46 protein-coding genes, 5 tRNA genes and 1 riboswitch (1 of these 52 only partly in view) are annotated in these 57201 nt (G+C 63.0%); of the genes, 35 read left to right on the top strand and 16 right to left on the bottom strand.

The window, feature by feature from the left end; translation table 11 throughout:
- Positions 1–724: 724 nt before the first annotated feature.
- From AB5Y50_RS10040 to AB5Y50_RS10050, 3 genes are all read right to left on the bottom strand, one after another.
- Entirely contained in the window at positions 725–934 is a 210-nt protein-coding gene (locus tag AB5Y50_RS10040) for a cold-shock protein (RefSeq protein ID WP_005297820.1), read from the bottom strand.
- 295 nt (positions 935–1229) lie between these two features.
- Complete coding sequence (locus AB5Y50_RS10045; RefSeq protein WP_069784389.1) at positions 1230–1889, bottom strand: LysM-like peptidoglycan-binding domain-containing protein; 660 nt, start codon at positions 1887–1889, stop codon at positions 1230–1232.
- A 99-nt stretch (positions 1890–1988) separates the two neighbouring features.
- Positions 1989–4091: a methyl-accepting chemotaxis protein gene (locus tag AB5Y50_RS10050; RefSeq protein ID WP_069784390.1), complete on the bottom strand. Its 2103-nt coding sequence runs from the start codon at positions 4089–4091 to the stop codon at positions 1989–1991.
- A gap of 263 nt (positions 4092–4354) precedes the next feature.
- On the opposite strand from AB5Y50_RS10050, the gene gltX reads away from it, so the two are divergent.
- The 6 genes from gltX to AB5Y50_RS10080 all read left to right on the top strand — a co-directional run bounded on the left by gltX (position 4355) and on the right by AB5Y50_RS10080 (position 6690).
- Complete coding sequence (gltX, locus tag AB5Y50_RS10055) at positions 4355–5770, top strand: glutamate--tRNA ligase (protein ID WP_010675482.1); 1416 nt, start codon at positions 4355–4357, stop codon at positions 5768–5770.
- Positions 5771–6137: 367 nt separating this feature from the next.
- Positions 6138–6213, top strand: a tRNA-Ala gene (locus AB5Y50_RS10060).
- A gap of 28 nt (positions 6214–6241) precedes the next feature.
- Positions 6242–6317, top strand: a tRNA-Ala gene (locus AB5Y50_RS10065).
- Positions 6318–6380: 63 nt separating this feature from the next.
- Positions 6381–6456: transfer RNA gene (locus AB5Y50_RS10070), tRNA-Ala, on the top strand.
- A 48-nt stretch (positions 6457–6504) separates the two neighbouring features.
- Positions 6505–6580, top strand: a tRNA-Ala gene (locus tag AB5Y50_RS10075).
- Positions 6581–6614: 34 nt separating this feature from the next.
- Positions 6615–6690, top strand: a tRNA-Ala gene (locus AB5Y50_RS10080).
- Between the two features lie 615 nt (positions 6691–7305).
- On the opposite strand, the gene AB5Y50_RS10085 is transcribed toward AB5Y50_RS10080, so the two are convergent.
- On the bottom strand, positions 7306–9447 hold the full coding sequence (locus AB5Y50_RS10085) for an ExeM/NucH family extracellular endonuclease (RefSeq protein ID WP_010675480.1): 2142 nt from the start codon (positions 9445–9447) through the stop codon (positions 7306–7308).
- A gap of 292 nt (positions 9448–9739) precedes the next feature.
- Positions 9740–9823: riboswitch (cyclic di-GMP riboswitch) on the top strand.
- 145 nt (positions 9824–9968) lie between these two features.
- Between AB5Y50_RS10085 and AB5Y50_RS10090 the strand changes: the two genes are divergently transcribed.
- The gene (locus AB5Y50_RS10090; RefSeq protein ID WP_368162780.1) at positions 9969–12974 is read left to right on the top strand and encodes a glycosyl hydrolase family 18 protein; all 3006 of its coding nucleotides are present in this window, start codon (positions 9969–9971) and stop codon (positions 12972–12974) included.
- Positions 12975–13314: 340 nt separating this feature from the next.
- On the opposite strand, the gene AB5Y50_RS10095 is transcribed toward AB5Y50_RS10090, so the two are convergent.
- The 7 genes from AB5Y50_RS10095 to AB5Y50_RS10125 all read right to left on the bottom strand — a co-directional run bounded on the left by AB5Y50_RS10095 (position 13315) and on the right by AB5Y50_RS10125 (position 21069).
- Positions 13315–14550: a lipopolysaccharide assembly protein LapB gene (locus tag AB5Y50_RS10095; RefSeq protein WP_042014300.1), complete on the bottom strand. Its 1236-nt coding sequence runs from the start codon at positions 14548–14550 to the stop codon at positions 13315–13317.
- 11 nt (positions 14551–14561) lie between these two features.
- Positions 14562–15197, bottom strand: a complete 636-nt coding sequence (locus AB5Y50_RS10100; RefSeq protein WP_039040356.1) for an energy transducer TonB — start codon at positions 15195–15197, stop codon at positions 14562–14564.
- A gap of 16 nt (positions 15198–15213) precedes the next feature.
- On the bottom strand, positions 15214–15621 hold the full coding sequence (locus AB5Y50_RS10105; RefSeq protein WP_010675476.1) for a biopolymer transporter ExbD: 408 nt from the start codon (positions 15619–15621) through the stop codon (positions 15214–15216).
- Positions 15622–15687: 66 nt separating this feature from the next.
- Positions 15688–16215 (bottom strand): MotA/TolQ/ExbB proton channel family protein, encoded by a 528-nt coding sequence (locus tag AB5Y50_RS10110; protein WP_045525714.1) that lies wholly within the window; start codon positions 16213–16215, stop codon positions 15688–15690.
- A gap of 10 nt (positions 16216–16225) precedes the next feature.
- A complete protein-coding gene (locus AB5Y50_RS10115; RefSeq protein ID WP_010675474.1) occupies positions 16226–17599 on the bottom strand; it encodes a MotA/TolQ/ExbB proton channel family protein in 1374 nt (457 codons plus the stop codon).
- On the bottom strand, positions 17596–18360 hold the full coding sequence (locus tag AB5Y50_RS10120) for a DUF3450 domain-containing protein (RefSeq protein WP_161470148.1): 765 nt from the start codon (positions 18358–18360) through the stop codon (positions 17596–17598). The genes AB5Y50_RS10115 and AB5Y50_RS10120 overlap by 4 nt, the downstream gene beginning before the upstream one ends.
- Positions 18361–18462: 102 nt before the next feature.
- Complete coding sequence (locus AB5Y50_RS10125; RefSeq protein WP_368162763.1) at positions 18463–21069, bottom strand: TonB-dependent receptor plug domain-containing protein; 2607 nt, start codon at positions 21067–21069, stop codon at positions 18463–18465.
- 737 nt (positions 21070–21806) lie between these two features.
- Between AB5Y50_RS10125 and AB5Y50_RS10130 the strand changes: the two genes are divergently transcribed.
- The 5 genes from AB5Y50_RS10130 to AB5Y50_RS10150 all read left to right on the top strand — a co-directional run bounded on the left by AB5Y50_RS10130 (position 21807) and on the right by AB5Y50_RS10150 (position 27937).
- A complete protein-coding gene (locus AB5Y50_RS10130; protein WP_010675471.1) occupies positions 21807–22832 on the top strand; it encodes an ABC transporter permease subunit in 1026 nt (341 codons plus the stop codon).
- A gap of 2 nt (positions 22833–22834) precedes the next feature.
- The gene (locus AB5Y50_RS10135; protein WP_041212459.1) at positions 22835–23878 is read left to right on the top strand and encodes an ABC transporter permease; all 1044 of its coding nucleotides are present in this window, start codon (positions 22835–22837) and stop codon (positions 23876–23878) included.
- An 82-nt stretch (positions 23879–23960) separates the two neighbouring features.
- Positions 23961–25778: an extracellular solute-binding protein gene (locus tag AB5Y50_RS10140; RefSeq protein WP_180911407.1), complete on the top strand. Its 1818-nt coding sequence runs from the start codon at positions 23961–23963 to the stop codon at positions 25776–25778.
- 25 nt (positions 25779–25803) lie between these two features.
- The gene (locus AB5Y50_RS10145; protein WP_180911408.1) at positions 25804–26841 is read left to right on the top strand and encodes an ABC transporter ATP-binding protein; all 1038 of its coding nucleotides are present in this window, start codon (positions 25804–25806) and stop codon (positions 26839–26841) included.
- Between the two features lie 94 nt (positions 26842–26935).
- The gene (locus AB5Y50_RS10150) at positions 26936–27937 is read left to right on the top strand and encodes an ABC transporter ATP-binding protein (RefSeq protein ID WP_041212969.1); all 1002 of its coding nucleotides are present in this window, start codon (positions 26936–26938) and stop codon (positions 27935–27937) included.
- A 629-nt stretch (positions 27938–28566) separates the two neighbouring features.
- On the opposite strand, the gene AB5Y50_RS10155 is transcribed toward AB5Y50_RS10150, so the two are convergent.
- A complete protein-coding gene (locus AB5Y50_RS10155) occupies positions 28567–30018 on the bottom strand; it encodes an aminoacyl-histidine dipeptidase (RefSeq protein ID WP_039040348.1) in 1452 nt (483 codons plus the stop codon).
- 926 nt (positions 30019–30944) lie between these two features.
- Here AB5Y50_RS10155 and gpt point away from each other — a divergent pair.
- The 6 genes from gpt to AB5Y50_RS10185 all read left to right on the top strand — a co-directional run bounded on the left by gpt (position 30945) and on the right by AB5Y50_RS10185 (position 36640).
- Positions 30945–31412, top strand: coding sequence for a xanthine phosphoribosyltransferase (gene gpt / locus AB5Y50_RS10160; RefSeq protein ID WP_039040347.1), 468 nt, complete (start codon positions 30945–30947; stop codon positions 31410–31412).
- A 174-nt stretch (positions 31413–31586) separates the two neighbouring features.
- A complete protein-coding gene (gene frsA / locus AB5Y50_RS10165; protein ID WP_010675462.1) occupies positions 31587–32855 on the top strand; it encodes an esterase FrsA in 1269 nt (422 codons plus the stop codon).
- A gap of 62 nt (positions 32856–32917) precedes the next feature.
- Positions 32918–33310: a sigma factor-binding protein Crl gene (gene crl, locus AB5Y50_RS10170; RefSeq protein WP_368162768.1), complete on the top strand. Its 393-nt coding sequence runs from the start codon at positions 32918–32920 to the stop codon at positions 33308–33310.
- 145 nt (positions 33311–33455) lie between these two features.
- Positions 33456–34559 (top strand): glutamate 5-kinase, encoded by a 1104-nt coding sequence (gene proB, locus AB5Y50_RS10175; protein ID WP_010675460.1) that lies wholly within the window; start codon positions 33456–33458, stop codon positions 34557–34559.
- Between the two features lie 32 nt (positions 34560–34591).
- Complete coding sequence (locus tag AB5Y50_RS10180; protein WP_262512438.1) at positions 34592–35848, top strand: glutamate-5-semialdehyde dehydrogenase; 1257 nt, start codon at positions 34592–34594, stop codon at positions 35846–35848.
- Between the two features lie 156 nt (positions 35849–36004).
- Entirely contained in the window at positions 36005–36640 is a 636-nt protein-coding gene (locus tag AB5Y50_RS10185) for a murein L,D-transpeptidase catalytic domain family protein (RefSeq protein WP_042016892.1), read from the top strand.
- Positions 36641–36732: 92 nt separating this feature from the next.
- Here the strand turns inward: AB5Y50_RS10185 and AB5Y50_RS10190 are convergent, their stop codons facing one another.
- A complete protein-coding gene (locus tag AB5Y50_RS10190; RefSeq protein ID WP_041212463.1) occupies positions 36733–37164 on the bottom strand; it encodes a universal stress protein in 432 nt (143 codons plus the stop codon).
- A gap of 194 nt (positions 37165–37358) precedes the next feature.
- Here AB5Y50_RS10190 and AB5Y50_RS10195 point away from each other — a divergent pair, with 194 nt between their 5' ends.
- On the top strand, positions 37359–38102 hold the full coding sequence (locus AB5Y50_RS10195; RefSeq protein ID WP_180911409.1) for a hypothetical protein: 744 nt from the start codon (positions 37359–37361) through the stop codon (positions 38100–38102).
- A gap of 43 nt (positions 38103–38145) precedes the next feature.
- Here AB5Y50_RS10195 and AB5Y50_RS10200 read toward each other — a convergent pair whose 3' ends face one another.
- Entirely contained in the window at positions 38146–38649 is a 504-nt protein-coding gene (locus tag AB5Y50_RS10200; RefSeq protein WP_180911410.1) for an RNA methyltransferase, read from the bottom strand.
- Between the two features lie 285 nt (positions 38650–38934).
- On the opposite strand from AB5Y50_RS10200, the gene AB5Y50_RS10205 reads away from it, so the two are divergent.
- From AB5Y50_RS10205 to AB5Y50_RS10250, 10 genes are all read left to right on the top strand, one after another.
- On the top strand, positions 38935–41559 hold the full coding sequence (locus AB5Y50_RS10205; protein ID WP_180911411.1) for a nitrate reductase: 2625 nt from the start codon (positions 38935–38937) through the stop codon (positions 41557–41559).
- 28 nt (positions 41560–41587) lie between these two features.
- Complete coding sequence (cobA, locus tag AB5Y50_RS10210) at positions 41588–42346, top strand: uroporphyrinogen-III C-methyltransferase (protein ID WP_010675453.1); 759 nt, start codon at positions 41588–41590, stop codon at positions 42344–42346.
- 125 nt (positions 42347–42471) lie between these two features.
- The gene (locus tag AB5Y50_RS10215) at positions 42472–43056 is read left to right on the top strand and encodes an ANTAR domain-containing response regulator (RefSeq protein ID WP_010675452.1); all 585 of its coding nucleotides are present in this window, start codon (positions 42472–42474) and stop codon (positions 43054–43056) included.
- Between the two features lie 344 nt (positions 43057–43400).
- Positions 43401–44756, top strand: a complete 1356-nt coding sequence (locus tag AB5Y50_RS10220) for a CmpA/NrtA family ABC transporter substrate-binding protein (RefSeq protein ID WP_180911412.1) — start codon at positions 43401–43403, stop codon at positions 44754–44756.
- A gap of 14 nt (positions 44757–44770) precedes the next feature.
- Positions 44771–45730: an ABC transporter permease gene (locus AB5Y50_RS10225; protein WP_052815472.1), complete on the top strand. Its 960-nt coding sequence runs from the start codon at positions 44771–44773 to the stop codon at positions 45728–45730.
- A 31-nt stretch (positions 45731–45761) separates the two neighbouring features.
- Complete coding sequence (locus AB5Y50_RS10230) at positions 45762–46583, top strand: ABC transporter ATP-binding protein (RefSeq protein ID WP_052815471.1); 822 nt, start codon at positions 45762–45764, stop codon at positions 46581–46583.
- Positions 46584–46609: 26 nt separating this feature from the next.
- Positions 46610–49192 (top strand): nitrite reductase large subunit NirB, encoded by a 2583-nt coding sequence (gene nirB / locus AB5Y50_RS10235; protein ID WP_180911413.1) that lies wholly within the window; start codon positions 46610–46612, stop codon positions 49190–49192.
- A gap of 47 nt (positions 49193–49239) precedes the next feature.
- Positions 49240–49593, top strand: coding sequence for a nitrite reductase small subunit NirD (gene nirD / locus AB5Y50_RS10240; RefSeq protein ID WP_048208634.1), 354 nt, complete (start codon positions 49240–49242; stop codon positions 49591–49593).
- A 144-nt stretch (positions 49594–49737) separates the two neighbouring features.
- Positions 49738–50829: a PfkB family carbohydrate kinase gene (locus AB5Y50_RS10245; protein ID WP_042014421.1), complete on the top strand. Its 1092-nt coding sequence runs from the start codon at positions 49738–49740 to the stop codon at positions 50827–50829.
- On the top strand, positions 50823–51731 hold the full coding sequence (locus tag AB5Y50_RS10250) for a pseudouridine-5'-phosphate glycosidase (RefSeq protein ID WP_180911415.1): 909 nt from the start codon (positions 50823–50825) through the stop codon (positions 51729–51731). The genes AB5Y50_RS10245 and AB5Y50_RS10250 overlap by 7 nt, the downstream gene beginning before the upstream one ends.
- A gap of 181 nt (positions 51732–51912) precedes the next feature.
- On the opposite strand, the gene AB5Y50_RS10255 is transcribed toward AB5Y50_RS10250, so the two are convergent.
- Positions 51913–52638 (bottom strand): carbonic anhydrase, encoded by a 726-nt coding sequence (locus AB5Y50_RS10255; protein ID WP_039040335.1) that lies wholly within the window; start codon positions 52636–52638, stop codon positions 51913–51915.
- A 645-nt stretch (positions 52639–53283) separates the two neighbouring features.
- Here AB5Y50_RS10255 and AB5Y50_RS10260 point away from each other — a divergent pair.
- Both AB5Y50_RS10260 and AB5Y50_RS10265 read left to right on the top strand, forming a co-directional pair.
- Entirely contained in the window at positions 53284–54039 is a 756-nt protein-coding gene (locus tag AB5Y50_RS10260) for a DNA/RNA non-specific endonuclease (RefSeq protein WP_052816101.1), read from the top strand.
- 207 nt (positions 54040–54246) lie between these two features.
- Complete coding sequence (locus tag AB5Y50_RS10265) at positions 54247–54594, top strand: DUF2541 family protein (RefSeq protein WP_080990045.1); 348 nt, start codon at positions 54247–54249, stop codon at positions 54592–54594.
- 31 nt (positions 54595–54625) lie between these two features.
- On the opposite strand, the gene mog is transcribed toward AB5Y50_RS10265, so the two are convergent.
- The gene (mog, locus tag AB5Y50_RS10270; RefSeq protein ID WP_041212474.1) at positions 54626–55156 is read right to left on the bottom strand and encodes a molybdopterin adenylyltransferase; all 531 of its coding nucleotides are present in this window, start codon (positions 55154–55156) and stop codon (positions 54626–54628) included.
- Positions 55157–55563: 407 nt separating this feature from the next.
- Between mog and AB5Y50_RS10275 the strand changes: the two genes are divergently transcribed.
- The 4 genes from AB5Y50_RS10275 to AB5Y50_RS10290 all read left to right on the top strand — a co-directional run.
- Positions 55564–55902 (top strand): DUF3135 domain-containing protein, encoded by a 339-nt coding sequence (locus AB5Y50_RS10275; RefSeq protein ID WP_010675440.1) that lies wholly within the window; start codon positions 55564–55566, stop codon positions 55900–55902.
- A gap of 232 nt (positions 55903–56134) precedes the next feature.
- A complete protein-coding gene (locus tag AB5Y50_RS10280; RefSeq protein WP_042014428.1) occupies positions 56135–56932 on the top strand; it encodes a threonine/serine exporter ThrE family protein in 798 nt (265 codons plus the stop codon).
- Positions 56929–57054, top strand: a complete 126-nt coding sequence (locus tag AB5Y50_RS10285; protein ID WP_263639559.1) for a hypothetical protein — start codon at positions 56929–56931, stop codon at positions 57052–57054. The genes AB5Y50_RS10280 and AB5Y50_RS10285 overlap by 4 nt, the downstream gene beginning before the upstream one ends.
- A protein-coding gene (locus tag AB5Y50_RS10290; RefSeq protein WP_052816098.1) for a threonine/serine exporter family protein crosses the window boundary here: on the top strand, positions 57051–57201 show its start. It continues 317 nt past the right edge of the window; 151 of the gene's 468 nt are visible here — the first part of the coding sequence; the start codon lies at positions 57051–57053; the stop codon falls past the right edge of the window. Before AB5Y50_RS10285 ends, AB5Y50_RS10290 begins: the two co-directional genes overlap by 4 nt.

Below are 57201 nucleotides of genomic sequence, written 5' to 3' on the forward strand. Positions count from 1 at the left end.
TCGAGTCTCGTTTCCCGCTCCAATCTCTCTTCGAACCCTTCGAATTCAATCTCTCCCCCAAGTACACGAATCCAGTTTCTCAGTACCATCACTGCTGCGTCCTGTTGGTAGAGCATGATCCGCGCTTGCCAAGGTCGGGGTCGCGAGTTCGAGTCTCGTTTCCCGCTCCAATCTCTCTTCGAACCCTTCGAATTCAATCTCTCCCCCAAGTACACGAATCCAGTTTCTCAGTACCATCACTGCCGCGTCCTGTTGGTAGAGCATGATCCGCGCTTGCCAAGGCTGGGGTCGCGAGTTCGAGTCTCGTTTCCCGCTCCAATCTCTCTTCGACGTCCTCATAATCCCTTTGAATTGCCCATCACATCGCGCCGCGATGATTTGTCGTATCCGGCGTTTGCCTGCTTTCTCTCTTCCCCGCACATCCCAAGTCATAAGACCAAGATGTATTGCTTGCTAATAGCCTCCCGGAGATCGGGCACAACCCTTTGCGGTCGGCTAACAGGCTTGGCAGGGCCTGAATGACAGACAGTGGCTCGGTATAAGTTAAAACCGGGGCATTTACCCAAAACTCATCATTTTGATTTATAGCGGCTGGTGGCGGCCATAAGTGGCTTGCAGGTGGGGATGGCAAGCCCGGCAAGAGCTCTGCCGGTCGGGAAGGAAAGATCGCGGGCAAAAAAATAGGAGGGGCGATGGCTCCTCCTACGGGTTCACTGGCGCTGGCTCAGATAACGGTGACGTTCTCGGCCTGAGGGCCTTTTTTGCCCTGGGTCACAGTGAACTGGACTTTTTGACCTTCAGCCAGGGTCTTGAAACCTGCGCTCTGGATGGAGGAGAAGTGAACGAAAACGTCCGGTCCCTGGGATTGCTCGATGAAGCCAAAACCCTTGGTTTCGTTGAACCATTTTACTTGGCCGGTGCGAATGTCAGACATGTGGTAAGTCCTATCTATAACAAAATGAAACTAAGCCTGGTTGGGCAGCATTTGCCTGGAAGTCAGGGGTTGAAGCATGACTGACCACGTCTCTTTGTCCCAGTAGCATGTAGCACAATCCCTGTCTAAAGCCTGACCGATTGTACTGGAGCCCGATCCCTTGTCAATTTGGCACTTTTCATTTTTTGAGCGAGCTAAAAGTATTGTGAAGTCAGCAGCTTGTTTCATGCTTCACATCAAAAAAAACGGGAGGCCATGGCCTCCCGTCTGCATAAGGGGGTGTGGTCGAGCCCCCTTATTCCTTGAGGGCGAACCCTTCCCCCTGGCGGTCGTAGCGGTAGCTGACCTGACCGAGAGAGCGGACCTCGACCCGCTGGATGCGGCGGCTGGTGTCCACCAGGATGAACACCGACTTGCCCGACTGCAGCCGGGTCAGCGGCCTGTCCGGCCCTTCGATGGCGATGAGCCGGCTGAGCTCGGCCCCCGGCAGCTCGAACTTGCGGAAGATGGAGTAGAGGGTTTCACCGGCCTGCACGTCGTGCTGCAACCAGGTGCCATCCACTTTTTCCTCGACGGGCTTGGCGGCCTGGGGCTCACCGGCGTTGCCGACGGTCAGGGCCTGGGCCGGCACGGCCAGGGGGACCGCCAGGGAGCCTGACGGCGCCGTGGTCGGGGCGGTGGGGGCGGGCTCCCAGGCCAGCACCAGCAGCCAGAGCGGGATCAGCACCAGCAACCCTATGGTGTGTTTGCGGGGCAGGGGGCTTGCCAGCTTGAACGAGGCCGCCTTCGGCTCCTTGTTGCGCTGACCCAGGCCACTCATGCCCTGGCCGAGACGCTGGCGCAGGGGCAGGGTAGCCGCGTTGATACGTTGGAGCAGGGTTCCTTGTGATTCGTCTTGGCGACGCTGCTGGGCTCGTCTGTTATGGCCACGTGGGCGACGGTCCGGGGTGGGCACGGCATTTACCTCTCACTACATTGCCTGCCATCAGGCAAATATGCCGCCTATGGTAAACGGACTCGCCCCCGAGGGGGAGAGTCCGGAGCATGAAAATTATCAGCTGAGACGAAACTGACCCAACAATTGCTGCAAACGTTCCGCCGCCTGACGCAAGGCCTGACTGGCGTTGGCCGTGCTGGTGGCGTCCCTGGCGATGTCGTTGGCCAGTGCGCTGGTTTTTGACAGATTGCCGGAGACGGTCTCGGAAACCGAGCTCTGCTCCTCGGCGGCGGAGGCGATCTGGTAGGTCATGTCGTTGATGGTGGCGATGGCCTGGAAGATGCTGCCGAGGGCCGCCTCCGCCTGATCCGCTTCCCCCACCGCCTGATGGGTCAGCTGCTGGCTCTGCTGGATGGCGTTGACCGCGTTGGTGGAGCTGTGGCGGATCTTGTCGATCAGCTCCTGGGTATTCTGCACCGCCTGCTGGGTGTTGCCCGCCAGCTTGCGCACCTCGTCCGCCACCACCGCGAAGCCGCGCCCCTGCTCGCCGGCCCGGGCCGCCTCGATGGCGGCGTTGAGTGCCAGCAGGTTGGTCTGATCGGCGATCCCCTGGATGACGGTGAGGATGCTGGTGATCTGCTCGCTGTCGTGAGCCAGCCCTTCCACCACTTCGGCTCCCTTGCCCGCCTCGGCGGCCACCTTGTGCATGGAGTGGATCACCCGCTGGAAGCGTACCTTGCCCTCGTCCGCCGCGCTCTGGGCCTGCTTGGCGGAGTCGGCGGTGTTGTTGGCGTGGGTGGCCACCTCCTGGCTGACGTAGGACATCTCCTGTACCGCGGTCAGCATCTGCTCCATCTCCGCCTGATGATGCTGCAGGTTGCTGTCGGTCTGGCCGGCGATGCGATCGGTATCCCCGGCGTGGCGATGGACCTCGCTCGCGGTCTTCTGCACATCCCCGAGCAGGGCCTGCAGCTTGTCGATGAAGCGATTGATGCCCTGGGCCAGGGCCCCCAGCTCGTCCCGGGAGCGGCTCTCCAGACGCTTGGTGAGATCCCCGTCGCCGTCGGCGATGTCATCTACCAGGCTGACCATCTGGCGGATGGGGCCCGTGATGCTGCGGGCAATGACCAGCATGGTGCCAAGGGCCAGCACCAGCACCAGCAGGGCACCGATGAGCTGCTGGGTCATGGCGGCGCGGTTCATGTCGGTGAGCTGGCGTGCCAGCTCGTCCGCTCCCGCCAGCACCACCTTGTAGGGCAGGGTGACGATAATGGCCCAGTTGCGGGCCATGCCGGGCACCGCGATGGGCACCGAGATGCGAAACGCGTCGGTGAGCTCCTGGCGCTGCACGTCCGGTTTGAGGTACTGCTGCCAGCCGTTGCCGAGCACCTTGTCGGCGCGGCTGCCGAGCAGGCTGGCGTCGCCGCTGGTACCGGTGATGACACCGGCGGCGCTGACGATCAGGGTTTCCCCCTTGCCGTCATAGATGTTGCTGTTGAGGGACTGGGCCTGGCGGCTGATGGAGTCCACCGCCAGATCCAGCGCGGCGATGCCCTTGAACCGGCCATCCACCAGGATGGGGGTAGTGATGGTGCTCACCAGCACCTGCTGGCCGTTGATGTCCACCTTGAAGGGATCGATGAGGCAGGGGCGCCCCTCCCGTTTCGGGCAGGCGTAGTAGTCGTTGGCCGGGTTGCCGAACTCGTCCGGATCGCTCTTTTCGATGGAGAGCAGCAGATCGCTGCCGATCTGCTCCTTGTCGCGGTAGAAGTAGGGAACGAAGCGCCCCTTGTCGTCACTGCCGAGCGCGCTCTGGCCGGCGAAGCTTTCGTCCTGGCCGTCGAAGCCGTTGGGTTCGAAGCCCGCGAAGGCGCCATAGAGCTGGGGCTCCAAAGCAAGCTGGGCCTTGAGCAGGTCGGTGGCTTGCTGGCGATCCAGCGGCAGCTTGCCCTCCTGCTGGCGGGCGAAGACGCTGGCCATCTGCTGGGTGTAGGAGAGCCCCTTTTGCAGCAGCTGGGTGATGGTGGCGGCCTCGGCACGGGCGTTGGCGCTCACCTTCTGCCACGCCTCCTGTTGCAGGGCGGCGCGGCTGGAGTCGATGGTGAGCTGCTGGGTCTGCCGACCTGAATACTGGTTGAGCAGGATCAGGATGACCAGGGCCGTGGTCATGGCGACACCGGCCAGTACTAGGATACGATTCTGGATAGAACGAAACTGCATCGCGCGTTCCTTGTATCGTTGAGGGTTCGTTGACGGGGTGACTGAAGTATCGGCTGTGCGGGAGATCTCTCCAGCGACCTCGCCTAGCTAAGCGGGAAAAAAGGGAAAATTCTGAGACATCACTCTAAAACAGCGGTTTTTGCGGGAATAGACCCTATTTTCCCCTCTGCCTCGCCATGGTTTTCCCATCCGTCATTGTCGGTGCTAAAATGCGACGGTTTTTTTAACGAATTGGCCCAAGGCCCTCTACACAAGGCTTAAAGATGAAAGTCAAAACCCGTTTTGCTCCCAGCCCGACCGGCTTTTTGCATGTCGGCGGTGCCCGTACCGCACTCTATTCCTGGTTGTTTGCAAAGAACCAGGGCGGTGAGTTTGTGCTGCGTATCGAGGATACCGATCTGGAACGTTCCACTCAGGAGGCCATCGACGCCATCATTGAGGGCATGGAATGGCTGGAGCTGAACTGGGATGAGGGCCCCTACTACCAGACCAAACGCTTCGATCGCTACAACGGCCTCATCGACGAGATGCTGGCCGACGGCCGCGCCTACAAGTGCTACTGCTCCAAAGAGCGTCTGGAAGCGCTGCGTGAAGGCCAGATGGCCAACGGCGAGAAGCCCCGCTATGACGGCAAGTGCCGGGATGGCGCCCACGATCACCCGGCCGATGCGCCTCACGTGATCCGCTTCCGCAACCCGACCGAAGGGTCCGTGGTGTTCGATGACCACGTCCGTGGCCGCATCGAGTTCGCCAACACCGAGCTGGACGATCTGATCATTCGCCGTACCGATGGCGCGCCGACCTACAACTTCTGTGTTGTAGTCGATGATTGGGACATGGAGATCACCCACGTGGTGCGTGGGGAAGACCACATCAACAACACCCCGCGCCAGATCAACATCTACAAGGCGCTGAACGCGCCGGTACCGGAATTTGCCCACGTCTCCATGATCCTGGGTGACGACGGCGCCAAGCTCTCCAAGCGCCACGGCGCCGTCTCCGTCATGCAGTACCGCGACGACGGTTACCTGCCGGAAGCGCTGCTGAACTATCTGGTGCGTCTGGGCTGGTCCCACGGCGATCAGGAGATCTTCACCCTGGACGAGATGATCAAGCTGTTCAGCCTGGATGCCATCTCCAAGTCCGCCTCCGCCTTCAACACCGACAAGCTCTTGTGGCTGAACAACCACTACATGCGTAGCCTGGATCCGGCCTATGTGGCCAAGCACCTGGCCTGGCACATGGAACACCAGCAGATCGATACCAGCAATGGCCCGGCGCTGGCTGACGTGGTCACCCTGCTGGCCGAGCGCTGCAACACCCTGGTCGAGATGGCCGCCCAGAGCCGCTACCTGTTCGAAGAGTACGAAGCCATTGACGAAGCCGCTGCCAAGAAGCACCTGCGCGGCGTGGCTGCCGAGCCGCTGGCTCTGGCCAAGACCAAGCTGGCGGCCCTGGAGACCTGGACCACCGAGGCGCTGCACGAGCTGATTGAGGCCACTGCCGCCGAATTGGGTCAGGGCATGGGCAAGGTCGGCATGCCGCTGCGTGTGGCCGTCACCGGTTTGGGCCAGTCTCCTGCCATCGATGCCGTGATGGCGCTGGTGGGCAAGGAGCGGGTCCTCGCCCGCATCGATCGCGCCCTGGCGTACATCGAAGCGCGCATGGCCGCCGAGTAATTCAGTACGCCGGTACGGGCCAGTCCCCTGGCATCGCCGACGCCGTGATGGCGCTGGTGGGCAAGGAGCGGGTCCTCGCCTGTATCGATCGCGCCCTGGCGTACATCGAAGCGCGCATGGCCGCTGAATAAACATCGGCCATGGCATGAAAAGGGCCCCCTGACGGGGGCCCTTCGTATTTTGGCCTCAAGCGGATTTGCGACGTAAAACAGCGACATAGCGACGAGGTTGGCGGTAAAAACAGCTAACTGCCTGAATTTTGACTAAACGCTCCAGTGGGCGAGAATTTTGGGTTGACAGCAAAGCGGGTGATGCCTATCATGCGCCTCCGTTGCCAGAGATAACTTTGGTAGCGCCGAGGTGAGTTGGGGTTATAGCTCAGCTGGGAGAGCGCTTGCATGGCATGCAAGAGGTCCGCGGTTCGATCCCGCGTAGCTCCACCAAATTCTCCTCGAACAATCTGGAATCCAAGGGGTTATAGCTCAGCTGGGAGAGCGCTTGCATGGCATGCAAGAGGTCCGCGGTTCGATCCCGCGTAGCTCCACCAGGTTCCCGATTGACATGAAGTACCCAGGGCAGTGGGGTGTGTATCACCCAGGCCGACCTTTGTGGGGTTATAGCTCAGCTGGGAGAGCGCTTGCATGGCATGCAAGAGGTCCGCGGTTCGATCCCGCGTAGCTCCACCATTATTGAGGATGAATGGCCGCCAGAACCATTCGTTCAGTACCGAATTTGGGGTTATAGCTCAGCTGGGAGAGCGCTTGCATGGCATGCAAGAGGTCCGCGGTTCGATCCCGCGTAGCTCCACCAAATTCAGAGTGATTCAGTGTCACTCACACACATCGGGGTTATAGCTCAGCTGGGAGAGCGCTTGCATGGCATGCAAGAGGTCCGCGGTTCGATCCCGCGTAGCTCCACCATATTTCGCAAGAAAGCACCAAGGCCACCGCATCGCGGTGGCCTTTTTGTTTGCCTGTCATTTGGATTTCCCATGATCTCGCCCTTTGCATTTGTCTGGCAAATGGCGTTTCACCCTGTCCGCGAGGGCATCAGCGGCCCTGGCCGCCGCTGACGGGGGTGAGGGTGGGGATTGGCGCCGATGCCGCCATGGCCATGGCGCGGGCTGCACGATGCCATCCTCTGCCGCGTGGCGGTTGGCTCGTTCGGCAGCCTGCGATGGCGCTTCACCTTGTCCGCGAGGGTATCAGCGGCCCTGGCCGCCGCTGACGGGGGTGAGGGTGGAGATTGGCGCCGATGCAGCCATGGCCAAGGCGCGGGCTGCGCGATGCCATCCTCTGCCGTGTGGCGGTTGGTTCGTTCGGCAACCTGCGGGATACGCTATCCGGCCCCTGGAGTCAGCACCGGGTTTCCCCGTCGGCAGGGTGCCAGCCCCCCGGGAAAGGGGCGGAGTGGGGCAACAAGGTATTTATTAATCCCATGATGTGGCCCTTTGCATTTGTTTTTCAAATGGCCATGGCACAAAAAAAGCCCGCGATCATCGCGGGCTTTGCACCTGGCATCGAGGATGCCGCGTCTTAGCGACGGCGCCGCCAGGCGAGCGGCAACAGGGCCAGCAGCAGGGCGCCCATGGCGCCGCCACCCCCCTTGCTCGCTTCCTTGAGCTTGAGATCGACGATGACGGGGTCGTGGTCCGAGGCGCTGAAGGGGTTGTCCGACTTGATGAGGTCGCCGGTGTAGGCGCTGCCATATTCGAACAGGTTGCTCTCGAAGGAGTTGATGTGCCAGTCGGCCACCGCCACCACCTTGTCAGCCAGCGCCGAGTTGGCGAGGGCGTAGTCCAGGGTGCCGAGCTCGGCCTCGTAGCTGTAGGAGATGGCCTTCTCCTGGTTGAACTTGACGTTCAGATCCACCAGGCCGTAACCCTTGGCCACCGTCCGGCCCATCTGCTCATAGGGCTTGTCGCCGATGTAGGTGTGGGAGGCGGAGCGGATCTGGCGCTCCCCCGCGACCGGCGCATAGTCGGTCAGCACACGGATGGGATCCTCCTTGGCGTAGGAGTTGAAGTCCCCCACCAGCAGCACCTGGCCCGGCATCTTGCTCACCGCCTCCCCCAGCACCTTGGCGGCGCTCACCCGAAACTCGGTGCACTTGCCCTGCAGATCCGCAGGCTCCGTCTTGCCATCCCCGTTCTCATAGCAGCCCGACCCCTTGGACTTGAGGTGGTTGACCACCAGGGTCAGGGGGGCGTCGCTGCCCGCCACGGTGAAGCGCTGGACTAGGGAGTCCCGCTGACCGGCGCTCTTGGTGACGCCGCCCGTGGTGTAGCGCTGCTGGGGCAGGGGGATGACGTCGGCATCCCCGCTCGGGGTGAGCAGGGCGGGGCGGTAGATCATGGCCACCATGATGGCGTCGCCGCCAAAGAAGCGATCCTCCGTGAGCAGGGCCTTGGGCAGGGTGACGAAGGCGTAGTGCTTGCTCGCCTCCTTCTGCCTGGCGTTGAGGCTCTCCACCAGATCGTGGAGGGCTGCGTGCTCGTCAAAGCCGTTGTTCTCCATCTCCATCAGGCCGAGCAGGTCGGCGTCCATCTCGGTGATGGCGTTGACGATCTTGGCGCGCTGCAACTGGAACTCCTCCAGGCTCTTGGCGCCGCGGTTGCAGCCCTTGGCGCTGTCCGCATCCGCCTGATCCGCGCAGAGCACGTTGAGGGCGCCCCCCACGCTGGAGTGGCTGGTGAAGTAGTTGAGCACGTTGAAGCTGCCGATGCGAAGGTCAGTGCCATCCAGGCGGGCCGGGGCGCTCTGGCGGTCGTTGTCGCCGGTGCGCAGCAGATCCCCCGCGGTGATGGTCTGATCCCGGGGCACGATCAGGCGGTACTCGTTGTAGCTGTAGCCGACCATGGCCTCCAGATTGACAGGGGCATCGCCGATGCGCAGGTAACCCTGCTCCGGCTCCCAGGCGGGCAGCCAGGGGAGCTTGCCGTCCCCCGCCTTGACGTCCGACTCGAGGAAGACCCGGTTGCTGGCGTTGGCCTCGGCCAGCGCCACGGCCTCGGGGCTGCTCGCCACATGGAGCTGGGTCGGCTTCATCAGCGGGGCGCCGTGAGCGAGCACCAGGTTGTTGCGCCGGGCGGCATAGTCGTAGCTGAAGTTGCGGCTTATCTTGAGGGCGCTGTCGGCGTCAAGGCGTACCCGCATCCCTTCGTGACGCTCCAGGGCCCGGGCCAGGGTTTCCCCCTCCAGTACCCGCAGCGCCGTGGCGGCCGGGGCGGCGCCCTGGGCCAGGGTTGTCAGGCGCGGCGTGCTGCCGTCAAACAGGGGCTTGAGCTGGGTGTGGCCGTAATACTCCTCGACCTTGGCCTCCAGACAGACCAGGGCGCCCGGCTGGATGTCCGGGTACTTGCTGGCGAAGTTCTTGTCGTTGAGGTAGACGAAAATGCCGTCCGACGTCTCGGGGTTGCCGTCCCCCTGCACATCCAGCAGGTAGAAGCCCTTGTTGAGGCTTTCCCCCAGACCCGAGACCACCGCCTTGACCGAGACGCTCTGGGCGCTTTCGAACTGATCGTCCGGGACGAGGGGGCTCTTGTCGCCGCTGCCCTGGATGGCGGGGATGGGGGTGAGGGCACTGTCGGCCGGGCAACTGAAGCCGGCGGCGTAGAGAGACGGGGACGCGAGCGCGAGCCCCACGGCCAGCGACAGCAGGGTAGGTGTTCCTTTCATGGGTATTCCTTTTTTTATTTTGCCAGTGTTTCCATAGCCTTGGCATCGTGGCCAAGGGCGCGCATTGTCACATTTCTGGCAGCTCTGACCAGTGAACCAACGCACATTATGAGGAGACAAAGGAGCCCATCTGCCATTTTTTGACGTGGCTAACAGTTTGATATTGATGATCTATTTGTCATCAGGTGGGAGCGAAAAGTGTGAGGCCGCCAGCATTCACATATTTTCCTTCGAGAATAAAGATTGAGCAGTGGTCACTTGCTTCCTATACTCGAGCCGTTCCTCACGGAACCCAGGCAAAGGGCAAACCGGCAGTGATGCCGGGACGCAAAGCCTCCGATCTGTCCCATCCGGGCCAGACAGCGGGGTTACCCAGGGTGACTTGAGGGTTTGTGGCCCGTCCATGGCCTGTTGTCGCTCCCTTGTTCCCTGTTGCGATTGCGCTTTTCCCGGTATTGAAGCCAAGACAAAACAAGGAAGATAACAATATGCAACAGATCTTGAGGCCCAGCAGGCTTGCCATGCTGGTCGCCCTTGCGGCCGTCCCTGCCTGGGCGCAGGCCGCTTACCCCGCCTATCAGGCCGGCACCGCCTACAAGGCTGGCGACATCGTCAGCAACGCAGGCGCCCTCTATGAATGCAAGGAATTCCCTTACTCCGGCTGGTGCGGCGCGTCCCCCTACCACTATGCCCCCGGGGTCGGCACCGTCTGGGCCGATGCCTGGAAGCTGTATGGTGGCGAGGTGCCGCCACCGTCCCTGGTCGTCGCCATCGGCTCCCCCGCCGTGGGTGCCAGCGTCAGCGAGGGGGCCAGTGTGGCCCTGGCGGTGACGTTGAGCGGCCCGGTCACGGCGCTCGCCCGGGTGGAATACCTCATCGACGGCACCCTGGTCGCCACCGCCACGGCTTCTCCCTGGAGTGCCAGCTGGTCTGCTGCCGGTGCGGGCAATCACGCCCTCAAGGCCCGGGCGCTGGATAAAGACGGCAAGGTGCTGAGCGAGGCGGATTCGAGCTTCAAGGTCGCCGCCGTGGTGGCGCCAGAGGCGCCCAGGGTGAGCATCGCAAGCCCCGCCGCCGGTGCCAGGGTGACCCTGGGCCGCGCCCTCACCGTGAGCGGCAATGTCACCGACGCCAATGACGACGTCGCCAAGGTCGAGCTCTTCGTGAATGGCCAGAAGGTGGGCGAGGACACCAGCGCCCCCTGGCAGCTGAGCTGGACGCCCCAGAACAAGGGGCTGACCGGCCTCAAGCTGGTGGCGACCGACAAGACCAACCTCTCTGGCGAGTCGGCCCAGGTGGACGAGCAGGTGGAAGAGGCGGCCCTGCCCCCTACCGGCGGCAACCTCTCCTGCGACGTGCGCCAGATCTACCGCGCCGACGGCAGCGAGTGCATGGGGGATGACCACGGCCGCCGCGTCATCGGGTATTTCACCTCCTGGCGCACCGGCAAGAACGGCCTGCCCGCCTACCTGGTGAGCGACATTCCCTGGGACAAGATCACCCACATCAACTACGCCTTCGCGGCGGTGGACGAGCAGAGTCACACCATCAAGGTGGATGACGCCGCCACCAAGCTGACCTGGAACGGGGTGCCGGGCGCCGAGATGGATCCGGAGTTCGCCTATCAGGGCCACTTCAACCTGCTGTCCAAGTACAAGAAGCAGTACCCGGACGTGAAGACCCTCATCTCCGTCGGGGGCTGGGCCGATACCCGCGGCTTCTACGCCGCCACCACCAAGGGTGACTGCTCGGTCAACACCGCCGGCATCAACGCCTTTGCCGACTCGGCCGTGGGCTTCATCCGCCAGTACGGCTTCGATGGGGTGGATATCGACTACGAGTACCCCACCTCTATGAAGGATGCGGGCAACCCCAACGATTTCCCGCTCTCCAACCAGTGTCGCGGCAAGCTCTTTGCGAACTATGAAGTGCTGATGAAGACCCTGCGCAACAAGCTCGACAGCGCCGGCACCGAGGACGGTCGCAAGTACATGCTGACCATCGCCTCGCCGGCCTCGGCCTACCTGCTGCGCGGCATGGAGAACTTCCAGGTCACCCAGTACCTCGACTACGTCAACCTGATGACCTATGACTTCCACGGTGCCTGGAACCACTTCGTCGGTCACAACGCCGCCCTGTTCGACAACAAGGCGGATCCCGAGTTGTCCCAGTGGGGTGTCTACACCCAGGCCCAGTTTGGCGGCATCGGCTATCTCAACTCCGCCTGGGCGGCCCACTACTTCCGTGGTGCCCTGGCGGCGGGCAAGATCAACATAGGGGTGCCCTATTACACCCGTGGCTGGCAGGGGGTCAGCGGTGGCACCCACGGTCTGGGTGGCAAGGCGGCGCTGCCGAGCCAGAGCGATTGCCAGCCGGGCACCGGTGGCAGCACCATTCCGTGCGGCAACGGGGCGGTGGGCATCGACAACATCTGGCATGACCTTGACAAGAACGGCAAGGAGATTGGCGGCGGCGCCGTGCCCATGTGGCATGCCAAGAACCTGGAGCACGCGGCCAGCCTCGGCATCACCACCCTGCCGAGCTACGGCCAGGCCTGGGGTCTGGATCCCAACAACCCGGCCCACGTGATGCAAGGCCAGTATGTGCGTTACTACGACGACAAGGCCCATGCGCCCTGGCTCTGGAACGAGCAGAAGAAGGTGTTCCTCTCCACCGAAGATGAAGAGTCCATGGGTCACAAGCTCGACTACATCGTCAAGCGGGGCCTGGGGGGCGTCATGTTCTGGGAGATGGCGGGGGACTATGACTTCGACGCCGCGAAGAACGAGTACGTGATGGGCAGCACCCTCACCAGCCTTGCCTACGAGAAGTTCAGCAAGGCCGACAAGGCGGCCCTGAAGCAGAATGATCTGCCGGCGCCGGCTGCCCAGCTCGACATCGGCGTGAGCCTCTCCGGCTTCAAGGAAGGGGACTCCAACTACCCGATCAACCCGACCCTCAAGCTCACCAACAAGTCGACCCAGACCATACCTGGCGGCACCCGCATCGAGTTCCTGGTCCCCACCTCCACCTCAGACACCATCACCGACCAGAGCGGCATGGGACTGAAAGTGGTGGAGAGCGGCGGCAACCAGAACTCGGACGGCATCGCCAATGAGAAGGACTTCCACAAGGTGGCTCTGACGCTGCCGGTCTGGAAAGCCTGGACGCCGGGCACCGACGTGGAAGTGGCCATGACCTACTACCTGCCGGCCGCCGGCGTGCCGAGTGGCATGCGCCTGATTGCCGGCAGCCAGACCATAGGCCTGAAGTCCGACTTCCCGGCCCTGGCCGAGGCGGTGCTGGGCAGCAGTGGCGGTGGTGACGGCGGCAGCGGTGGCACCACCTGTGCCAGCCAGAACGTCAACCCGGCGGACTACAACGCCTATCCGACCTGGCCGCGCGGGGATCACGCCAATGGCAACGACCGCATGACCCACAACAAGAGGGTGTGGCAGGCCAACTGGTGGACCAGCAGCGAGCCCAAGGCGGGCGATGGCAGCTGGAAACTGATATGCAGCTACTGAGTTGTCTAGGCTGCTATACCAGCAGCGAACTCAGAGTGGGCGACGGCAGCTGGAAGCTGGTGTGCAGCTACTGATGACCGTTTGAGCGGCAGGCCGGCACTTTGCATGGCCTGTTTTCTCGCAACGCAACGACCCAATCCGGAGCCCAGGCTCCGGATTTTTTTGTGCCTTGTATCAGGAGAAGGGGGGGAAAGGGCAGGGGCGGTGCCATAAAAAAGACCGCTCCGAAGAGCGGCCAATTGCCACCAAGGCAATCTGCGGGGTGACCCCCTTGTCGATGTGTCGCGGCCCGGATGCCGAGTCGGGGAGATCCCCGCCCCGCCAGCCGGGCCGCGCAGCTTTATTGGGTGACGGCGCCGCCCTGCTGCTCTTTCAAGAAGCTGATCCAGGGGGAAGCGCGACCACTGACATTGCCATTCTGGGCGGCCTGAGTGAAGGCGGAGAGCGCCTCCTTGGGCTTTTGCTGCTCAAAATAGGCGACCCCGGTCAGGAACTTCAGATCCGCCCGCTGCTCGCCGCTGGCGTTGGCGGCAGGCTTGGCGGCGAAGGCCACCAGATCCTGGTAGCGCTTGCTCTGGATCATCATGCGCGCCATCTTGAGCTGCAGCTCGGCATTGGGGGCCAGCTTGTAGGACTTGGCCAGGGTGTCGATGGCCGGGTCCAGCTCCTTGGCCTGATGCCAGTAGTTGGCCAGCGTCTTGTAGTTGGCCGCGGTGCTCTCGATCTGCCCCTCCTTCATGGCTTTCTCCATCACGCGGGCGGCGCGGTGGGGAATGCCGGCGAAGGCGAGGTAGTTGGCGAGCCGCTGCAACTCGTTGGCTTCGGTCAGCATGCCGAGGTTGTAGGCCCCTTCCAGTGCCGCCAGGGCCTTGGCATCGTTGCCCGCCTGCATGTGCATGGCCGAGAGCTGGGTCCAGTACTTCTTCTTCTCCGGGTAGCGGTCCACCAGGGCGGTCAGCACCTCGGTGGCCGGCTTGTACTGTTTCAGCTCGTAGTGGGCCGCCATCTTCAGCAGGTACCAGGACTCCGGCGCCTTGCCCGCGGAGAGCTTGATCGCGTTGTCCACCGCCGGAATGGCTTCCCGGTACTGCTTGAGCTGCACATGGGCGTTGGCCAGGGTGATGTAGGCGTGCGGGGTCGGCTTCTCGTCCTTGCCGAGGTTTGCGAACCACTCCTTCATGGTGTTGATGGAACCCTTGAAGTTCCCCTCCGCCATGTAGAGCTGGGCCAGGTTGTAGCGCACCTGCTGGGCCACCGGGGGCGGCAGGCCGCCGGTGGCGATGGCGTCGGCGAAGTACTTGGTCGCCTGACCGTACTTCTCCTGCTGCGCCGCCACGAAGCCCAGGGTCTGCAAAATGACCCCCTTGTCGTAGACCCGCTCGCCGGCGCCGGACAGCGCCTCCTGCAGCTTGGCATTGGCCTCGCCGTATTTCTTCTCGGTGATCAACGCCTGGGCCTTGTTGACCGCGCGGTAGGCGCGGTCAGACAGGGCGGGTTGTTCGGCGGCCCAGGTGGCGGTGCTGAGCAGCACCGCCATGGCCACCGGGGCGAGGATCAGGGTATGTAACTTTTTCATCGCCACCCTCCTTAGTTGGTCGCAAACTCGATCTCTTGCTGCATGCGACTGGCCTGCGGCTTGCCGTCCACCATGGCCGGCTTGAAGGTCCACTTGGCAATGGTCTGGCGCGCCGCCTTGCCGAGGTCATAGCTGCGGGGCTCTTCCTTGACGATGCGGATGTTGCTCACGGTACCGCGCTCGGTGACGGTGAACTCCACCAGTACCTTGCCGGACGCAAGACCGGCCAGGGCCGCCTTGCGGGGCATCATGGGCTCGAAGGTCGCCATCGGGATGGCGCCGTTGTTGCCACCCATGCCGCCGCCACCGCCGCCGGTGCTGTAGGCACCCAGGGCGTTGCCGCCACCGATGTTGACCGGGATGTCGAGTTTGGGCATGTCCATGGGGGAGCTCTCCATCTGCGGCCTGTCCGTGCTCGCCACCTCCATCTCGGGCGGGGGCGGCGGGCGGTTCGGGGGCGGCGGCTTGGGCAGTTCCCGTTGTTTCTCTTGCAAGGTCTCCTGAGGCTTGAGGCGGATGAAGTCGGTCATGGTGACGTCCTCCCGCTCCGTCAGCTCCCGGTGATCCGGCGTGATGAGCTTGTTCATTCCCAGGAACAGGAAGAACACCACCACGCAGGAGACCGCTAACGATATCAGGTATCTCATGGCATTCGCTCCGGCATCAGCTGCTCTTGTCGGCGGCGATGGAGATGTTCTGGACACCGGCCATGCGGATCTGGTCCATGACCTGCACCACCAGACCGGAACGGGATTCGCTGTCGGCCTGGATCACCACGGCGCTTTCCGGGTTCTCCGCCCGCAGCCGCTCGATGTTGGCACGCACGGCACCCACTTCGACGATGCGCTTGTCGACCCAGACCTGGCCGTTCTCGCGGACCGCGACCATGATGTTCCCCTTCTTCACCGTCTCGGCCGTGCTGGCGCTCGGGCGGTTGATCTCCACGCCGGACTCCTTGACGAACGAGGTGGTGACGATGAAGAAGATCAGCATGATGAACACGATGTCCAGCATGGGGGTCAAATCGATGGCCGCCTCGTCAGCACCGCTGTCGCTGTGACGTTTTCTCATGGCAAAAACTCCTTGCTTGTTCTGTGCCCCGGCGGGCATGGCCCGGCCGGGGATGTGCATCCTGCATCAGCCGTGTTTCAGGTTGTCTTCCAGCTTCTGCACGGCCAGCTTGGCCTTGTGATCGAGCCGGCTGACAAAAAACAGGCCGGAAAGGGCGGCAATCATGCCCGCCATGGTCGGTACCGTCGCCTTGGAGATCCCCGAGGCCATCGCCCTGGGGGAGCCGGTGCCGGTGATGGCCAGGGTATCGAACACCTGCACCATGCCCACCACGGTCCCGAGCAGCCCCATCAGCGGGCAGAGGGCGATCAGCACCTTGATGACCGGCATCCCCTTGTCCACCGCCATGGCGACCTGGGAGACCAGCTCGCGGCGGATCTGCCTGGCGGACCAGGAGAGGTGATCGGTGCGGGCCAGCCAGGCCGTCTTGGTCTGTTTCACCTGCTGGGGATAGACCGCCATGAAGTAGAACCAGCGCTCCAGCAGCAGGGCCCACATCATCAGGGTCAGGAAGAACAGGGCGACCAGCACGTCGCCCCCCAATCCCAGAAACCGGCGGACCGACTCGACTTCTTCAATCAACCAGAACCACATGGGTGACTCCTTAGGCTGCGGCTTTGGCGGCGTGCAGACGTTCCTGATAACGGGCAACGAAACCGGCGCTCTGCTCTTCCAGTACCTGGATCAGACGGCGGCTCTGGGTCTGCACGATGGTGTAGAGGAACAGCATGGGCACGGCCACGACCAGACCCTGCATGGTGGTCACCAGGGCCTCGGAGATACCCCCCGCCATCAGCTTGGGATCGCCGGTACCGAACAGGGTGATGGCCTGGAAGGTGGCAATCATCCCGACCACGGTACCCAGCAGGCCCAGCAGCGGGGCGACAGAGGCGATCAGCTTGATGAGGCTGATGCCCTTCTCCAGCTTGGGCACGTTGCGCAGGATGATCTCGTCGAGCTTGGATTCCAGATCCTCGATGTTGTCACCCCGGTGATCCTGGTAGGCTCCCAGCATCTCGCCGATGGGGTTGCCCTTGATGATCTGCTCGGATTTCAGTTGCTTGCGCATGGCGCCGCCGATGAGGGAGAGACGGGCACCGCAGAACAGGGCCAGCAGGGTACCGATGACACCCAGCGCCAGGATCACGTAACCCACGGAGCCACCCTGATCGATGCGCTCCTTGAGGGTCGGCGATTGCACCAGCAGGGAGAGGATCACGCCGCGGGACGGGTCGATGAAGATGGGTTCGACGCTGCCGCCACCCTGTTCAAACTTGGCGACCGGTTCCAGCACCGCGTTCTCGGGCTGGCGGGAGAGTTGTTCGAACTTGCCGGTCTCCGGCACGAAGGTGAGGTACTTGCCTTCGGAGACGGTGTTGAACTCGCCGATCTGGGTCACGGTCTTCTGGGCCTGGTTGCCCTCGCCGTAGACCACGGTGGCCGGGATCTGGCTCACCTTGCCACCGTCGACCATGCGGCTGAGGGTGGTGGTCCAGAAGGCGGTCAGGTCATCGCTGGAGGGCAGTTCCTTGCTCTCGGCCAGGCGAGTCAGCAGGGCAGTCTGCTCGGGATGTTCGACCCGGCGGGCGGAGGCATTGAAGATCCCCTTGAATTCACCGGCGAACTGGCGCAGCACGCCAAACATCTCGCCCATGTTGCCGGAGCGCTGGCGCAGGGTTTCGGTCAGCTCGGTGAGCTGCTTGTCGTTGGCATCGAAGGTGGCCTTGAGCTTTTCGCCCCTGGCGACTTCGGCGGCGAGATCCGCCTTGGCCTTGGCGAGCAGGGCCCCTTGTTCGTTCTTGTCAGCCAGGAAGCGGGCTTCCCGCTCCTTGTTGAGCTGGGATTCGCTGGTGCTGGCAGCCTTGACCTGATTGAGCAGGGCGTTCAGATCCACCGGTTTCTCGGCGGCGGTCACCGGCAGGGTGACCAGGGTAGCGCCCGCGATCAGCGAGGCGATGGCAAGTTTGATTCCTTTCATGATGCTTTCTCCGCAGTTTGAACCGGCAGCTTGATGAGGGCGGGAGGCGCCTGCTTCTTGGCGATGCGAAGGCCCTGTTCCACTGCACTGCGATACTCCTGGGGCAACTCTTCCCACTGGCGGGTCTGCTTGTTCCACATGCCGGTCTCGTTGCCATCCGGGGATTGGTAGAGCAGGGCGATGCGGCCGACGCGCAGGAACTCGTAGGTCTTCTCGTCCCCATCCTTGTCCAGGCTCGCCTTGTAGGCTTCGATGGTGCGGCTGAAGCCCTCCTCGATCTGGTAGGCCTCGAGGATCTTGCGGTACTTCTCGGAGATGGTGACGTCGGCCCGGTTCATGAGATCGGTCAGGGCCGCCACGCGGTCCTCACGCTCCACCTTCTGGAACGGCAGATCCAGGGAGACGAACTGCTCGAGGGAGTCGATCATCTTGAGCATCAAGGGCACCACTTCGGTGCTGGTCTGGTCGATCTGGGCGATCTGCTTTTGCATGGAGGCGAGTTCGGCGCTCTGGGAGTCGACCATCTTGCCCACTTGCTCGTTGTAGGCGCGCAGGCTGTCCACCTGGCGCAGGGCGGCCTTGTACTGGGCCAGGGCAGACTCGGCAGACTCGGCGTAGCTGTCGATCTTCTGCTGGGAAACTTTGGATGCATTGTCGGTGGCGGCTTGAGCGTCCACGGCCTGACCGGCGGTGGCGGCACTCAGATTGAAGCTGGTCAGCAAGGCAGCCGAAATCAGGCTGCCGAGGAGCGCTTTCTTCATTGTAATTGTCCTTGTCTTCATAGGATTACCCTATCTCCGTAACTTCCTTGGGACCTTGGGCAAAGCCGGCCCGAACGGGCCGGCTTGTCATCTGCAGGTGAATTAGAACTTCTGGCTGTAGTCGAGGTAGTAGATGCGACCGTCGATGCTGTAGAGATCTTCGTTATAGGTGAAGCCATCGCTCTCGAGGGACGGGCCCGAGTTGAACATGTTCTTCACCCCGACCTGGATCTTGCCGTTCCAGGGCGCTTCCACACCGACGTTCAGGTTCCAGGTGGTCTGGGACGCGATGTGGCCCACTTCCTCACCGGTATTGGCGATGTAGTCCTGGCTCTGGGAGTCGATGTAATTCGCACTCAGGTAGGTATCCATGTTCCACCATTGGGGAACGTTGATACCCACACCGGAGCTGAAGCGCATCTGGGGCAGACCGTTCTGGCCGATCTTGTCGATGACGGGGCCACCGGCGTACAGACCTTCCTCGTACTCGAGGATGTAGGTACCGCCCAGGTCGTAGCGGATGGTGGCGTAGTTCAGGTCGTACTTGTAGTCCACCTTCAGATCAAGACCCGAGGTCTTGAGGGTGCCCAGGTTGACCATGGGCGCGATGGCGCCGCTGATCTTGCCCTGGCTGTTGCGGGTGATGTAGCTGGAGCCGCCGCTGTTCAGCTCGTCATAGATGACGGACTGCAGGGAGTTCAGCTGGATCACGTCCTCGATCTTGATGGTGTAGTAGTCCAGGGAGAGGTTCAGGTCATCCACCGGGCTGTAGGCCACCCCGAAGTTCCAGGTGTCCGCGGTCTCTTCCTTCAGCTCCTCGTTGGAGGTACGGGTGGTGTCGTACTGGCGGTTCGGGCAGTCGGCAGCGGAGATGCCGTTGGCCTCGCAGTAGACATAGTCCTTGGCCCAGTCGGCGGAGTAGGAGTCAGCCGAGTAGAGGTCGCTCAGGCTGGGGGCGCGGAACGAACGGGACCAGGAGGTGCGCAGCATCAGGTTGTCCAGCGGCTGGTAACGCAGGCTCGCCTTGGGGGAGAAGGCGCTGCCGAAGTCGCTGTACTTGTCGAAGCGACCGGCCACGTTCAGCTCGATCTGCTCGGTGATGGGCACCAGGGACTCGATGTAGGCGGCAGTCACGTCACGCACGCCACCGGAGGAGTTGCCGGAGGAGCCGATGATGTTGCCGGCTTCGGACTGGGCGTCGTATTTGTCGGCATAGACCCAGTCGTTGTACTCGGCACCGGCATACCAGCTGACCGGACCGGCCGGCAGTTCACCCATGTCCCACTGGACACCGGCGTACCACTGGTAGAAGTCCATGGTGGAGCGGCGGCTGGTGTCGGCGGCCATGGAGGCCGTGGTGGAGGCGTCGAACTCGCCACCGACGAACTTGCCGTCGGCGACCGCCTGCTGGGCGGCGGACTTCAGTACGTAACCGGTGCCGTTCTCCTTGTTGTCGGTCTTGGAGTACATGTAGCCGGCGTTCCACTGCATGTCGCCGACGCTTTCAGTGGTGATGGTACCCTCGAAGCCCAGGTTCATGCTGCCGGTCATGTCGGTGACCAAGTTGTCGCGGGGGCCGACGTTGTTGAAGCGGTAGTAGGCATAGGCAGCTTCACCCAGCCCCTGGGTGGCGGCGGCATCCAGGCCGTTGTCGGCGAAGAACTGGGCGTTCTTCGGGTTGGCCGGATCGATGGTGAAGGCGCCGGCGGCAGGGGCGAAGCGGCCGAAACTCTCGACCCGGGAGCCGATGAGCTGCGGCACGAAGTCGACGTTGTCGTTGATGTGATAGCGACCGTTCACGTACAGGGTGTCGCGGCTGCGGGAGGCCGTGGTGGCAGCCACCTGGCCGTAGTTGAAGTTACAGCCGTCCTCGAACCCGACGAAGGGGGACTTACAGGTGCCGTCGGCATTGGTGGCGCCGGCCAGGGGGCCGTATTTCCAGATGGGATCCCCGTTTGCATCGAGGCCGGTGATCCCTTCCACGTTGCGGCCATAGGCGCTGGGGGCATCGTTGCCCTGTTTGGAGAGATAATCGCGATCCCGGCTGTAGATGACGTCCTTCTTGTCGTGCTCGTAGACCGCCATCAGGGAGCCCTTCTCGCCGGCCACCCCTGCCACGATGGAGCCGCTCTTCTCGTCGCCGCCCTCTTCGCTCGGGGAGCCAATGCGGCCCTGGAAGTCCAGCCCTTCGTAGCCCTCTTTGAGCACCACGTTGATCACGCCACCAATGGCGTCGGAACCGTAGATGGCGGAGCCGCCGTCCAGGTTGACCTCGACCCGCTCAACGGCGGCCATGGGGATGGTGTTGAGGTTGATGGAGGTGCCGCCCATGGTGGGGGAACCCGCTACCCGCTTGCCGTTCAGCAGAACCAGGGTACGCTCGGAACCCAGGCCGCGCAGGCCGACGGTGGATTGGGACTGGAAGGAGCTGCCGGAGGCAGGGGAGACACCGCCAAAGGAGTTGTAGGAGGCTTGCTTGAGGTAATCGGCGACGGTCTGCTGACCGGATTGCTCGATTTTCGCCTTGGTCACGGAGACGACCGGGGTGGCGCCTTCCACATCGACACGGGAGATCCGCGAGCCGGTGACCTTGATTTTTTGCAGTTTTTCGACGTTCTGGCCCTCTTCGGCCAGGACAGGGGTAGCCACTACTGCCGCGCTCGCCAAGGCAAACGCGACGGCAGCAGAGAGTCTGCTTTTCCTAAGCATCGCTAGTATCCTTCCTGATTGTTTTTTGTTTGCTTCCATACCGCCCTCGTTGGAGCGGTGCGTAAGGCTTATCAAGGTTTGATGATTGACGTCAAATGGAGCGGCGGGGATGGGGGCAGCAGAGGGAATTAGATGGGAATATGCACTTGATGGAATATTTTGGCGTTTTATTCCGTAAATGCCGCGTCAACTTATGTAAAGATGTTGTTAATTTCGATTTTTACAATTTTATTGATTATTTTTGAACTTATCGATAAGTCGCTTGTCACTCCGGTGTCGATATCGAGAAAACGGTTTTTTGCAGTATTTTCATCTGCTTTTGTGGCGAGAGCGTTTTCCGGGGAACGGAGGGTGGGGGCGGCTATCCCTCTTCTTTTATAGGTAAATAAGAAAGCAGTCCGGCTTGTCATTAACTTGTTGATTTTGCTTTGCTTTGCATGGATTAAAACACCTGTGTAATTAATTTTTTAATAATTAAAATCGAGTTGGACGGGTAGGCGTAGCAGTTTTTTATATTGAAGTTGGGTTTTTTGGAAAAAATCATCCGCGGGATATGCTGCGGGGGGACATTCCTGGTCGCAGACAGGGTTCTACTTGATTTTTGTTGCAGAGCTTTTACAGTGACCGAGCCGGATTGTCTGCCAATGCCAGTCAATTCAGTGAGTAATGCCAGGTAAGGATAGGCCCGTCACCGGATGTGACTGGCCATAAAAGAACAACAAGGACGAGGTTCCACCATGCTGTCGTATTTCCTACGTCGGATGCTTTTGATCATCCCGACGTTTCTCGGTATCACCCTGCTCGTCTTCACCATCACCCGCTTCGTGCCGGGCGGCCCGGTCGAGCGCATGCTGCTGCAGGCGCAGGTCTCGCAAAACGAGTCCGGCCGCTCCAGTGGCAGCAAGGGGGCGCAGGCACTCTCCGACGAACAGATTGAAGAGCTCAAGGCGTTCTACGGTCTCGACAAGCCTATGCTGGTCGCCTACTGGGACTGGTTGCAGAAGCTGGCGGTGCTGGATCTCGGGGAGTCGACCCGCTATTACGAGCCGGTGTGGGATCTCATCAAGGAGAGGTTGCCGGTGACCGCCTTCTTCGGGCTCGCCACCTTTCTGCTGAGTTATGCCGTCTCCATCCCGCTCGGGGTGGCCAAGGCGCTCAGGCACAACAGCCGCTTCGATTCCTTGAGCTCCATGCTCATTTACATGGCCTATGCGCTGCCCGCCTACGTGGTGGGGATCTTCCTCATCACCGTCTTTGCGTTCCATCTGGAGTGGTTGCCCATGGGGGGCTTCCCGGGGGACGAGTTTGACGGGATGGAGAGCAGCTGGGATCAGATCCGCACCGTCTTCGCCCACGCCCTGCTGCCGCTCATCGCCTACGCCATCGGGGATTTCGCCATCCTCACCATGACCATGAAGAACAGCCTGATGGAGAACCTGTCGGCGGATTATGTGCGCACCGCCGTGGCCAAGGGGTTGCCGTTTCGCAAGGCGGTGACCGATCACGCCATGCGCAACAGCCTGATCCCCATCGCGAGTCACTTAGGGTCGGTGCTCACCGTCTTCTTCGGGGGCTCCTTCCTCATCGAGACCATCTTCAACATCGACGGCATCGGCCTGCTCGGTTACGAGGCCATCGTCGAGCGGGATTACCCCACCGTCATGGGCATTCTGGCCATCACCTCCATGCTGATGCTGGTGGGCAACATTGTCTCCGACATCTGCGTTGCCCTGGTCGATCCCCGCGTGCGGTTTGGAGAGTGAGCATGAACCTGAATCCGGTAACTCTGAAAAAACTCAAGCGCTTCAAGTCGATAAAGCGCGGCTACTACTCCTTTGTCATCTTTTCGGTCCTGGTGGTCATCTCTCTGCTGGCGGAACTGCTGGTCAACAGCCGGGCCCTGGCGGTGAGCTATCAGGGGGAGCTCTATTTCCCCACCTATGGGGACGTGATCCCGGGCCAGCACTTCGGGCTCGACTACGAGTACGAGACCAACTACCGCCAGCTCAAGAGCCAATTTGCGAAGGAAGATAAGGGGGATTGGGTGTTGCTGCCCCTGGTCCCCTGGAACCCCTATGAGCAGGACTTCAAGGAGGAAGCCTATCCGCCCTATGCCCCGAGCCTGGCGGAGCGCCACTTCCTCGGCACCGACACCAGCGGTCGCGATGTATTGGCACGGCTGGTCTACGGCTTTCGCATCGCCATCGGCTTTGCCTTCATCGCGCTGGTGGCGAGCTATGTCATCGGGGTCAGCATCGGCTGCATGATGGGGTTCCTCGGCGGTCGGTTCGATCTCCTGATGCAGCGTTTCATCGAGATCTGGTCCCAGGTGCCCTTCCTCTACGTCATCATGATCCTGGTCTCCCTGGCCAAGCCGAACTTCGGCCTGTTCGTCGGCATCAACGTGCTGTTCGGCTGGATGGGGATCACCTGGTACATGCGCACCCTCACCTACAAGGAGCGGGCGCGGGACTACGTGATGGCGGCGCGGGCCCAGGGGGCGAGCACCCGGCGCATCATCTTCAACCATATTCTGCCCAATACCCTGATGATGATCGTCACCCTGGCCCCGTTTGCCGTGGTGGGCAACATCTCCACCCTGACGGCGCTGGACTACCTGGGCTTTGGCCTGGCGCCGCCGACCCCGAGCTGGGGGGAGCTGCTCTCCCAGGGGATCAACAACCTCGACGCCATCTGGATCGTGAGTTCGGTGGTGGCGGCGGTGAGTCTGGTGCTCATCATGGTCTCCTTCATCGGGGAGGCCATCCGGGAGGCGTTCGATCCGCGCAAATTTACCCGTTATCAGTGAGCGGTGGCGCCTTGCCAGGGCACATCGACAAGACCCTTAATGAAGACGCCCCCAGTGCAGGGGTATGACCAGGAAGTCAAACATGAACAATAAAATCAAATGGACAGGTGCTTTCTTTCTGCTGTTGAACGGATCCTGGGTGTGGGCGGCCAGCCTGCCCGCGGATCTGACGTGGGAGACCAACGACACCGACCCCGTGTTCGCCTCTCCCAAGGCGCTGCCCGGCGGCAACCTCAATCTCTTCGTCGACAGCTTCCCGCTGACGTTTCGCACAGTGGGGCCGGATTCCAACGGCTCGTTCCGTTCCTTCATCCTCGACAACCAGATGAGGCTCATCAGCTTCCATCCCAACACGGGCAACCCCATTCCGGCCCTGGCGAATGCCTGGGCCATCGCGCCGGACAGCCAGACCGTCTATTTCAGGCTCGACCCGCGCGCCAAGTGGTCCGACGGCAAGCCGGTCACCGCCGATGACTACACCTTCGGCTACGAGATGATGCGCTCCAAGGACATCAAGGGCCCCTGGTTCAACAACTACTACACCACCGAGGTGGTGGCGGTGGAGAAGATTGACGACCACACCATCCTGGTCAAGGCGGGCAGCCGCAAGGCCAAGCTCGATCTCCTCAACACCACCGAACTGTGGCCCCAGCCCAAGCACTACTACAAGATGGGCCCGAACTGGGTGAAGCAGTACAACTGGGCCGTGGTACCCACCACGGGCCCCTACGTGATGAGCGACGTGAAGAAGGGCAAGTCCGTCACCTTCAGCAAGCAGAAGGAGTGGTGGGCAAAAGACGATCGCTACAACCAGCACAGGTTCAACCTCGACACCATCAAGGTGCAGGTGATCCGCGACCACAACATCGCGTTCCGCCACTTCCTCAAGGGGGAGCTGGACACCTTCGAGATGATCCTGCCCAACTGGTGGCATGAGAAAGCGGTCACCCCGGAGTACAAGCAGGGATACGTGCAGAAGGTGATGGCCATGACCGACACCAAGCAGGGGGGGCAGGGGGTTCACCTCAACGTGGCCAATCCCAAGCTGGCGGATCTCAACGTGCGGCTCGGCATCCAGCACGCCTTCAACATCGACAAGATGATAGAGACGGTGCTGCACGGCGACTATGACCGTGCTACCACCTTCGGCTCTGGCTTCGGGGCCTTCACCGACATCGCGCTGCCGGAGCGGGCCTACGACATCGCCAAGGCACGGGAGTACTTCGCCAAGGGCGGTTACGGCAAACAGGGGCCGGACGGCATCCTGCAAAACGACAAGGGAGAGCGGCTCACCCTGGCCCTCACCTACACCAGCCAGGAGCACTCCAAGCGGCTGACCGTGCTCAAGGAAGAGGCCAAGAAGGCGGGCCTGGATCTGGAGCTCAATCTGGTGGATGGCGCCACCGGCTTCAAGGTGATGCTGGAGAAGAAACACGAGGCGGCCTGGCTTGGCTGGGGGGGCGGCGGTCTCTATCCGCAATACTGGGAGTCCTTCCACTCCGACAACGCCAACAAGCCCCAGACCAACAACCTGTTCAACGTGGCTGACAAAGAGCTCGACAGCCTGATCGACGCCTACAACGTCGAGTTCGACATGGACAAGCGGGCCGCGCTTTCCCACCAGATCCAGCAGCGCATCTATGATCTCGCCATCTTCGTGCCCGGCGTTCAGCTCAACTACGTGCGAGCCAGCAGCTGGCGCTATGTGATGCTGCCGGAGGTGCCCGCCACCCGCAACACCCCGGATCTGCTCTACTGGCCCATGGATGGCTACCCCCACAGCAGTGGCGGCCTGCTCTGGATCGATCCCAAGGTGAAGGAGGAGACCCAGAAGGCCAAGGCTGACGGCAAGTCGCTGGCCCCCATCACCCTGATCGACAAGACCTATGCACATCATTGATGTGGCCCAGAAGGGAGCAGCAGTCATGCCCAACACACAGGCCACCGCCCCCGGCACCAGAGATCATGAGGGGCAGTCTCTGTCCCCCATCCTCGAGGTGCGGGATCTCGAGGTGGAGTTCGCCGTCGACGACGGCAAGATCAAGGTGCTCGACGGGGTCAGCTTCCAGGTCGCCCCGGGCAAAACCCTGGGGATAGTCGGCGAGTCCGGCTGCGGCAAGAGCGTCACCTCGCTGGCCATCATGGGGTTGCTGCCAAGGCCCCACGGTCAGGTGGTGGCGGGCTCCATCCGCTTTCAGGGGGAGGAGCTGCTCAATCTGCCGCCGGAGCAGATGTACAAGGTGCGTGGCAACCGTATCTCCATGATCTTTCAGGAGCCCATGACGGCCCTCAACCCGGTGCAGACGGTCGGCGATCAGCTGATGGAGGTGTTTCGCCTCCACCGCCCCGATTACAGCAAGGCCCAGCGCCGTGACGCCGCCATCGCCATGTTGAAGAAGGTGGGGATCCCCGAGCCTGCCCAGCGTTTCGCGGCTTATCCCCACAATCTCTCCGGCGGCATGCGCCAGCGGGTGATGATCGCCATGGCGCTGGCCTGCGAACCGGCCCTGCTCATCTGCGACGAGCCGACCACGGCGCTCGATGTGACCATCCAGGCCCAGATCCTGGATCTGATGAAGGCGCTGCAAGCCCAGACCGGCATGGCCATCATCTTCATCACCCACGATCTCGGGGTGGTGGCGGAGCTGTGCGACGAGGTGGTGGTGATGTATGCCGGGCGTGCGGTGGAGCGGGCCGATATCTATGAACTGTTTGACCACCCGCGCCATCCCTATACTCATGGTCTGATGGCCTCGATCCCGCGTCTGGAAGATGTGCCAAAGAGCCTGCTCAAGACCATCAAGGGTCAGGTGCCCGCCCTGCACGAGATGCCGGCGGGGTGCCGTTTCTCCAACCGCTGCCCCCATGCCACGCCCCTTTGCGTGGAGACGATACCGGTGACCGAGCAGTTGAGCGAACGCCACGGGGTGGCCTGCCACCACTGGAAGGAGGTAAGCCTATGAACGGTCTGGTGCGGGGACGGGGTGTCGCAGGGCAGCCTGGCGGCGGGAAGGCGACCAGGTCGTCTGCTGCCATGAATCGTCGGAGATGGAAGTCATGACCAGCTTGTTGTCGGTAAGCAATTTAAAGCAGCATTTCAAGATGGGTGGCGGTTTCTTGCGCAAGCAATACACCGTCTACGCGGTGGATGGCATCAGCTTTGATCTCAGGCAGGGGGAGACCCTTGGCCTGGTGGGGGAGTCGGGATGCGGCAAGTCCACCCTGGGGCGTTCGTTGCTCAAGCTGTTCGAGCCGAGCGCCGGCTCCATCACCTTCGAGGGGCGTGACATCACCCACCTCTCGCCCAAGGAGATGCGATCCCTGCGTCAGGAGATGCAGATCGTGTTCCAGGATCCCGCAGAATCCCTCAACAGCCGCCACACGGTTGGGCAGATCCTGGAGGAGCCTTTCATCATCCACGGTAAGGGCAACGCCGAACAGCGCCGGACATGGGTGCAGGAGCTGCTGGAGAAAGTCGGCTTGCCCGGCAGCGCGGTGGATCGCTACCCCCATGAGTTCTCTGGCGGCCAGCGCCAGCGCATCGGCATCGCTCGCGCCATCGCCCTCAAGCCCAAGCTGCTGGTGTGTGACGAGGCGGTGTCGGCGCTCGACGTGTCGGTGCAGTCCCAGATCGTGAACCTGCTGCTCAATCTGCAGCGGGAGATGAACCTCGCCATCATTTTCATCGCCCATGACCTGTCGGTGGTCAAGCACATCTCGGACAGGATTGCGGTGATGTATCTGGGCCGGATCGTCGAGCTGGCCGAGGCCCAGGCTCTCTACCTGGCACCGCGCCATCCCTATACCCAGGCCCTCATCTCCGCCATTCCGGTGCCGGATCCGCGGCGGCGCAGCCAGCGCATCCTGCTGACGGGGGATGTACCGTCCCCCATCTCGCCGCCGAGTGGCTGCCATTTTCACCAGCGCTGCCCCCATGCAACGGATCTGTGCCGCACCCGCTCGCCCGCCCTTGAGGCGTGCGGCGGGCAGGGGCATCAGGTGGCCTGCCATTTCCCCTTGCCCGTGCAGGAGGCGGTGCCGTTGGGAAAGGCGATATGATGCCGGCGCCCGCCGCGTCGCGACCGGCATCGCTGCAAGGTGGCACCGAGGAGGCGCAATAGAGGCGGAAACGGGATAAAAAAATGGGGCCTGCGGGCCCCATCTTCATGGTTGGAGTTCAGGTTTGGCCGTGGGAATTCTGGCCCGGGCAGGACAGCGCCCCGATGGGGGTGGCTGTTGTGTGGATTGCTGAGTTGTTTTGTAGTTTTATTACGTTGCCAATTTCAACATCCGGACAGGCGATATCAGGCGCCATAACGGAAGTAGTAATTGCGGGTTGCAGGCGCATAAGTGTCTTTCTCTTCAGCACCTTTCTTGCTGGTTGCACCCTTCAGGTGGAACAGCACTGCCAGATTCTCGAACATATGATGACCTCGTTTCTCTGTGGTTCATGGGTTGTGTGACCTTGGTCACGTTCTGATCCTAGGGGCATATGTGAGCTGGATCAACTTTTTGTGTTGTAAATTTACATAAATCATGGAAAGGGTTTTCAAATGCAGACCTGTTCATGGATACGATTTCAAGCCAGGGCCGCGCGTGGAATCGGGGATGTGAGAGAGGTGGCCGAGGAGGGAGTACAAAAAAGATGCCCCGCACTGGGCGGGGCATCGATATGGTCGTGAGCTGGCTTACTTGGCCGGGATATGTTCCAGCACGTGAACCAGCAGTTGCCAGAAACGCTCGACCGCCGGGATGTGTACCTTCTCCCCCGGTGCGTGGGCGCCACGGATGGTCGGGCCGAAGGAGACCATGTCCCAGTCCGGGTAGGCGCTCTTGAACAGACCGCACTCGAGGCCTGCGTGGATCACCATGACGTTCGGCATCTCGCCAAACAGGGTCTGGTAGCTGCTTCGCACCAGCGCCATGACCGGTGAGTCAACGTTCGGGGCCCAACCCGGGTAGGCGCCGGTGAACTCGCAGCTGGCGCCGGCCAGGGTGAACAGGGAGCGGGTCATCTGCTCGATGTTCTCGCGACCGGAATCGATGAGGGAGCGGATCAGGCACTGCACATAGACTTCCCCCTCGAGTGTCTTGATGACACCCAGGTTGGTGGAGGTCTCGGTCACGCCCGGGATGGCGTCGCTCATGCGCATCACCCCGTTCGGGCAGGCCATCAGGGCATCCAGCAGGCGGCTTTGCAGGGACTCGCTCATGAGCTGGGCCGGTTTCTCCCGGGCGGTGAGCAGCACGGTGAGGTTGGCCTCGGTGGCGGCCAGCTCGCTCTGATAGATGCCGGCGTAGCGGTCCACCAGGGCCTTGAAGTCAGCCACGCTGGCGGCGGGCACCAGCAGGCTGGCGCGGGCCTCGCGGGGGATGGCGTTGCGCAGGGTGCCGCCGCTGAGATCGCCAAGGCGCACCCCCAGCGGTTCGGCGGCCTTGAGCAGACGGACCAGCAGCTTGTTGGCGTTGCCGCGGCCGCGATGGATGTCGACCCCGGAGTGGCCGCCGCGCAGGCCCTTGACCTGCAGCTCGAAACCTTCACCCTCGGTGGCAGCGACCCGCTCCAGGGGGAAGCGGATATTGGCATCCACCCCGCCGGCGCAGCCCATGTAGACCTCGCCATCCTCTTCGGAGTCGGTATTGAGCAGGATCTCGCCCTCCAGCCAGCCCGCTTCCAGACCGAAGGCGCCGGTCATGCCGGTCTCTTCGTCGGTGGTCAGCAGCACTTCCAGCGGGCCGTGCTTGATGGTCTTGTCGGCCAGCACGGCCAGGCAACCCGCCATGCCCATGCCGTTGTCGGCACCCAGGGTGGTACCACGGGCGGTGACCCATTCGCCATCGATGTAGGCATCGATGGGATCGGTGGTGAAGTCGTGCTGGGTGTCGGCGTTGGCCTGGGGCACCATGTCGATGTGGGCTTGCAGCACCACGGCCTTGCGGTTTTCCATCCCCGGCGTGGCCGGTTTCTTGATGATGATGTTGCCGACGGCATCTTGCTTGACCGCCAGGCCTTCTCCCTGGGCCCACGCCACGATCCAGGCGCTCAGCTGGGCTTCGTGCTTGGAGGGGTGGGGGATGGAGCAGATCTGCTCGAAGAATTGCCAAATCAACTTGGGAGACAGAGAACTGAGCTGTGCCACGTCGGGACTCCTTACCAGCATGGAAAATGTCGGGCCCCACTCTGCGGGCCGGGGAAGAGGATAACGATAATACAGTCAATCACGCAAAAATGTGAGCGATCAGCGCAAATGACGCTCTGCTTGTGCTGGGAAAGGGAGCATGGATGGCGAACTTCACTGCCTGCCTTATTCGTGTCAGCACATCATCAATTATGTGATGCTGGTCACAAAAATATTGTCTTTTTGGCGCCGGGTGGTAAATTAGCCGCCGTGGCCAGCCCACTTGTCAGGATGACAATCAATGCCTCCAGGGAACCGAAGCAAAGCAAGTGCGCCTCCATGGAACCGAGTGTCAGTTCAAGGATGTGAACCCGCATTAAGGTACGTAACTTGTTAAGCAATCAGGAGTTTATGATGTCAGGCAGCAATTCAACCTATTGGTTTGCCCAATCTCTCTATACCCAGGGCTTCAACTACCCGAATCCCTACGCCACCCGCCGTTAAGGCTCGCAGGCGTCACAGGTAACAGCAGCAGGTGTGTGAGGATCCTCTCCTCCCCCTGCTATTTTTTTGCCCGAATGTCATGGAATGTGTGTCAAACGGCCAACCTGTCGGTGTCGCCGGAGCCCTCCCAAAAGGGCAACAGAGCGGGAGATGGCGGACATTTCCTGTTTTTCGCATACGTTTGCCGCTCAATTTATCCATAAAGAGTGCTATCATACCGGCCCAACAGCCGGCCCGAGCTCGGGAGTCCACCCGACATGGCCACCAGCTACACCCCATCCCTGTTCGCATTGCATCCGTTTTTGCCGCCGAGGCGTTAGCCCCGAGGCCGAAAAAGTGCAAGCAAAATTCGGGAAACGGGGTGCCAGAATTGACCTGAACCCGTCTCTTTGCCGGGTTTCGCCTCATAAGTGATTGCTTTATAACTCGTTGAGATCGATAGCATGCCAAAAAAGTTCTATGTATCGTGGGATAACCTGCAACGCGAAGCGCGCCGTCTGGCCCGTCGTCAACTGCCTGTCAGCCAGTGGAAAGGGATCATCGCCGTCAGCCGCGGTGGTCTGGTGCCTGCGGCCCTGATGGCCCGCGAACTTGGCATTCGCAATGTCGAAACCCTCTGCATCTCCAGCTATGACCACGACAACCAGCGCGAGCTGGTGGTGGTGAAGGCTGCCACCACCGCAGGTGACGGCGAAGGCTGGCTGGTGGTGGACGATCTGGTGGACACCGGCGGCACCGCCAAGGCGATCCGCGAGCTCTACCCCAGAGCCAAGTTCATCACCATCTTCGCCAAGCCCATGGGCGAACCCCTGGTGGATGACTTCGAAGTCGCCATTCCGCAGGACACCTGGATTGAACAGCCCTGGGACATGGCGCTGGAGTTCGCCAAGCCGATCTGCGACGAAGCGTAATCGCCGCACCGGTCGCGACCAGTGACTCCCCGGCATTCGGGAGCGGACTGATCCGTCGTGATGCAAGGTTGACCACATTGAGCCCCTTTTGGGGCTCAATGCGTTTCTGGTGTGGCTGCTCGATGTGAAAAGTGGTTAAGATGGGACATTGTTTGAGACAGAAGAGCCACCATTTTGGAACCAAACGACGATACCAATCTGACGGAAAAGCTGTTTACCCGGGTCAAAAAGGTATTGGAAACTTCCGAAGTCTCCAACTCGAGCCCCGTCGACGAGCAAGACAGCGCACTGTCTGACAGCTTCATCGATGGCGCCCTGTCGCCCCGCTGGTATCGCCTGCTGCGCAGACCGACCTGGGCCTGGCAGGGGGCCGATCCCGTCGAGGTGGAGCAGACCCTGGCGCACATCGCCATGGGGCAGGGGGAGCGCAGTCACGAACGCTATCTGGACACCATCAAGGGCTATGTACCCGGCAACTGGGTCTATGAGTGGAGCCAGCTTGCCGGCCGTTATTTCAATACGGGGCGGACGCTGCTGGGGGAAGGGGATCGCGCCGCGGCGCTGAAGAGCCTGCTCAAGGCAGTGCGCTACTACTCCATCGCAAGCTACCCCCACCTCAAGCACGACGAGCTGGCGGATCAGGCCCAGTTGCTCGGCAACATGGCCTATCGCGAGGCCGGACGCCTGTTCAAGGTGCCCCTCAAGGAGTTGCAGGTCCCGTTTCGGGGCAAGACCATTCAGGGCTACCTGCATCTGCCCACCACCGAGAAACCTGTGCCCCTGGTCATCGTCAGCGGTGGCATCGATTCGCTTCAGGTGGACTTCCTCAACTTCTATTTCAAGTGTCTCGAGCCCCACGGCATCGGGATGCTCTCCCTGGACATGCCGGGCACCGGCTATGCCGAGCACTGGCCCCTGGTGCAGGACACCAGCCGCCTGCACCAGGCGGTGCTCAACTACCTCTCGGAGGTGGCCTGGGTCGATCACCAGCGCATCGCCATGGTGGGGTTCCGCCTCGCCGGCAATGTGGCGGCCCGTCTCGCCTTCGTCGAGCCATTCAAGCTTCGGACCGTGGTCTGCATCGGTGCCGGCATCAACCAGGTGTTCACCAATCAGGAGATGTTCGCCCGCTGCCCGCGCATGATGCGCGACGGGCTGGCGAACCGGCTGGGGGCGGACGCGGCCCAGTGGGATCTGCTGCGCACCAAGTGTCAGGTCTTCTCCCTCAAGACCCAGGGATTGCTGGGGAGTCGCACTTCCGTGCCGATATTGAGTATCGGGCACAAGAAAGATTTTATTTGTCCCGAGCAGGATGTCCGGGCATTGGCCGCTGCGAGTCGCAACGGCAAGGCGGTGGTGTTTGACAAGCAGCCACTGCTCGAGGTCTATGACGAGGCACTGAAAGAGACGGTAGACTGGCTCAAAAAGCACTTATGTACATGATATAAAACTAAAAATGTAACATCACCATGTGATGGTATGGCTTGTTCAACAGGGAGGTTAGCATGTCAGAAAGAGTGACTTACAAGCGATTGCTGCGGCAGTTCGCGGCCATTGGCACCTATTTGCGTGAAGACCTGTGCGAGGAGGGCCGCTACCGCTTTGACTGCCTGTCCGTCTGCGTCAGCGCCAAGCCTGCCCCGGACAAGCGGGAGTTCTGGGGCTGGTGGCTGGTGCTGGAGCAGGCGGATCACAGCTTCAGCTACCACTATCAGACGGGGTTCTACAACGCGGACGGGGAGTGGATCGACAAGGCGCTGCCCAAGAAGCATCAGGCGGAAGTGGAACGCACCCTGCAACATTTCTACAAGCTCATCAGCGGCAAGTTGACCCAGCTGGAGTGCACCCTCTCCCCCGCGAAGCAGGTGACCGCCGAACTGAGCGTGACGGCAGCCTGATCCCCAACACCCGCATCTTCCCGGTGCGGGGTACCCCGATGCTTTGTCACCGAGCCCGCAACTGCCTGGCGAGGCTTAATTGCCTTGCAGGGCAGGGGGGCCGTGGGTATAAAGGGATTCCTTACTCTTCTAACCCTTCGTTCCCATGGAAAACAGAACCATAGTCGTCAAACTGGGCACCAGCGTGCTCACCGGGGGATCTGCCCGCCTCAACCGTGCCCACATGGTCGAGCTGGTCAGACAATGTGCCGCCTTGCATCGACACGGGCACCGTGTCGTGCTGGTCACGTCGGGGGCCATCGCCGCCGGTCGTGAGCATCTGGGCCACCCTCCGCTGGCGCCTACCCTGCCGAACAAACAGATGTTGGCGGCGGTGGGTCAGACCCAGCTCATCCGGGTATGGCAGGACCTGTTCAACCTCTACGGGCTGCACATCGGCCAGATGCTGCTGACCCGCGCCGACCTGGAAGACAGGGAGCGCTACCTCAATGCCCGCGACACCCTGCGCACTCTGCTCGATCACCGCATCATCCCCGTCATCAACGAGAACGACGCAGTGGCCACCGCCGAGATCAAGGTGGGGGACAACGACAACCTCTCCGCCCGTGCGGCCATCCTGGCGGATGCGGACTTGCTGATCCTGCTCACGGATCAGAAGGGGCTCTTCACCGCCGACCCGCGCACCAACCCGGATGCCCAGCTCATCGAAGAGGTGCAGACCATAGATGACACCCTGCGCTCCCTTGCCGGTGACAGCGTGAGCGGCCTTGGCACCGGTGGCATGGCCACCAAGCTGCAGGCCGCCGACGTGGCACGCCGCGCCGGGGTGGACGTGGTGATCGCCACCGGCCAGATCCCGGAAGTGATCGGCCGCCTCGCCGCCGGGGAGCGGGTGGGGACCCTGTTCCCGGCCCTGGCATCTCCGCTGGAAGGGCGCAAGAGCTGGATCCTGGCAGGGCCCCCCCCTCACGGTGAAGTGCAGGTGGATCAGGGGGCCGTGGCCGCCATGCAGGAGAAGGGCTCCAGCCTGCTGCCCAAGGGCATCGTCGCGGTGAAGGGAGATTTCGTGCGTGGCGACGTGGTGCGTATCCTGGATCCCAAGGGGAGCGAGCTGGCTCGCGGTATCTGCCGTTACGACCATCTGGAGCTGGATCGGCTGCGGGGTGTCCACTCGGATCAGATTGAACAGGTATTGGGTTACGGCTATGGGGCCGTGGCCATCCACCGTGATGACATGGTGCTGCTCTGAACAGGGCGGCACCGCATGAACAAAAGGGAACTGTGATGAGTCTGGAGAAAATGGGGCAGGCGGCCCGTGAAGCCGCCTATCAACTGGCCACCGTCAGCACGGCACAGAAGAACCGGGCGCTGGCGGCCATCGCCGATGAACTGGAAGCACGCAGTGCCCAGATCCTGGCGGCCAACGAGAAAGACATTGCCGCCGGGCGCGAGGCGGGGCTCACGGAAGCCATGCTGGATCGCCTGCTGCTCAACCCGGCGCGCCTTGCCGGCATCGTGGCGGATGTGCGCAAGGTGATCACCCTGGACGATCCGGTCGGGGCCGAAATCGACAGCCGGGTGCTGGAGAATGGCCTGCGCCTCTCCCGTCGCCGGGTGCCCATCGGGGTCATCGGCGTCATCTACGAGGCGCGCCCCAATGTCACCATCGACATCGCCAGCCTCTGCCTCAAGACCGGCAACGCCAGCATTCTGCGCGGTGGTCGCGAGACCTTCCACTCCAACCTGGAGCTGGTGCGGGTGATCCAGCATGCCCTGGCGGCGTCCGGCCTGCCCGAGGCGGCGGTGCAGTACATCGACAATCCGGACAGGGCGCTGGTGGCCGAGTTGCTGCGCCTCGACCGCTACGTGGATATGATCATCCCCCGCGGCGGCGCGGGTCTTCACAAGATGTGCAAGGAGAACAGCTCCATCCCCGTCATCATCGGCGGGTTCGGTATCAGCCATATCTTCGTGGACGAGAGCGCCGATCTGGCGCGTTCCCTGGCGGTCATCGAGAACGCCAAGGTGCAGCGCCCCTCCGCCTGCAACGCCCTCGATACCCTGCTGGTACACGAGAAGGTGGCGGCCACCTTGCTGCCGCAACTGGTGGCTCTGATGAACGAGCGCAAGGTGACCTTGGTGGGGGCGCCCAATGCCATGGCGCTGCTGGCTGGCAGTGACAACCTGTGCGACGCGGGGCCGGAAGATTTCGACACCGAGTGGCTGGGGCTGACCCTGGGGGTCAAGGTGGTGGCGGACGTCAACGAGGCGCTGGCCCATATGCGCGAGCACAACGCCGGCCACTCCGATGCCATCCTGACCAACTCCCTCGCCAATGCCGAGCGTTTCGTCAACGGGGCCGGTTCGGCGGCGGTCTATGTCAACGCCTCCACCCGCTTCACCGACGGCGGCCAGTTTGGCCTCGGGGCCGAGGTGGCGGTCTCGACCCAGATGCTTCACGCCCGTGGCCCCATGGGGCTGACCGAACTCACCAGCTACAAGTGGGTGGGGCAGGCGGATTATCTCAGCCGTGCCTGATCCAGGCACGCTCAGCAAGCAGGACAATGCCGACTCAGGTCGGCATTTTTGTGCTTTTTTATTGCTCGCAATCAATGGCTTGCATATAACTATCCAGCAGGATGCGGTGTCACCCGGGGCATCAGGCCACCGACAGCAAGGGGAGCAACTTCAAGGATGAAGGGACAGGATAGGAGTGCGTGGTGGGGCAGCCTCTGGCTGAGCCTGCCACTGCTGCTGGGGGCGCTCTGTTTCAGCGGTGCCAGCCACGCCAGCTGGGACCAGGATCTCTATCGTCAGCTCGGCCTGGCTGGCAAGCTCGACAGCCGCGTGTTTCGCAAGGCCCTGGACGGTTACCAGAGCGTGCGCCACAAGCGAAAACCCATTCTCACCATCATCGACTACAGCAAACCCTCGACCATGCGCCGGCTGTTCGTCATCGACGTCAAGCGCCACAAGCTGCTCTACCACACCTGGGTCAGCCACGGCCGCAATTCGGGGGAGCTGGCCGCCCGCCAGTTCTCCAATCAGATGAATTCCCGGCAAAGTTCCCTGGGGGTCTACCGCACCGCCGAGACCTATCAGGGCAAGCACGGTTACTCCCTGCGTCTCGACGGCCTCAGTCCCGGCAAGAACAGCAATGCCCGCAAGCGCGCCATCGTGGTGCACGGGGCGGACTACGCCAGCCCCAGGCATCTGCAGAAGTTTGACAAGCTGGGGCGCAGCTGGGGATGCCCGGCCCTGCCAAGGGAGCAGTCCAGGGCCATTATCGACACCATCAAGGGAGGGAGCGTCATCTATGCCCATGGCTGAGAGCCTGCCCGCGAGTGTGCTGCGATGAGCATCTCATGGCAATCAACAGCAAAAAGGCCAGCATATGCTGGCCTTGGCGCATCAGGCGGGGATTATTTGCGGACCACCAGCACAGGGCAGGGAGCGTGGCGCACCACGGATTCCGCCACGCTGCCCACCAGCAGGTGGGTGATGCCGGAGCGGCCATGGCTGCCCATGACCACGAGATCCACCTTGTCTTCCTTCGCCTGGAGGACAATTTCATCGGCGGCGCGGCCAAAACGGACCTCGAATTTGGCCGGAATCGGCAGGCAGGCGACCAGTTCCTTGAGCTGACTCTTGGCCTGGCGTTCCATCTCGTGGGTGATCTCGATGGCCGTCATGTGCAGGATCTTGTAGCTGTCGAAGCCGTGCAGCTGATCCACCACGTGGACCAGTTTGAGCTCGGCCTGGTGGGTGTTGGCCATGAAGACGGCGTAGTCGAGTACCGCTCTGGACATCTCGGAGAAATCGACGGGGCAGAGCAGGGATTTGATGGTTGGCATGAGAATCTCCCCTCAAGTTGGGCTACTAATGAATCTTGTTTGCCATGATACGCTGTGGGGCGACAATAACCCTCGACCCGCTCGCAAAATGGGGAAAATGTCGGCCGGGACTCTGTTTTTCTATGCTATCTGTATGCCTGAACGGGCCGTCCGGCGGTGAGCATCTGCCGAGTGCCATATCACTGAGGATATTCATGGTTCGTCTTTTTCTGTTCTGTTGCCTGCTGATCACCTCGTTCGTGCGGGCAGACACCATACACGTCTATTGCGACGACTGGCCCGGCTTCTGTCACCGGGACGGCAAGGGGGTCTATCTGGATGTGGTTCGAGCCATCTATGAACCCCTGGGGCACGAGGTGAAGCTTCACATGGTGCCTTACAAACGGGCACTGGCGGTGGTGTCGCAAAAGGAGGGGGACATGGCGATGGGGGTCTATCGGGGAGAAGTGCCCGGGGTTCATCAACCCGACTACCCCGACTCGGCGGACTACGTGAGCGTGGTGATGCAAAAGCGCTGGCTGCCGCACTGGGCAGGGGAGCACAGCCTCAAGGAGCAGGAGGTGCTCTGGCTGAGGGGGTGGGCCTTTGACAAGTTCATCCCGGAGCCGATGCGCTGGTTCGAGATAGACAGCCACGAGATGGCACTGCAATTGCTGATCAAGGGGCGTTACCGCTACTACCTGACCGACGGCGCCCTCTACCCCGAAGGCTCCCTTCCCCCCGAGCTGATACAGGTATTCCTGCGCTGGATCCCGACCTACCCCATCTTCGCCGATACCCCGAAGGGCAGGCAGTTGCACGGGCTCTGGGATCCCGGCATGCGTACCCTGATAAGGCAGGGCAAGCTGGCGGAGATCTATCGGCAGAACAAGCTCTACGACTACTACCAGGACTTTCTCAGGGAGCAGGTGGTGCGGGCGAACAAGCCACAGCCCTAGCTGTCGGGCCTGATGCCGTCATCGGGCCCCTCTTGCCCCGCCCTTAGTCTTTGGCTCTGAGCGTCTTGGCCAACCGGTCATAGAGGATGACGTTGACCGAGGCGGCCAGGTTCATGCAACCCTGAGTCGGCACATAGATGACCTCCTTCACCGCCGCGAAGCGGGCGGGTTCCAGGGTGCCATCCTCCGGGCCGAAGATGTAGAAGGCTCTCTCGGGGTGCACGTAATCCGGCAGGGGCGTGGCCCCCTCGATAAGATCCACCAGCACAGGGGTGCAGCCCTCGGGCACGAAGTCCAGCAGCTCCTCGACCCCGAGCAGGGGGATCTTCTCCACCATCTGCTTGGTGTCGGTGACAAAACGCCTCGCCAGCTCGAAGCGCTGCCCCGTGTAGTAGACTTCGTCCGCCCCGTAGCAGCCGGCGGCCCGCATCACGGCGCCCACGTTCTCCGGGGATTTGGGATTGACCAGCCCGATGGCGCAATAGTCCCCACCCTCCCGGGCATCTGCCCAGTGCTGCCCGGCGGCGCCTTCATCTGACACTTTCATCTCTCTCTCCTGTGTGGTAGCGCATTATACCCCCGGTGGGTCCCTTGCCCAGCGTGCGGGGCGGATTCCCGCAAGGCGGGCCCAACAAGGGGGCGGCTGCACCGTGGCGGCGCAGCCCGACATCCTGATGCGCAATGGCGGCGCCCCTTGCATCCTGGCGCGGGGTTTGCAGTCACTTCCCCATACAAGACGATGAGGCATCCGGACAAAGGCGTCCGTCCCCGCAGGGGGGGCGGACGCTTTTTTTATGGGCCCCTCGTCAGACACATGACAAGGAGCAAGGGAATGAAGACCACCTGTGCCTATTGCGGAGTGGGGTGCGGCATCCGGCTGAGCCGGGAGGGTGACAACTGGCAGTTGCAGGGGGATGAGCAGCATCCGGCCAACGGCGGCGCCCTGTGCGTCAAGGGGGCCAGCCTGCTGGAGAGCCTGGCCTTTCCCGATCGCCTGCTCTATCCGCGCTGGATGGGGCAGCGCATCGGCTGGGAGGAGGCCCTGGACACCCTGGCGGAGCGTTTTGCCGCTATCCTGGCCGAGTCCGGGCCGGATGCCATCGGCATCTATCTGTCGGGCCAGCTCACCACCGAGGATTACTACGTCGCCAACAAGCTGATGAAGGGGTACCTCGGCAGTGCCAACGTGGACACCAACTCCCGGCTCTGCATGTCGTCGGCGGTGGTGGCCCACCAGCGCGCCTTCGGGGAGGATCTGGTGCCCGCCTGTTACGAGGATCTCGAGCTCGCCGATCTGGTGGTGCTCACCGGTGCCAACACCGCCTGGACCCATCCCGTGCTGTTTCGCCGCCTGCAGCAGGCCAGGGCGCGGCGCCCCGAGCTCAGGCTGGTGGTGCTGGATCCCCGCCGCACCATGACGGCGGAGCAGGGGGATCTGCATCTGGCACTCAAACCCGGCAGCGACGTGACGCTCTGGAACGGCCTGTGCCGCTACCTGCTCGATGTCGATGGCTGGGACAAGGCCTATGTGGCGCAGCACGTGAGCGGTTTCGAGGAACTTGCGGGCGCGCTGGACGATCCGGCCTGGCAGTTGGACGAGGTGGCCCGCAGCTGCGGCCTCTCCCGCAGCGATCTGCTCGGTTTCTACCAGCTCTTTGCCCGCACCCCCAAGACCGTCACCCTGTTCTGCCAGGGGATCAACCAGTCCAACCAGGGGGTGGACAAGGCCAACGCCATCATCAACGCCCACCTGATGTGCGGTCGCATCGGCAAGCCGGGGGCGGCTCCCTTCTCCATGACGGGGCAACCCAACGCCATGGGAGGGCGTGAGGTGGGAGGGCTCGCGACCCAGCTCGCCGCCCACATGGGCTTTGGCGAGGCCGAGTGCGATCGGGTACAGCGCTTCTGGGGAAGCCCGACCATGGTGCGCGGGCCGGGGCACAAGGCGGTCGAGCTGTTCGAGGCGGTGCACCGGGGGGAGATCCGCGCGCTCTGGGTGCTCGGCACCAACCCGGCGGTCTCCCTGCCGGACGGCAACCGGGTGCGCGAGGCCCTGAGCCGCTGCGAGCTGCTGGTGGTCTCCGAGGTGACGGCCAACACCGACACGGCGCGCCTCGCCCACCTGCTGTTGCCTGCCGCCGCCTGGGGAGAGAAGAGCGGGACCGTCACCAACTCCGAGCGCACCATCAGCCGCCAGCGCGCCTTCCTGCCCCTGCCGGGGGAGGCCAGGCCCGACTGGTGGGCCCTGACCCGGCTCGCCCGTCGGCTCGGCTTTGGCGAGGGGTTCGCCTATGAGCACGAGCACGAGATCTTCTGCGAGCATGCCGCCCTCTCCGGGTTTGAGAACGACGGATCCCGCCAGTTCGACATCTCCGGACTGGCGGGTCTCACCCGTGCCGAATTCGAGGCCCTTTCTCCCCTGCGCTGGCCCGTCAACGCCGACTGGCCCCGTGGGCGGGATCGCCTGTTTGAGGACGGACGCTTTGCCACCCCGGATGGCCGGGCCCGCCTGCTGCCCCTGGCCCAGCGCTTCCCCGAGCAGCCAGAAACGCCCCCGCTTGCAGGGGCTGTCTCCCTGCTCCTCAACAGTGGCCGCCTGCGGGATCAGTGGCACACCATGACCCGCACCGGCCACGTGCCCCGGTTGCAGGAGGCCGAGCCCTGGCCCAGGGTGCGAATGGGGGCCGCCAGCCTGCTGGCGCTTGGCGTGAAGGAGGGGGATCTGGTGCGCCTTTGCAACGGGCTTGGGGAGGCGCTGCTGCTGGTGGGGCTGGATGAGGGGCTCAGGGAGGGGGAGGCCTTCCTGCCCATGCACTGGACCGACAGCCAGTGCAGCCAGGGGGCGGTCAACCGCCTCATCGCCCCCGTGGTGGATCCCCTTTCCGGCCAGCCCATGTTCAAACAGGGGCGGGTGCAGGCCAGGGCGCAGCCCACCCGCTGGCAAGGGCTCTGGTGTGGCCGGGGTGAGTGGCGCGAGCCGGTGGACTGGTGGGCCAGGCGTCCCCTGCCCGAGGGGAACTGCACCCTGCTGGCCTCCTGGTCAGAGAGCACAGAGAGCCTGTGGCAACGGCTGGGGGCCGAGGGGCACTGGCTCAGGCTGCCCATGAAGGAGGGGTGGCTGGCCGTGGCCCTGGCCGGAGATCGTATCGAGGGGATCCTGCTGGTGGGGGCGCGGCGCCCGGACATCAAGGTCGACCTGCTGGCCAGTCTGCTCGGCACGCCGCTCCAGGCGGGGGCCCTGAGCCAGACCCTGAGTCAGGCCCTTGCCGGGGAGAGCCGGCTGGTCTGCTCCTGCCTGCGGGTCTCGGAGCAGCGCATCGTCGATGCCATCACCCGGCAGGGAGTGAGCGAGCTGGCGGGGCTGCAGGCCCTGCTCGGCTGTGGCAGCAACTGCGGCACCTGTCTGCCCGAAATCGACAAGCTGTTGATCAAACATGTTTTCCTAGCATCCGCTTAGTGCGGTGCCAGGACACAAGGAGTCTGAGATGAGCCAAATCAGTCTGGTGGGAGCGGGCCCCGGGCCCCTCGAATTGTTGACCCTGCGCGCCCTGCACCGTCTGGAGGCGGCAGAGGTCGTGGTCTATGACCGCCTGGTGGGGAGCGAGATCCTGGCCCGCATTCCCCACGGGGCGGCCCGCTTCGACGTGGGCAAGCGCTGCGGTGAGCCGAGCCCGACCCAGGAGGAGATCAACGCCCTGCTGCTGGCCCTGGCCCGCACGGGCAAGCGGGTGGTGCGCCTCAAGGGAGGGGATCCCCTGGTGTTCGGGCGCGGCGGCGAGGAGGCGCTGCACCTGGCCCGGCACGGCATCGAGGCCGAGCTGGTGCCGGGGATCACGGCGGCCCTGGGGTGCGCCGCCAGCAGCTTCATTCCCCTGACCCACAGGGGGCTGGCCCGCTCCCTGACCCTGGTGACGGGGCACCTGATGGACGAGCGCGACTATCAGGGCTGGCAGGGGCTGACCCGGGCGGGCCACACTTTGGTGTTCTACATGGGGCTGGAGCGGGCGGCCCGCATTCGGGAAGGGATGTTGAGGGCGGGGGCCCCGGGCGCGCTGCCGGTGGCCCTGGTGGTGGCTGGCTGCAGCCCCCGCCAGCAGGTGCACGAGGCCACGCTCGATGGCCTGGAGCAGGCCGCCCGTGCCCTGCTGGGCCAGAGCCCGGTGCTGATCATCATGGGGGAGGTGGTGCGGCTGCGCGCCGAGCTGCAGGGGCTGCTGACGGAGGCCCTGGAACGGGTCGCCTGAGGGGCGATTTTCCCTCTACCCCCACTACCTCCTGATAGATAAAAAGGAGGTAGATTCAAAGAGTTGGCCTTCATGTTGCGGCATTTTCGCCAGACAGAACGCGATCGTCGCCGGCAAGGAGCGCCATGACCACTTTTTCCACCCGGGGCCAGGACGGCCCCGCTTCCCGGCTGTTGATCCACGCCGATGACCCGGGCCAGGCGAACCGCCTGGCCCTGCTGGTCAGTCACTACGGCCATCAGCCCGGGATCCTCGATACCCGCCAGTTGCTGACTCCGACGCAGAGGGGGGATGCCCTGCTCGTCAGTTGTCGCCAGTTCAGCGCCGAGGTACGCCTTGGCCTCTCCCTTTGGCCCGACATGCCGCGGCTCTTGTTCTGCGAGCGGCTGGGGGGCGATACCCAGCTCGCCCTGTTGCAGCAGGGGGTGTTGCTGGTGCCCCACCCTTGCGGCGAGCGTGAGCCGGTGGAGCAGTGGCTGCGTCTGGCCCGCAGTCAGCTCGCCATGGTGCAGGCCCTGATGCAGACCGAGAGCGAGCTGCGCCAGAAGCTGGAGGATAGGCGGCTCATCGAGCAGGCCAAGGGACGCCTGATGCGCCATCAGGGGCTGGACGAGGACGAGGCCTATCGCCTGATGCGCAGCACCGCCATGAGCCGTCACCTGAGCCTGGGGGAGCTGGCGCGGCAACTGCTGCAGGCTTTGCCCGCCTGAGCGCTCCCGTGGCCAACCGTTTTGGTGCAACTGCGCCTAATTGAGGCAAATTTGAGGGAGGATCAGGGCACCACAGGCCGCAAAGGGCCGCCTGATGCACCCTGGACGAGCTGGCACGGAAAGTGAATAACAAAAACACGATAGCAATGAAGTAACGATGCGCAGTGAGGGGCCGGTCAGGTCACTCACCCGCAACAGGGCAAAGAAGCCCCGCCGATCCCGGATCGGCGGGGCTTTTTTTTGGTCGCGACGCACCTTGGGTCGCAGCGCTGCAACGAGGTGGCACTGCGATTCCAGGCAGCCTGGCGCCATGGCCCTGACCCGGAACCGAGGGAGGAGATGCAATGAACGGACGACAAGGATGTGCGGGGCTGCTGCTGGCGGCGTTGTCGCTGCCGGTGCTGGCACTGGGAGCCCCGGAGCAGGAAGAGCTCAGGCTCGGCTTCATCAAGCTGACCGACATGGCGCCGCTGGCGGTGGCCTACGAGCGGGGCTATTTCGAGGATGAGGGACTCTACGTCACCCTCGAAGCCCAGGCGAACTGGAAGATCCTGCTGGATCGGGTGATAGACGGCGAGCTGGACGGTGCCCAGATGCTGGCGGGCCAGCCCCTGGCGGCCCACATCGGTATCGGCACCCAGGCCGAGCTGGTGACGGCGTTTGCCATGGATCTCAACGGCAACGCCATCACGGTGGCCAACAGCGTCTGGGCCGCCATGGCGCCCCAGTTGCCCAGGCCGCAGGCGGGCCAGGTGCCGCCCCCGGTGAGTGCCGCCGCCCTCAAGCCCGTGGTGGCGGAGTATCGCCAGGGGGGCAAGCCCTTCAACATGGGGATGGTCTTCCCCGTCTCCCCCCACAACTACGAGCTGAGGTACTGGCTGGCGGCAGGTGGCCTGCACCCCGGTTTCTATGCGCCCCGGCTCGGCGACAACTCGGGCCAGCGCCAAGCGGACGTGCTGCTGTCGGTGACGCCGCCCCCCCAGATGCCCGCCACCCTGGAGGCGGGCACCATCGCCGGCTACAGCGTGGGGGAGCCCTGGAACCAGCAGGCGGTCGCCAGGGGCATAGGGGTGCCCGTCATCACGGATAACGAGATCTGGCGCAACAACCCGGAGAAGGTGTTCGGCGTCACCCGGCAGTGGGCCGAACGTCACCCCAACACCCATGTGCGGCTGGTGAAGGCGCTGCTGCGGGCGGCCTGGTGGCTGGATGCAGACGACAACGGCAACCGGCGCGCGGCGGCCAAGCTGCTGGCCAAACCCGAGTACGTGGGGGCGGACGAGCAGGTGATCGCCAGCTCCATGACGGGCACCTTCGAGTACGCCAGGGGAGACAAGCGCCAGGTGCCGGATTTCAACGTCTTCTTCCGCCACCACGCCACCTATCCCTACTACTCCGACGCCATCTGGTACCTGACCCAGATGCGGCGCTGGGGCCAGATCCCCGAGGCCAGACCGGACGCCTGGTTCGAGGAGGTGGCCAAGGCCGTCTATCAACCGGACGTCTATCGCCAGGCCGCCGAGGCGCTGATCGCCGAGGGCAAGCTCAAGGCCACCGACTTCCCCGACTTTGCCAGCGAGCAGGGCTATCGCGGCCCCCAGGATGGCTTCATCGACGGCCTCATCTACGACGGCCGCCACCCCAACGCCTACCTGCAACAGTTCGCCATCGGCCTCAAGGGCGATGAGCGGGTGCAATGAGCAAGGAGATCCCGATGAAACGACACACATGGCCCCTCATCCATTTAAAAGCCATCAACTGGAAAATCATGGTGCAGCCCCTGCTCGGCGTGCTGCTCTTCCTCGGCCTCTGGCAGTGGGGGGCGAGCCAGGTGCAGACCAGTCTGGGCACCCTGCCGGGGCCGCTCGCCACCGCCAGCCAGCTCTGGTCTCTCGGGCAGGAGCATCTGCAGGAGCGGGAGAAGGCGGCGGCCTTCCTCGAACGCCAGCAGGTGCGCAATGCGGCAAGGCTGGCGGCGGATCCGGCGGCCGAGGTGAAGCTGCGTCCCTACACAGGACGTCCCACCTTCTTCGATCAGATAGCCACCAGCCTGCTCACCGTGCTGTGCGGCTTCGCGCTGGCGACCCTGATCGCCATTCCGTGCGGGGTGCTGCTCGGCATGAATCAGGGGCTCTATCGCGCCGCCAACCCGGTGATCCAGCTGCTCAAGCCGGTGTCGCCGCTGGCCTGGCTGCCCCTCATCACGCTAGTGGTGAGCGCCCTCTACGCCAATCCCGCCCCCTGGCTTGCCAAGTCCTTCCTCACCTCGGCCCTGACGGTGACCCTCTGCTCTCTCTGGCCGACCCTGATCAACACGGCGGTGGGGGTGGCGGGGCTGGATGGGGATCTGCACAACGTCAGCCGGGTGCTGCGCCTCTCCTTTGTGACCCACGTGCGGCGCATCGTGCTGCCCGGGGCCCTGCCCATGATCTTCACCGGGCTGCGGCTCTCCCTGGGGGTGGCCTGGATGGTGCTGATCGCGGCGGAGATGCTGGCCCAGAACCCGGGGCTCGGCAAGTTCGTGTGGGACGAGTTCCAGAGCGGCGGCTCTGCGTCTCTGGCCCGCATCATGGTGGCGGTGATCACCATAGGCCTCATCGGCTGCGCCCTGGACAGGGGCATGCTGGCCCTGCAGCAGTGGTTGTCCTGGGACAAGCGCCAGGTGCTGCGTTAATCACATTTCTATTCAGGCAGGAGAAGAGCCAATGAGGAGTTATCTGGAGATAAGCGACGTCGGCATCTCGTTCGAGACGGAGCAGGGCAGCTTCGAGGCCTTGAGCCGGGTCAACCTGCGTATCGAGAAGGGGGAGTTCGTCTCCCTCATCGGTCACTCGGGCTGCGGCAAGAGCACCGTCCTCAACCTGGTGGCCGGGCTGCTGGAGCCGACCCTGGGGGGCATCATTCTCGATGGTCGCGAGGTGGCGGGCCCGGGGCCCGAGCGGGCCATGGTGTTCCAGAACCACGCCCTGCTGCCCTGGCTCAGCGTCCAGCAGAACGTGGCGCTGGCGGTGGCCCAGGTGGAGTCTGACAAGCGGGCGGTGGCGGAGCGGGTGGACTACTACCTCTCCCTGGTGCAGATGGATCACGCCAGCCAGAAGATGCCCCACGAGCTGTCGGGGGGGATGAAGCAGCGGGTCGGCATCGCCCGCGCCCTCTCGCTCTCCCCCAAGGTGCTGCTGATGGATGAACCGTTCGGCGCCCTCGATGCCCTGACCCGGGCCCATTTGCAGGATGCCCTGATGGCGATCCAGGCGGAGCTTGGCAACACCGTCATCATGATCACCCACGACGTGGACGAGGCGGTGCTGCTCTCCGATCGCATCGTCATGATGACCAATGGCCCCAGCGCCACCGTCGGGGAGATCCTGACCGTGGACCTGCCAAGGCCCAGAGACAGGGTCGCCCTGGCGGACGATCCCCACTACCACAAGCTGCGCCAGCAGGTGCTGCGCTTCCTCTACGAGAAGCAGCGCAAGGTGACCCCCCTCAAGGCAGCCGGGCAGGTGCGCAGCAAGCTGCGCGCCTGAGCCCGTCGGATTCAAGGAAGAGAGACATGACTGACAAAGAGCAACAGTGGGTGGCAGAGGACGGCATGGACCTGCTCGGTCGCCAGAACAGTGGTTCCGCCGACACGGCCGAAAAGCAACGGCTGCTGGTGGTGGGCAACGGCATGGTGGGTCATCACTTCGTCGAGCAGCTGGTGGCGGCGGGCGGCCTCGAGCGGTTCGACGTGACGGTGTTTGGCGCCGAGCCTGACGCCGCCTACGACAGGGTGCACCTCTCCGAGGTATTCGGCGGCAAGGCGCCCCAGGCCCTGCGCATGGCGGATCCTGCCTGGTATGAGGAGAGCGGCATTGCGCTGCGGCTGGGGGCCGAGGTGGAGGTGCTCGACCGGGCCACCCGCACCCTGACGCTGGCCAACGGCGAGCAGTTCCCTTACGACCGTCTGGTGCTGGCGACCGGCTCGGTCCCCTTCGTGCCCCCCATCCCCGGTCATCAGCGGGAGGGCTGCTTCGTCTATCGCACCCTGGGGGATCTTGCCGCCATCCGCGATGCCTGCGCCCAGGCCCGCAGCGGCGTGGTCATCGGCGGCGGCCTGCTGGGGCTGGAGGCGGCCAACGCCCTGCGCCTGCTCGGCCTCAAGACCCAGGTGGTGGAGTTCGCCCCCAGGCTGATGCCGGTACAGCTCGACGAGAGCGGCGGCGCCGTGCTGCGGGACAAGATCCAGGCCCTCGGGGTCGAGGTGCTGGTGGAGAAAGCCACCGAGTGCATCGAGCAGGGGGAGCAGGCCCGTCATCGCCTGCGTTTCAAGGACGGCACTCACATTGAGACCGATGTGCTGCTGTTCTCCGCCGGTATTCGACCCGCCGACACCCTGGCCCGGCAATCCGGGCTGGAGGTCGGGGAGCGCGGCGGCATCTGCATCGACGACGGCTGCCACAGTTCGGATCCCGCCATCCTCGCCATCGGCGAGTGCGCGCTCTGGCAGGGGCGCATCTTCGGCCTGGTGGCCCCCGGCTACCAGATGGCCCGGGCCGCCGTGGCCAGTCTGTGCGGCGGCGAGACCCGCTTTATCGGGGCCGACATGTCCACCAAGCTCAAGCTGATGGGGGTGGACGTGGGCTCCATCGGCGATGCCCACGCCAGCACCGCCGGCGCCCAGGAGCTGCTGCTGCTGGACAGGGTCAACGGCATCTACAAGAAGCTGGTGACCGACGGCGAGGGCAATCGCCTGCTCGGCGCCATCCTGGTGGGGGACGGGGCCGATTACGAGCGGCTGCTGCAGTACTACCAGAACGGGGTGGCGCTGCCCCAGCCGCCGCTCTCCCTGCTGGTGGGGGAGGCAGGGACCGCTCCGGCACCCCTGGTGCTACCGGACAGCGCCATCCTCTGCTCCTGCCACAACGTGAGCAAAGGGGACGTGGTGGCCGCCGTTCGGGCGGGCAATCACGAGCTGGCGGCGGTGAAGAGCTGCACCAAGGCCGGCACCGGCTGCGGCGGTTGCAGCAACCTGCTCAAGCAGGTGGTGGATCAGACCCTGGCGGACCTTGGCGTCGAGGCGGACAAGGGGTTGTGCGAGCACTTCGCCTACGGCCGTCAGGAGCTCTATCACCTGGCACGGGTGGGCGAGCTGAAGAGCTTCGAGGCGCTGCGGGACAAGCATGGCCAGGGGCTGGGGTGCGACATCTGCAAGCCGACGGTGGCCTCCATCCTGGCGTCCCTCTGGAACGAGCACGTGCTGGAGAAGCCCCACCGCGCGTTGCAGGATACCAACGACGCCTTCCTTGCGAACCTGCAAAAGGACGGCACCTATTCGGTGGTGCCGCGCATCCCGGGGGGGGAGATCACCCCGGAGGGGCTCATCACCATCGGCGAAGTGGCGCGCAAGTACGGCCTCTACACCAAGATCACCGGCGGCCAGCGCATCGATCTCTTCGGCGCCCGGGTCGACCAGCTGCCCGCCATCTGGGGCGAGCTGGTGGCGGCGGGCTTCGAGACCGGTCAGGCCTACGGCAAGTCGGTGCGCACCGTGAAGTCCTGTGTGGGCTCCACCTGGTGTCGTTACGGGGTGCAGGACTCCATGACCCTGACCCAGACCCTGGAGCACCGCTACAAGGGGCTGCGGGCGCCACACAAGCTGAAGTTTGCGGTCTCAGGCTGCACCCGGGAGTGCGCCGAGGCCCAGAGCAAGGACATCGGCGTCATCGCCACCGAGCGGGGCTGGAACCTCTATGTGTGTGGCAACGGCGGCATGCGGCCGCGCCACGCCGACCTCTTTGCCACGGATCTCGACGAGCAGACCCTGATCCGCTACATCGACCGGCTGCTGATGTTCTACGTGCGCACCGGGGACAGGCTGCAACGCACCTCGGTCTGGATGGAGAACATGGAAGGGGGGCTCGACTACCTAAAGTCGGTGATCATCGAGGACAGGCTCGGCATCGGTGCCGAGCTGGAGGCCATGATGGAGGGGATCGTTGGCACCTGGCAGTGCGAGTGGAAGAGCACATTGGCGGATCCGGACAAGCTCAAGCTGTTCGAGGCCTTCGTCAACCGGCCCGAGGACGAGACGCCGCCGCGCCGTGAGGAGCGGGGGCAATGGGTGCCGGATATCGCCATCAAGGAGGTGGTATGAGCGGGGGCAACGGGTTGCACGCCCGCCATAAGTATCAAGGAGGTGGTATGAAGGATGACAAGGACGATGCACAGCTCTGCGGGCAGTGGCATCGGGTATGCGAGCTGGCGGCGCTGCCGGAGCAGGCCGGGCGCAGCGCCTGGCTGGAGGGGCGGGTACTGGCGCTGTTTCGCCTCGGGGAGCATGTCTATGCCCTGGATGGGGTGGACCCCCTGGCCGGCGTCGCCGTGCTGGGGCGTGGCCTGGTGGGGGATGCCGGTGGGGAGCCCGTGGTCGCCTCGCCGCTGTACAAGCAGCGCTACGCCCTGATGGACGGTCGCTGTCTGGACGATCCTGCCCTGAGCGTCGCCTGCTGGCCGGTGCGGCTGGAGGGGAGCGAGGTCTGGGTACAGCTGGGGTGAGTGACCCATCTGAAAACCATGTTGTGATCACCGGGCACTGCCCGGTGATTTTTTGTGCGCGACCCGACATTTCTTGCACGAGAGGATGGTGGAAAAACGTTTTTCGTAAATAATGGACAAACGTTTGCAACTGGATGTTTGTCTATGACGGAACGTGAGCAAGAGATCCTCGCCCTGCTGCGCCAGGATCCCATGATTGCCCAGCAGGAGCTGGCGGACAGGCTCGGCATCAGCCGCTCCGCGCTGGCGAGCCACATCTCCAGCCTGATGCGCCAGGGCTATGTGCAGGGGCGCGGCTATGTGCTGCGCGAAGGCCCCTACGCCGTGGTGATCGGCGGCGCCAACATGGATATCTGTGGCTGCAGCCACGACAACCTGCGCATCGGCGACTCCAACCCGGGCCGAGTACGCACCTCCGCCGGCGGGGTAGGGCGCAACATCGCCGAGAACCTGGCGCGCCTTGGCACCGACACCCGGCTACTGACCGCGGTGGGCAACGATCAATACGGCCACCACCTGCTGGAGGTGAGCCAGCGCGCCGGGGTCGATGTGCGCCAGGTACTGGTGCTGGAGGGTCAATCGACCTCCTGCTACCTCAGCCTGCACGATGGCAGCGGCGAGATGAGCTGCGCCGTCAACGACATGGGGATCATCGAGCAGCTCACCCCGGCCCGGCTCACCCCCCTGAGCGGTTTTCTCGGTGCGGCCCGGCTCTGGGTGCTCGACACTAACCTCGCCACCCACACCCTGGACTGGCTGTTCGAGCGCCAGGGGGAGCACATCATCTTCGTGGACACAGTGTCGGTGGCCAAGGTGGAGAAGATCCGCCCCTGGCTGCACCGCATCCACACCCTCAAACCCAATCGCACCGAGGCGGAGCAGCTGTGCGGCTTCACCATCGGCGGGCCCGACACCTGGCCCATGGCGGCGGCCTGGTTCCACCGCGCCGGGGTGCAGCGGCTCTTCCTGAGCCTCGGCGATCAGGGGATCTTCTATAGCGACGGGGCCTGCCAGGGCCATCTGCCCGTGCTCGGCAGCCCGGTCGTGAACGTGACCGGCGGCGGCGATGCCTTCATGGCAGGGCTGGCCCACGCCTGGTTGCAGGAGCAGGGCATCATGGAGACAACCCGGTTCGCCCTCGGTTGCGCCGCCCTCACCGTCAATTGTTCCGATACCGTCTTTTCCGGCCTATCCAAGGCCGCCGTTGAACGCATGCTGGAGGAGTACCCATGTTGAACGCTTACCTCGATATCCAACCTGAAGTTGCCGCCGCGCTGGCTGCCGGCAAGCCGGTGGTGGCCCTGGAGTCCACCATCATCTCCCACGGCATGCCCTATCCGCAGAACGTGGAGACGGCGCGCCAGGTGGAGCAGGTGGTGCGGGACAACGGCGCCGTGCCGGCCACCATCGCCATCATCGATGGCCGCCTCAAGGTGGGTCTGGATGCGGGGGCCCTGGAGGCGCTGGGCCGGGCCGGTCATGCCGCCACCAAGTGCAGCCGCCGCGACATCCCCTTCGTGCTGGCCAACAAGGGGCTGGGGGCGACCACGGTAGCCTCCACCATGATAGTGGCCGCCATGGCCGGGATCCGGGTGTTCGCCACCGGCGGCATCGGCGGCGTGCATCGCGGCGCCCAGGAGACCTTCGACATCTCGGCTGACCTGCAGGAATTTGCCCAGACCCCGGTGGCCGTGGTCTGCGCCGGCGCCAAGTCGATCCTCGACATCGGTCTGACCCTGGAGTATCTGGAGACCCAGGGGGTGCCGGTGATCGGCTACCAGACCGAGGAGCTGCCCGCCTTCTACACCCGGGAGAGCGGCTTCAAGGTGGATTACCGCCTGGAGAGCCCGGCAGCCATTGCCGAGGCACTGCGTCTGAAGTGGGAGCTGGGGCTGGCCGGGGGCGCCGTGGTGGCCAACCCGATCCCGGCCCAGTTTGCCATGCCCAAGGCCGACATCGATGCCGCCATTGCCCAGGCACTGCGAGAGGCGGACGAGCAGGGGGTGAAGGGCAAGGCGTCCACCCCCTTCCTGCTGGCCCGGGTGTGCGAGCTGACCGGTGGCAACTCCCTGGCGGCCAATATCCAGCTGGTGCTGAACAACGCCGCGCTGGGGGCGCGCATCGCTGCCAGCCTGTGATCGGTTGTCCGGGTGTGCGAGCTGACCGGTGGCAACTCCCTGGCAGTTAATGTGCAGCGGGTGCTGAACAGCACTGCCCTGGGGGCAAAGATTACCGCCAGCCTGTAAACACCTTTGCGAAAGATGCAAAAGAGGGCCAACAGGCCCTCTTTTTATTGCGCGAATCGGTGAGATAACCCCCTTATTCCAGCACCAGTCGCCCGTTGAGAGGTTGGACGGGGCGGTTGTTGGGGTGGTGCATCACCGCCTTGAAGGCATCGATCTGGGCCTGGCTGGCCTGGACCGGCTCCTTCATCACCAGCCAGCGCACTCCTTCCGAGCAGGGTGGGGTGGTCAGGGACCCGCTGAAGCGGTAGTAGTCGTGCTGGGCGGGCAGCAGTTGCTCTGCCGAGATGGGTTCCTTGAAGGCATGGATCTCCCCCGCCTTGGCTGGCAGCACCTGCCAGGCCTGGCTCAGTGCCCCATTGGCCTGGCCCGGCTCGAACATCACGGCGACCACCGCCAGCTCCCCCTTGTCATTGGCATGGACCAGGTGACCCTCCAGGGGGTAGGACCTGCCTTCGATGAGGTTTTCGCTGGGGGCGTGGAAGTGGAACTGCTTGAGCTCGAAGTGCATGCCGTCGAGCTCAAGGGTGCTGCCGGGGGCATAGTTGACCTGCACCGTGTGGCCGTTGTTGACCAGCGTCTTGCCACCCGCCTGATAGTGGAACTGCAGGGGGGCCAGATCGGCCTTCACCAGACCCGAGAGGTTGACCGGCGACTGGTTGCTGCCGGCACACTGGCCATATTCCGGGGTCAGGCTGGCCCATTTCGCCGGGCCGGCCTCGCCGCTGTATTCCCAGTGTGTGGTGGCGGCAAAGGCGGCAGGGCAGAGCAGCAGGGCGCCAGCCAGCAGGGACTTTTTCATCATGCATCCTTATCCTGATTGAAAAGCACGACCATTCCTGGCCTTCCGGCAGGAAGGCCTCATCAATGGCATCGTTGGAAACGCAGGGTACGCGGTGCCAGACCGGATTAATTGTTATGAAAGGTCTGTCGTCATCGTTATTTGCAGCGTGGCATGAGGCGGCGCCATGATGTATTCCGGCAACGGGGCCCGCTTATTCATGGAGGAGAAATCCTGCGGGCATTTTCGCCATGAACGGCCCCCTTTCATGGCGCCCCAAATAGATGACGGGCTGATTCTAGAGGGCTTTTCATGGCTTCGTTTGATCTCGAGCAAACAAGCGCGGACTAATTATCGGGCTTGAGGATCCCTTATTTCGTTGGGATTTTTTCGATATTCCCTGACCCGGCCAGGGGCGTGCGTGGCGGGAGCCGGGCGCTGCGCTGACAGAGTGCCTCGGTGTTGACCCCTTATCTCTCTGATAGTGCTGGAGAAATTCCCCCCTCAGCACAGTGACGGCGGGATGACAATCCCCCGGTTGGCGGCGCCTTGTTTGCGGTTTTGCCGTCCTCTTCACATTTCCGGATTGCTCGCTATTTGTGCGATTGCCTTACTCATCCGACCTGGTGTCAAATCACTCCGCCTAACACAAGGAGTGGCATAATAATGAATAATATCAATAAATTAGTTCTGGCTATCGGATTCACTCTCACCACCTTCCCGAGCCTGGCGGCGGGATTCCAGTGCGGGGAGCACGTCACCCTGGGGGTACCCGGTCAATCCAGTCAGCTGTTGTGCCGGGAGGGCTATGCCGCCGGGTACAACTACGACACCAAGGTCTCTGACTGGGTCTCTTACCGGATGACGGCCGCCAGCGCCCAGGGCCAGGTGCCGCGCAAGGATGCCTTCGCCGAGGACAAGGAGGTGCCGGTGCAGTTTCGCGCCACCCTGTCGGACTACAAGGGCTCGGGCTATGACCGCGGCCACCAGGCGCCGGCGGCGGACATGCGCTCCACCGCCAACACCATGAAGCAGAGCTTCCTGCTGACCAACATGACCCCGCAACTGCCGGCGCTCAACCAGGGGGCCTGGCGCATCCTGGAGGAGAAGACCCGGCAGTGGGCCATCACCTACAAGAGCGTGCAGGTGATCACCGGCCCCATCTTCACCCACTCCGATGGCGCCATCGGCAACGGCGTGACCGTGCCCCACGCCTACTACAGGGTGGTGATGGATCTGGCGGGCAAGCGGGCCATCGCCTTCATCCTGCCGCAAGAGAACGTCTCGGCCAGTCGGCTGGCGGACTATGTGGTGACGGTGGATGAGGTGGAGGAGCAGACCGGGCTCGACTTTTTCACCGAGCTGCCGGATGAGCAGGAAGAGGCCATGGAGTCGCGGCTGTCGGCCATGTGGGGCAGCTAGCGCGTCCGGCAGGGGTAACGGGGGCCCAGGCCCCCGTTACCCACACGGCCTCCGGCCATTGCCATGGCCCCTGGTACAGGGCCAGTACAGCTTGGGTCTGGCATCGGGCCCTTATCATGACTCCTTTTTTCAGGAGGCATCATGTCAGCGCTGTTTTCCCTTTACTCCTTGTCCACTCTTGCCCGCGCGTTGCGCATCTGCGTACCCATGGCGCTGCTGGGGGCTGCTGTTCCCCCCGCCATGGCCGACGAGGATATCCGCTTGGGGCAGACCATTCTGCTCGGGGTCGGCGATCATCCCGCCATCATTCCCATGCTCGCCTGCCGATCGACCAAATCCATCATGGTCAAGGCAGGGCGGGAGTTGACCCTGGAGCGGGTCAAGGTGTTCTACGGCAACGATCGCAGCAAGACCCTCTATTTCGACAAGGTGTTGAAAGAGGATCAGGAGTCGGGGTGGCAATCCCTCGGCAGCCGACTCTGCATCAAGCGCATCGAGGTGTACGGCAATTCGGAAGGGAGCAGGGCGGGGGTCAAGGTGTACGGGCGCAAATGAGCAAAGGGCGGGGGAAATCCCCGCCCAGTGCTTATTTCTTCGGGCGGAACGGTTTGATGATGGCCTCGTCGCACTCGAGATAGGGCCCTTCCATCAGGTCGATGCAGTAGGGAATGGCAGGGAAGACCGCATCCAGGCACTCGCGGATCGATTTGGGCTTGCCCGGCAGGTTGACGATGAGCGAGCTGCCGCGCAGGCCGGCGGTCTGGCGCGACAGGATGGCGGTCGGCACGAACTTGAGGGACTCGGCCCGCATCAGCTCGCCAAAGCCCGGCATCATGCGATCGCACACCGCCTCGGTGGCCTCCGGGGTCACATCCCGCCTGGCCGGCCCGGTGCCTCCCGTGGTAACGACAAGGCAGCACTGCTCATCGTCCACCAGCCGAACCAGGGTCGCCTCAATCTGATCCTGCTCGTCGGGGATCACCTGATAGACGGGCTCCCATTCCGAGGTCAGGTAGGCGTTCAGGGTGTCGATGATGGCCTTGCCGGAGAGATCTTCGTAGATGCCTGCACTGGCGCGATCGCTGACGGTGACGATACCGATTCTTGCCTTGCTCATGGTCTGCCCTTGGTTGCCGCAATAAAGTGGTAAATAAAATAACATAATCAGTGAGATATGTTAAACCGCAGGATGAGGCAAGGGGAGGGCGTCGAGCCAGGGAGAGAGTCGAATGAAAAACAATTTTGAGGAAAGTCCCTTAATAAGGCATAAGGCCGATAAAAATGGTGCTGAAATTTTATAAAAAAACTGACGCAGGCCGGATTCGGTTAATTTCATGAATCATAAGGAATAAATGATTTTTTCCGCCAACAATGCGCAATCCGTGCCAAAAACCGGACTCCTGTGGCTCGGCGGTGAATGGCCCAAAATCGCCACCATCCTATATAACCTTCCCTAGGGACAGTGAAATAGTGATGTGCCCGGCGTCGTTCCATTCCATGGGCGAGGTCCGGCCAGGAGGGTATATGGAGCTGCCTGATTTCGATACCCTGAAGTACTGGGCGCTGGCCGAGCCGGAGCGACTCGACGCGCTGCTGCACCAGCAGATAGAGACCCTGATCGCCCAGGTGGGACCAGAGCGGCAACGTCGGTTGCGAGGTCTGCAATTTCGCATCGACTGCCAGCGCCGCCTGGCAAGAAACAACCTCGACAGCTGCATCCGGATAGCCAACATGATGCATGACTCCGTCTACGCCATGCGCCAGCACATTCTGGATCTGCAGAACGAATCTTGTCAGGAAATGGCAGAGCCCCCGCTGCCGGATAATGTGATAGCGTTTTCCAGTTATCTGAAACGGAAATAATTCACGGCCCTGTTCAAGATATAAAAAAACAGGGATTTTATTAATTTGTTTCACCCCTTCTCAAACAAGTTGTTAAGCAAGTTGGGTGAATTGTTTTTTATTTGCTGCAAATATTCCCCGGGCGGCTGAATAATAGTGACCAGTGCCCGCAGTCCGATAGAGATGGATGAAGGTGTATTTATTTTGGGGTAATATCCAGACACATTTCATCTTGCTATGACTCAAAGGGATCATGAGAAGTATCACACCAGGAAGGGTGCTGTCGCGAGAGCAGCAGACGGAGATCACCCGGATCATCGTCAAGGCGGGCCAGATGCTGGCCCAGTTTGGGGCGGAGAGCCGCATCATCGAGCAGACCACGGTCCGGCTCGGCATGGCGCTCGGGCTGGAGAGCGTCGAGATGGCCATCTCTTCCAGCGCCATCGTCCTCACCAGTCTCTACCAGGGCAGTTGCGTCACCACCACCCGCCGGGTGCGGGAGCACGGCATCAACATGCAGGTGGTGTGCGAAATCCAGCGCATCTGCATCATGACGGAGAAGTCGCTTATCGGCGCGCGCGAGGTACGTCAGCGCCTCGAGGCCATCACGCCGTTCCACTATCACCCCTGGCTGGTGGTACCCATGGTGGGGCTCTCCTGCGGTGCCTTCAGCCTGCTGTTTGGCGGTGACTGGCCCATCTTCCTGGTGACCTGCTGCTCGGCCTCGGTCGCCATGCGGGTGCGCCAGCTCATTGCCCGCCATCACCACAGTCCCCTCATCAACTTTGCCGCCACCGGTTTCATCGCCACCCTGCTCGCCTCCAGCGCCACCTTCTTCGGCTGGGGCGAACAACCCTATCTCGCCATGGCCGCCAGCGTGTTGCTGCTGGTGCCGGGGTTCCCGCTCATCAATGCGGTCTCCGACATGGTGAAGGGTTACTTCAACATGGGGCTGGCCCGCTGGGGCACGGCGACACTGCTGACCATCAGCGCAGCCATAGGGATCATTCTCGCCATGTCGGTGACTGGTATCTGGGGGTGGAAAGTATGAAGATCTTTGACGTTGTATCGACCCTGTTGATCGGGGCAAACCGGCTATCCATCAGCGCGTGGAACCATATCGGGATCATGCTCGCCATGTCGGTGACCGGTATCTGGGGGTGGAAGGTATGATGGAACTGCTCTGGCTGCTGGGCAAGGATGCCTTCTGGTCGGCCATTCCGGCGGTGGGCTTTGCCATGCTGTTCAACGTGCCGCCACGGATGCTCAAATATTGCGCCATGGGGGGCGCCTTGGCCCACAGCCTGCGTACCCTGCTCA

It is taken from the genome of Aeromonas sp. s6 (assembly GCF_040907815.1).
In the GTDB taxonomy this organism is placed as follows: domain Bacteria; phylum Pseudomonadota; class Gammaproteobacteria; order Enterobacterales; family Aeromonadaceae; genus Aeromonas; species Aeromonas caviae.

Coding starts and splice junctions, on each gene's coding strand:
- cobA (WP_010675453.1), top strand. CDS start 41,588: ATGAGCCAAATCAGTCTGGTGGGAGCGGGCCCCGGGCCCCTCGAATTG.
- AB5Y50_RS10260 (WP_052816101.1), top strand. CDS start 53,284: ATGAATAATATCAATAAATTAGTTCTGGCTATCGGATTCACTCTCACC.
- crl (WP_368162768.1), top strand. CDS start 32,918: ATGTCAGAAAGAGTGACTTACAAGCGATTGCTGCGGCAGTTCGCGGCC.
- gltX (WP_010675482.1), top strand. CDS start 4,355: ATGAAAGTCAAAACCCGTTTTGCTCCCAGCCCGACCGGCTTTTTGCAT.
- AB5Y50_RS10195 (WP_180911409.1), top strand. CDS start 37,359: ATGGTTCGTCTTTTTCTGTTCTGTTGCCTGCTGATCACCTCGTTCGTG.
- AB5Y50_RS10130 (WP_010675471.1), top strand. CDS start 21,807: ATGCTGTCGTATTTCCTACGTCGGATGCTTTTGATCATCCCGACGTTT.
- AB5Y50_RS10265 (WP_080990045.1), top strand. CDS start 54,247: ATGGCGCTGCTGGGGGCTGCTGTTCCCCCCGCCATGGCCGACGAGGAT.
- AB5Y50_RS10145 (WP_180911408.1), top strand. CDS start 25,804: ATGCCCAACACACAGGCCACCGCCCCCGGCACCAGAGATCATGAGGGG.
- AB5Y50_RS10095 (WP_042014300.1), bottom strand. CDS start 14,550: ATGAAAAAGTTACATACCCTGATCCTCGCCCCGGTGGCCATGGCGGTG.
- AB5Y50_RS10085 (WP_010675480.1), bottom strand. CDS start 9,447: ATGAAAGGAACACCTACCCTGCTGTCGCTGGCCGTGGGGCTCGCGCTC.
- AB5Y50_RS10285 (WP_263639559.1), top strand. CDS start 56,929: ATGAAGATCTTTGACGTTGTATCGACCCTGTTGATCGGGGCAAACCGG.
- AB5Y50_RS10100 (WP_039040356.1), bottom strand. CDS start 15,197: ATGAGATACCTGATATCGTTAGCGGTCTCCTGCGTGGTGGTGTTCTTC.
- AB5Y50_RS10105 (WP_010675476.1), bottom strand. CDS start 15,621: ATGAGAAAACGTCACAGCGACAGCGGTGCTGACGAGGCGGCCATCGAT.
- AB5Y50_RS10230 (WP_052815471.1), top strand. CDS start 45,762: ATGAGGAGTTATCTGGAGATAAGCGACGTCGGCATCTCGTTCGAGACG.
- proB (WP_010675460.1), top strand. CDS start 33,456: ATGGAAAACAGAACCATAGTCGTCAAACTGGGCACCAGCGTGCTCACC.
- gpt (WP_039040347.1), top strand. CDS start 30,945: ATGCCAAAAAAGTTCTATGTATCGTGGGATAACCTGCAACGCGAAGCG.
- AB5Y50_RS10185 (WP_042016892.1), top strand. CDS start 36,005: ATGAAGGGACAGGATAGGAGTGCGTGGTGGGGCAGCCTCTGGCTGAGC.
- nirD (WP_048208634.1), top strand. CDS start 49,240: ATGAAGGATGACAAGGACGATGCACAGCTCTGCGGGCAGTGGCATCGG.
- AB5Y50_RS10140 (WP_180911407.1), top strand. CDS start 23,961: ATGAACAATAAAATCAAATGGACAGGTGCTTTCTTTCTGCTGTTGAAC.
- AB5Y50_RS10040 (WP_005297820.1), bottom strand. CDS start 934: ATGTCTGACATTCGCACCGGCCAAGTAAAATGGTTCAACGAAACCAAG.
- nirB (WP_180911413.1), top strand. CDS start 46,610: ATGACTGACAAAGAGCAACAGTGGGTGGCAGAGGACGGCATGGACCTG.
- AB5Y50_RS10115 (WP_010675474.1), bottom strand. CDS start 17,599: ATGAAAGGAATCAAACTTGCCATCGCCTCGCTGATCGCGGGCGCTACC.
- AB5Y50_RS10215 (WP_010675452.1), top strand. CDS start 42,472: ATGACCACTTTTTCCACCCGGGGCCAGGACGGCCCCGCTTCCCGGCTG.
- AB5Y50_RS10255 (WP_039040335.1), bottom strand. CDS start 52,638: ATGAAAAAGTCCCTGCTGGCTGGCGCCCTGCTGCTCTGCCCTGCCGCC.
- AB5Y50_RS10275 (WP_010675440.1), top strand. CDS start 55,564: ATGGAGCTGCCTGATTTCGATACCCTGAAGTACTGGGCGCTGGCCGAG.
- AB5Y50_RS10110 (WP_045525714.1), bottom strand. CDS start 16,215: ATGTGGTTCTGGTTGATTGAAGAAGTCGAGTCGGTCCGCCGGTTTCTG.
- AB5Y50_RS10050 (WP_069784390.1), bottom strand. CDS start 4,091: ATGCAGTTTCGTTCTATCCAGAATCGTATCCTAGTACTGGCCGGTGTC.
- AB5Y50_RS10090 (WP_368162780.1), top strand. CDS start 9,969: ATGCTGGTCGCCCTTGCGGCCGTCCCTGCCTGGGCGCAGGCCGCTTAC.
- AB5Y50_RS10220 (WP_180911412.1), top strand. CDS start 43,401: ATGAACGGACGACAAGGATGTGCGGGGCTGCTGCTGGCGGCGTTGTCG.
- AB5Y50_RS10120 (WP_161470148.1), bottom strand. CDS start 18,360: ATGAAGAAAGCGCTCCTCGGCAGCCTGATTTCGGCTGCCTTGCTGACC.
- AB5Y50_RS10250 (WP_180911415.1), top strand. CDS start 50,823: ATGTTGAACGCTTACCTCGATATCCAACCTGAAGTTGCCGCCGCGCTG.
- AB5Y50_RS10135 (WP_041212459.1), top strand. CDS start 22,835: ATGAACCTGAATCCGGTAACTCTGAAAAAACTCAAGCGCTTCAAGTCG.
- AB5Y50_RS10280 (WP_042014428.1), top strand. CDS start 56,135: ATGAGAAGTATCACACCAGGAAGGGTGCTGTCGCGAGAGCAGCAGACG.
- AB5Y50_RS10150 (WP_041212969.1), top strand. CDS start 26,936: ATGACCAGCTTGTTGTCGGTAAGCAATTTAAAGCAGCATTTCAAGATG.
- AB5Y50_RS10225 (WP_052815472.1), top strand. CDS start 44,771: ATGAAACGACACACATGGCCCCTCATCCATTTAAAAGCCATCAACTGG.
- AB5Y50_RS10190 (WP_041212463.1), bottom strand. CDS start 37,164: ATGCCAACCATCAAATCCCTGCTCTGCCCCGTCGATTTCTCCGAGATG.
- AB5Y50_RS10200 (WP_180911410.1), bottom strand. CDS start 38,649: ATGAAAGTGTCAGATGAAGGCGCCGCCGGGCAGCACTGGGCAGATGCC.
- mog (WP_041212474.1), bottom strand. CDS start 55,156: ATGAGCAAGGCAAGAATCGGTATCGTCACCGTCAGCGATCGCGCCAGT.
- AB5Y50_RS10245 (WP_042014421.1), top strand. CDS start 49,738: ATGACGGAACGTGAGCAAGAGATCCTCGCCCTGCTGCGCCAGGATCCC.
- AB5Y50_RS10125 (WP_368162763.1), bottom strand. CDS start 21,069: ATGCTTAGGAAAAGCAGACTCTCTGCTGCCGTCGCGTTTGCCTTGGCG.
- AB5Y50_RS10205 (WP_180911411.1), top strand. CDS start 38,935: ATGAAGACCACCTGTGCCTATTGCGGAGTGGGGTGCGGCATCCGGCTG.